Origin of the sequence: Psychrobacter sp. BI730 (assembly GCF_013414195.1) — a bacterium.
Taxonomy (GTDB): domain Bacteria; phylum Pseudomonadota; class Gammaproteobacteria; order Pseudomonadales; family Moraxellaceae; genus Psychrobacter.
On record NZ_JAATTV010000014.1, the window covers coordinates 1 to 57671 of the forward strand.

The following is a 57671-nucleotide window of genomic DNA, read 5'->3' on the forward strand; positions in this document are numbered from 1 at the left end:
TTCTTGGTCATGGTAAACTCCTCGTTGAGTCGTTAGTTTACCAAGTTTACTTGTACGGTTTCTTCAGCATAGCTCACTTGCCAGCAAGCATTAGAGTCCGTATAAATACACTGATGTAGTCAATTTTATAGTCGAGCTATGCTCAACATTCAAATCGATACTAGATTATGGTTTTTAAAATATCATCAATATTTGCATATGCCATGGAACAATCTTACTCTGACAAACTGGAAAAGCTCTATATGCTATTATTTATATAGTGTAGAGGGCGGGGGTATGAAATTGAATTTTCTTAGGGGACGCTATTAATATCGGGGTTTGATTACAAATATTTTTTGTTAATTATTTATTTCAGAAAAACAAGCATTCATATTTGAACGACTAAGTGCTAAAATAGTATTTTAACACTCTTATATGATTTATTATATTATGAACATAAGATTTGATTTTTATACGCCAAGTGAGATTTCCGAGATTTTAGGTGAACGCTTAAAAACGCAGCGACTGGCATTAAACTTAACGCAAGCCACTTTAGCAGATAAGGCTGGTACTGGCATCAGTACTGTTGCTCGTATTGAGTCTGGTCAGGGCGGTACACTAGACAATATAATCAGGCTCGCTATGGCTCTTGGCATGGTAAATCACTTTTCTGAATTATTTGATGTAGTACCTACCAATATAGAAGATGTTATCGCTAAACAAAATCCACGCTTGCGCGCCTCAAACAAAAGCTGATATAAGGTAGCCATTTCAATGTATCAACCGATATCAATTGTCAATATTTACTACCAAGGATTCGGAGACAAACGTCTTATCGGTAAATTAACGATGGATGGACGACGCCCTACCTTTGGCTATGATGCGGCGTGGCTGGCTGATGGACTGGAGCTGTCACCAATTGAGATGCCATTACGATCAGAACCTTACTATGGTGCTCATGCGTCAAGCCATTACTTATGCGGATTATTATCAGACAGCTTGCCTGATGGTTGGGGAATGCTGCTAATGGATAGATTCTTTCGAAAAACAATGTCTCATGCTACGTCAATCAATGTTTTAGATCGCCTCGCTTATATTGGTAATTCAGCAATGGGAGCACTTAGTTTTGAGCCACAACAAGATTTATCGGCCGCTGATATCGATATTAATGATTTTACTTTAGCCAAACTGGCCGCTGCCAATCAATCGATTTTATCCGGACAAGATAGCAACATACTGGCTGAGCTCATCGTTATCGGCGGCTCACCACAAGGTGCAAGACCAAAAGCACTTGTCCTATATGATGAGGCAACCGAGTTTATTGCTACGGACTTAACAAGCGAACAGCCATCCGCAACGCCGTGGCTGATTAAGTTCCCTGCCCAATCTGAGCATAAAAGCGTTTGTCTATTAGAGTCACTTTATGCTGATAGGGCTAAGCAAGCAGGCCTAAACATGCCTGCGCATCATTATTTTGATATCGGTGAACAACATGCTGCTTTTGGGGTTGAGCGTTTTGACCGCATGGGCAATCAACGCGTTCATACTCATACACTGGCGGGTTTGTTAGATATTGACTTTCGCATTCCTTCAATAGATTATTTGCAGTATTTGCGCTGCGTGCGTATGTTGACTCAATCGCAAGTTGCTGTAGAAGAGGGTTTTAGACATGCTGTATTTAATGTCATCTTTAATAATAAAGACGATCATAGCAAAAACTTCTCTTTTATGATGGACAAGGCTGGCAGGTGGTCGTTATCGCCCGTCTATGATCTCGCTTATAACTCAGGTATGAATGGTTATCACCAAATGGATGTAACTGGTGAAGCTCAATACCCTACCCGATCTCATTTACTAAAATTGGCGAAGCAAGCTGATATTAAGCAAAACAAGGCACAAGCTATTATTGATCAGGTAGCATCAGTTGCTGAGGACTTTTTGACTGTTATTAAAGATCATAACATTGAGAAAGAATTATCAAATCAGGTCATTCATGATATAAAAGCCAATCTCAATCGGATGGCAAATCAATAGACCTTAAGAAGTTGTTAAATTTGTTGTTAAAAATAAATACTTAACTACCTTATCCCTTAATAATAAAGGATTATACTAAGTTAGTCGTTGCGTGGTGGGCGCACCAGTTAAGATATGAGTAGTACCGATTAAACCCTTGTAAGCCATACGCTGCAAGGGTTTTTTATTGCGTGTCTATAATACACCCTAACCTTCCATACCTTAATGATAAAGGTATCGACTAACACTTCTTAGAATAACTTTAAAATATCTGAAATTATCAAGGCGTTGACTAACTCACCACCAAAACAAGCGACCATACAGACCCTATAGTTTTATATTAATGCATAGATAAAAAAATCACCCTAACTGTTCAAGTTAAGGTGATTTTTTATAGTGTTTGCAATATCGATAATAGCTAACTATCTAATGTCTAACTTAGAAAGAAGTACGGCGATAGTTACGATATTCAGGTAACCAGAAGTTCGCTTTTAATCGGCGTTGTAAATTCTCCGATGTGATAGGTAGTGCTAGCTTATCTTGAGCTGCTTGTAATGCCACTGCATACGCTATTTTTTCACTGATCTCTCTGATAACTTTGATCGGCGGTAGGATGGCACCAGGTGCTTTTTCGTATTCCATTGATATATCTGCAAGGGCTTGGCTTGCTGCCGTTAGCATATTATCGCTGATACCTGTCGCACGTGCTGCTAAAACACCCAGGCCAATACCAGGGAAAATATAGCTGTTATTACACTGAGAAACCTCAAAAGACTGACCGTTATAAGTGGTATGAGGAAACGGACTACCCGTCGCAACAATGGCCTTACCTTTACTCCAATTCATGACTTCTTGCGGTGTTGCCTCCACACGAGACGTTGGATTTGAAAGTGGTAGTACAATTGGGTGCTCAGTATTAGCACATAGCGACTCGATCACTTCTTGGGTGAACAGACCTTTTTGTCCGCTAACACCAAATAATACGGTGATTTTTGCTTGTTTAACCACTTGCGCTAAGCCGAGTTTCTTACTTTTATCCCAGCTGGCAATAGCTGATTCCTTTTGTACTAATGGTTCTTGGAATTTTTGCAGTTCTGTCATGCCATCTGTTAGCAGGCCATAACGATCAACCATGAATACTTGACTACGAGCTTGCTCTTCAGTCAATCCTTCACGTTGCATTTGGCGAATAATATGCTCAGCAATACCGCAACCTGCAGATCCTGCGCCTAAAAATGCGATATTCTGTTGGCTAAGTTTTTGACCTTTATTTAGACACGCTGCAATCAGAGTACCAACCGATACCGCAGCAGTCCCTTGAATATCATCATTAAAGCAGCATAGCTGATCACGATATTTATTCAATAATGGTGTCGCGTTTTCCTGAGCAAAATCTTCAAATTGCAATAACACTTCTGGCCAACGGCGCTTAACGGCTTGAATGAATAAGTCCACGAATTCATCATATTCATCGCCAGAGATGCGCGGATTTCTCCAGCCCATATACATAGGATCATCAAGCAACTGTTGGTTATTGGTGCCGACATCCAGCAAAATAGGTAGACAGTAGGCTGGGCTAATACCACCACAAGCCGTGTATAAAGACAACTTACCGATTGGAATGCCCATACCGCCAATACCCTGATCCCCTAGGCCCAAGATACGTTCACCGTCAGTAACAACGATCACTTTGACGTTTTGTTTGGTGGCATTTTGTAGCATGTCGTCAATTTTGTGACGCTCAGGATATGAGATAAACAAACCCCGTTTACGACGATAGATTTGCGAGAATTTTTCACACGCCTGACCAACGGTTGGGGTATAAATGAGCGGCATGACTTCTTCGATATGCTGCTCAATTAGATGATGAAATAAGGTTTCATTGGTATCTTGGATGTTACGCAAGTAAATATGCTTATCCATCGCATCAGTGAATGAGCTTAGTTGATGATAAGCACGTAATGATTGCTCCTCAATCGTTTCAATATTATGAGGTAATAGCCCCGTTAAATTAAAGCTACTACGTTCTTCTGATGAAAAAGCACTACCTTTATTCAATAAAGGTGTCTCTAAAAGAGCGGGTCCAGCAACAGGAATATATAAAGGACGCTTATTTGACATAATGTAATCTTCTTATTAAAGGCATATGAGTGAAAGCCATACTGAGTGAAAGCTATGCTAGTGCTGCATTATACATAGCATCGACTGGTATTTAACAATAGATAACAAAATCATTTTGAATAAATGTGCTTCTGAACTCGAGGCTGCTGATACATTTACCGAGAAATAATAAAAAAGCACTACCAATCGGCAGTGCTTCTGAGGATGTATTGAACAATTTATAATAGACAAACACTGAACTATTCAGCAACTTAGCAACTGATAAATAATCAGCCCATGGCCAGTTTTAAATATCAGTTATAGAATTCAGTTATAAACAGCACGAGCAATTGCGTTTGGTTTTCGACATTTTACCAATACCCGGATTAAAGGTATTGGTTGGGTCTAGACTTTTATAAAAGTTCTGCAAATCAGGTTCCGCTTCGTATAGGTGTCCGACATTATGCTCAGCAGGATATTTGGCTCCGCGTGCGCTCAACAGCTCTAACATCCTTTTTTTGACAAGGTGTGCATCGCTGCCCTTCTTCAAAATATAATCCTGATGAAATACATAACAAAAGAAGTGCCCGTAATAGAGTTTCTTTTCCAAATGCTGTTCAATGTCTTTAGGTAGCGTTTCGAGCCATTCTAATTCGTTACGTGGTATAGCAATATCCAATGCCAATATATCGCCGACGTCTTTTTCATGTATGACTTCATACCTTAGTGCGGCACCTGCAGCGGCAAAGCGATGTAAAAAGGCGCTTTCTGATTCTTCTTGACTACATTCAAAATAGTTACCCGTATTTGAAGCGTCGAAAAACACCTTCAGAAAATCCTGTGCTTCTGCTATGCCGTCATCACTCATTTTTAAGATGAGATGATGCTCATATTGGTCGCGATACTCTAGCATTCGCTTCGGTAAATGCTTTGGAAATATATTGGCGACGAACTGCATAACTTTGTCAGTAAAGTGCTTTGGCATCCATGACCATTTATGGAACTTTGCGTCCATAGCGCCTTTGATAGAAAATAGTCTAGGTAAGGCGTTGGTACCGAGATGCTTAATACTCAGGAACGTGTCCTTACCATACTTAGCAGATACATCAAATATATCACGATGCATGTACTCACCCACTTCAGGGATATTATCAAAGCTTGATAATATTTGTCTTCTGAGCTGTGCAAGCTCACTCACACTGTTGGTGCCTATATAAAAGGTTTTCTCTTTTGCAGCCGTTGGATAGGTATCAAGACGCACTGCAAACACGGCAAGTTTACCAGCGCAGCCACTGGCTTCATACAGTCTTCGCTTATCCGCATTAAAGCGGCTTGGCGTACTTGCATCAACGTCTTTTACTCTAGCGATGTACTCTTTGTCAGATGCGAGCTTGCCAGTGTCAGGTAATGCTCTTTTATCAAAATTACCTGTTTGCAGATTAGTGAGTATTTCTTCTGGAGTGTCGCCTAACTCTACGTCTAGGTGGTTAACCAGTACTAGCTGACCGTGTTGGTTTATTTGGGCAAACAAAGCAAGTTCGGTATAAGCAGGACCTCTTTTCACCAGAGCCCCACCTGAATTGTTAGAGACACCGCCAATAATAGATGCACCTAACGTCGATGAACCGATGACCGAGTGAGGCGCTCTATTTACGGCTTTAAGCTGACTTTGCAACTGGTGCAACGTGGCGCCAGGTAAGCTAATCACTTGCTCGTTGTCATTCACCAAATACAACTGATTCATTGCAAGGGTATTAATCACAACCACCGGTCTATCGTAGTCATTACCGCTCGGGGTTGAACCTTCAGTCAGTCCCGTTTTTGCTGCTTGCATGATAATAATACAATCGCCTTCCACACATATCTCTAAGCTACGCCAAATCTCCAGCAGCGTTTGCGGAAACAAAACAGCCAAAGCGCTGCCGCCGCCAGAACGCCACCCCATTCTATAGTGTTCGTTTTTTTCCGGATCAGCCTGTACATTGCTAGCTCCCAGTAAATGGGTTAGTTTATCTAACACTTGCTCAGGACGGAGTGTATCTTGATCTTGATGCACTATGTTTGATGAAAAAAGGTTTGATGAAGCTCTATTTAATAACGGCATATGACGCTCTTTATTTGGTGATTGTGTATCACTTATTATGCTAAAGGCCCTTGAAAACCAAAGAGGTAAATGGCAGCCATGACGATAATCCCGCAGAACAACACATAATAGATGGTAGGTAAAATAGTACGCCTAAGTGTGGCGCCCTCCATACCGAGTAGGCCCACCGTTGCTGATGCAGCCACCACATTATGTACTGCAATCATATTACCAGCAGCCGCACCAACTGCTTGAGCCGCGATGATTAGAGAAGGTGAAATATGTAAGCTCATGGCGGCTTCGTATTGGAATTGACTGAACATCATGTTGGATACGGTATTAGAGCCCGCGATAAAGGCACCTAACGCACCAATGGTTGCACTGATTAAGGGGAAAACACTACCAAAAGTACCCGCAAACAACTCTGCACTGGCGACAGGCATACTCGCCACATCTGATAAGTTTACGCCTGAATTAATAAAAATTCTAACCATTGGAATCGTAAAAATAAGGACAAATCCGGCCCCTAGTACAGTTTTACCTGATTCTTTAAAGGCATTGTTTAGTGCATTGACAGGTTTGTTCGTTTGAAAGGCCGCAGCAACCAAGGCGCTGATTAATAACAAGCCGCCTGGTAAGTATAAAGGACTAAAACTGGCACTGATATCTGCCTCACTTAAAATCGAGGTTAGGTCTACTGTCGCGCTGTTCAGCAAAGACTGAAAGCCTGTTAATACTCTAGAACACACCAATAAAAGGGCAACCAATAAATAAGGGAACCATGCCATGACCGTGGACATCTTTTTATCACTCAACGCAGGAGTGATGTCTTCTTTGCTAACTATTAGCTTACCAAGCCATTCACTTGGCCAGCTTTTTTTCGGTTCAAAATCCCATGTGGTTTTTGGTACTAAAAATCCACGTTTTGCCGCATTAACAACGATAGTGATACTGACCAAACCGCCGACCAATGATGGAAACTCTGGCCCTAAAAAAATACCTGTTAGGGTATAAGGGACTGTGAATGCCAAACCCGCAAAAATAGCAAATGGCCAAATAGCGAAGCCTTCTCTCCAGCTTTTATTTTTACCAAAAAAGCGCGTGAGCATCATCACCATAAAAAGTGGCATAAATGTACCAATGACACCGTGCATAATGGCTACTTGACTGGTAATCAGTTGTAAAAAATCGCCCCACTCTAGTCCTTGTTGTGCCAGTTGGGCGCTAATGGCTACTGTATCTAACCCCTTGTTTACTCCAATAACGATAGGCGTACCGACTGCCCCAAACGATACAGGCGTACTTTGGATCATCATTCCCATCAACACAGCACCCAGCGCTGGAAACCCTATCGCGACCAGTAACGGCGCGGCAATAGCGGCCGCTGTACCAAAGCCAGCCGCTCCCTCAAGAAAGCAACCAAAGCACCAAGCAATAATAATGGCTTGCACCCGCCTATCTGGCGATACATTGGTAAATCCAGCACGGATAACAGCAATGGCACCAGTATGCTTTAACGTATTCAATAAGAAAATAGCGCCGAATACGATCCACAATACTGAAACCGTAATGACCATTCCCTGAATAATAGATGAAGACACGCGATTAAGCGTCATATCCCATACAAAGAGGGCAAGCGCGGCAGTAACCGCCAGAACGATTGGCATGGTTCTTTTGGCTGACCATTGCAAGCCTATCAAAAAAATACCACAGAGAACGATTGGCAGTAATGCCAACAGTCCATATATTGTTTGATTCAAAATCATAATCCTTTTTTTATCGTGTAATCTTCCTTGAACCACTTCATCTAAGCATTTGTTTTTATAACTTCATGCTGTCAGTCAGACGAAGCCGAAAACAATCTCTGTCAGTGACATGATTAATAGAATGGTTAAATAAACAAATGCTCAAAATTCCCTAAAATATTCTACGCCTTGTCAATACATTGATATATTGCATCAAAGGACAATGTTATTTTCTTTTTTTGCTATAATCCAAAAGCTATTACACCAATTGGGGAACAAGTATGGGCAAAGCTGACGATATGATTTTATTCGTCCAAGTGGTTGATGAAGGATCATTTTCTCGGGTCGCTGAAAAGCTGTCATTAACGAATTCAGTGGTAAGCAAACGTATTGTAAGATTAGAAGAGAGCTTAAATGCACAGCTACTGTATAGGACAACCAGAAAGTTAAGCTTAACCGATGCAGGAAGGACGCTTTATGACAAAGCTAAAATCGCTAAATTTGCCTTTCAGGAAGCTGAAAATGCCATAACAGGCTATGGTGAGGACATGAAAGGCAACATACGTATAACCATGCCAGCGGTCTCTGCGAATCTAATATTGAGCGAATCCATTGCCGAATTCTGTAAACAACACCCAGAAATATCAGTAGATTTACAGATTACCAATCGATTGGTTGATTTGATAGAAGAAGGGTTTGATCTGGCGATAAGGACAGCAGAGCTTGAAGACTCATCACTCATTGCAAGACGTCTTATAGATAGCCAGTGGGTCATATGTGCGACACCAGACTATTTAGAGCGACACGGTACACCTCAAACCCCTGAACAATTACGGAGTCATGAGTGTTTGGTCTATAAGTTTGATCATACGGCGAATGGTATATGGCCGCTATATATAGATGGTACAGAGCAATTACTTCCTGTACAGGGGCGGTTTCATAGCAATCATCTTAATGCGATTAAACAAGCGACTCTCAGCGACCTAGGTATCGCCTTTTTACCACAAGCACTTGTTTATGAAGAAATGCAGCAAAATACGCTCACTCAGATTTTGCAGCGCTTTACACGAAAGAAAATGGGCATGTATGCGGTTTACCCCAAGGCGCGGCAACCGGACCAAAAGTTAAAACTGCTTGTAGCGCATCTGCGAGAATCATTACATCAAAAACAGGCTTACTACTGCTAATAACCTTTAGACAGGTCAATAGGCTTGTCCACTCTAGCTGCATTCTTCGATAATGCAATCCTTACGCACATAAGCACAGTTGGAAGATGGTGCGTGATACAGGTGTAAACCTTCGAATGTGGCAACGGATTTATACGTAAGAATAATAATAGGGATAATAGCCTTCCTTGTATATTGAATGCGTTAAATACGACTTTCATCGTACATCACTGCTTACGTCCTCCTTTACAACCTCGTCGACAATATTTTGACACCAACAGTCATTAAAAATGTCGTTATGATATGAAATTAGCCTTCAATTATCATAAAATCATTAGGTGTAAAGTTAGTAATATTATTAGTAAGCTGTTGAATTATTTAATAATATAATAAGTTAAGTAGTATGAAATTATCTGATACTTGCATAGTGATATTTTTAGGTTCTCTTTAATGTTTTTATAAAAATGAAGGTTGAATAATAAGGTAAAACCATCTAATAATAGATCTATAAGTTCTAGACATTTATCTAGCAACTTATATCCACTACTATTAGGAAATAAATACAATGACGTATAAAAATGTAACTGTCGCTGGAAGCGGCATCCTAGGCTATCAAATTGCTTTTCAGGCCGCATTTCATGGTTTTAATGTCAGTGTCTATGACATCAATGATGATGTTTTAGAAAAAGCAAAGTCAAAATTTCAATTGATGTGTAAGGCTTTTCGAAAGGATTTGAGGGCAACTCAAGAGCAGCTGGATAAGGCTTTTGATAATCTCAGCTACACCTCAGACTTAGCAGAAGCAATCAAAGATGCTGAGCTGATGATTGAAGCCATTCCCGAGATTCCTGAAATTAAAATCGAATTTTATGAAAAACTTGCCAAACTAGCGCCAGAGAAAACCATCTTTGCGACCAATACCTCTACCTTACTTCCTAGTCAGTTTGCAGAATCAACGGGACGACCTGCGCAGTTTTTAGCGCTACACTTTGCCAATAAAATTTGGATGCATAATGTCGCCGAAATCATGGGGCATCCTGGGACAGATCCTAACGTATTTGATGAGGTTGTTGCTTTTGCTACTGCCATCGGTATGGTGGCAATGCCGCTGGATAAGGAGCAACCCGGCTATATTATGAACAGTTTGTTGGCGCCTTTTATAGATGCAGCTTTGCAATTGGTTGCAAAAGAGGTCGCCGATCCACATACGATAGATAAAACGTGGATGATAGTAACTGGCGCACCGTCAGGTCCCTTTGCCATATTGGATACTATCGGTATCAATACTGCCTACAACATCACGAAGCTATCTGCTGAAAAAACTCAAAACCCTGTAAGGTTTAAGGCTGCTCAATATTTAAAAGAGCAATTAATCGATCAAAACAAACTAGGATTCGCGACTGGTGAAGGATTTTATACGTATCCAAACCCAGCCTTTATGCGCCCTGAGTTTTTAAAATAATAAATAGCTTTCAAACTGGCTCCAAAACACAAAAGGCCATTCAAGCTGTATATTGCATCGCTTGAATGGCCTTGTCAGTCGCGCATTTTATCTAACTAAATATCTTGATATTAGGGTTTACTTTCGGCGATGACTATCCAAACCTATCTACGTTATGTTTGTTCACTAAAAAGAAAAGTCATATCGCGTCAATGCAACGATCTCAATTGGCACTGCATACTTCCAAGGCATACCGCCCGTACAGTAGAACTGGCCGTCTTCAAAAGCCACAATGCGAGATGTGAAGTCATTACCTACCTGATCTTTTAGAGCATTCTCATCACTCTCATCACTTACAGCACACCATATACTTTGATGACCGTCCTCAAGCATTGAACGAGTTAGTTCGCTTCCAACAATTACCGTATCCATGTTGTTACTCCTATTCAATGACAATGATTAGTAAGCTAAACAAGTGGCTTCATAACAGCAATTACTTGAGCATCTTCGAACTTGTTTTATCTATCGTTGCAAAATATTAGTGGCTAGACAGATGAGCTTATAAATAGATAGTACAGATGTATTGTCAACTAGAACAAGAAGTTGTAGACAGATGGTAGATTTTCATGCATAGGCTGTAAAACTAACCTGCATTTAGAGTATAACAGTCATTATACTGATAATGAGTTATAGCCCCACATCATCTTGAGTAAGCGCCACTCTCTTTACTGAGACAGCGTACTCCCATAGATCACCTTTATCACAAACGAACTGGTCGTTATTAAAGGCTACAATAGGAACCAGTAATTCGTAGTAACCATTATCTATGGTTGCGATAGCATAATCATCGCTAACGTTGCTGACAGCACACCATACATAGTTGCTGACATTTCCCAAGATGGCTTTGGTTAATTCACTGCCTTGTAATTCAGCAATCATCTTCAGGCTCCAGTATCTATCAATTTAATCTATTACTTTATAGATAAATTCGGTTTTTGCAATATACGTGTATAACTCATAAGTTCTCGAATACGCTTAACTCCCCTCGAGCAGATTTTTTATAGTTATAATTTATGCTCAATCTATTCAAAGGTATTTTTAATCTTATGCTCGATATACTGTCTTTTCGGTATGATAAATCGGCTTTCATTTATGCTATAACAGACTGCTTAATCGATGCTCGTTAACGCTTTACTAACATCTAATAAATTGACAGCGGGGGGCAGCTTATACTACCCTTTATCACTCATTCACTTTATTAATCTTACTTCTTAAATAGTAAGATCGTTCCGGAGTAACCCCATGCAGTGGACCAAACCAGCTTTTCAAGACATTCGTATCGGTTTCGAAGTGACTATGTATTTCGAAGCACGCTAAAACTTATTAGCACTCAATCCATTAAAAGCCCTAGATGATTAGGGCTTTTATTTTTTTGGAAATATTGATTTATGTATATTCACGTTTTAGGCTCAGCTGCTGGTGGTGGTTTCCCGCAGTGGAACTGTAACTGCGATAATTGCCACGGTGTCCGTCAAGGCACGATTCAGGCAAAAACCCGTACCCAATCTTCGATAGCCATATCAGAAAATGGTGTGGATTGGATCTTATTCAACGCGTCACCTGATATCCGCCAACAATTATTTGAGTTCAAGGCAGCACAGCCAGCACGTCAATTGAGAGATACAGGCATCACCAATGTGGTCTTAATGGACAGTCAGCTTGACCATACGACTGGGCTATTGACCCTACGTGAAGGCTGTCCAATGCCTGTTTGGTGTACGGACATGGTCTATCAAGATCTAACGACAGGATTTCCTCTCTTTAATATGTTAAAGCACTGGAATGGCGGCTTGCAACATCATCAAATTGATCCAAAGAAGACCTTTAAGATTGAAGGGTTTGACAATTTAGAATTGACGCCTTTAGTGATTAGAAGCTCTGCACCGCCCTATTCTCCGCACCGTAATGACCCGCATGATGGCGACAATATTGCGCTGATTGTAAAAGACTTAAAAACACAAAAACAACTCTTTTATGCGCCAGGTCTAGGTAAGATGGACGATCAAGTAATGCAAATCATGAAAAGCTCTGATTGCGTAATGATTGACGGTACGCTATGGACGGACAATGAAATGCAAGAGTGCGGTGTTGGTACAAAAACTGGTCAAGACATGGGACATTTGCATATCAGTGGTGAAGATGGCTCATTGCATTATCTAGACCAGCTCGATAACGCTCGTAAGGTATTGATTCATATCAATAATACCAATCCGATATTGAATGAACAGTCTGAACAGGCTGCGACATTAAAACAACATGGTGTTGAAGTGGCATTTGATGGTATGCAAATTGAGCTTTAAGACAAACGGTAAGGTAAAGATAGCAATCGTAAGGTGAAAACACAATGCAAGAAGAAAACACAGCACTCAGTCCAGAAGCGTTTGAACAAGCGATTATGGCAAAAGGTCAGTATTATCATATCCACCATCCTTTTCATATCATGATGCATGAAGGCAAAGCCAGCCAGCAGCAAATCCAAGCGTGGGTTGCCAATCGATTTTATTATCAGATCAACATTCCATTGAAAGACGCGGCCATTATGGCAAACTGTCCTGATCAGCGCGTGCGTCAAGAATGGATTCAGCGTATGATTGATCAAGATGGCGTCTATCCTGACGGTGGTGGTCGTGAAGCGTGGTTGGGTCTAGCAGAAGCAGTTGGTTTGACTCGTGAGCAGGTGATTTCTGAAGAGCTGGTACTACCAGGTGTGCGTTTTGCCGTCGATGCTTATGTGAACTTTGCACGGCGTACCTCATGGCGAGAAGCCGCCAGTAGCTCACTGACTGAGCTGTTTGCCCCGCAGATTCATCAGTCGCGTTTAGAGTCGTGGCCCAAGCATTACCCTTGGATAAAAGAACAAGGCTATACCTATTTCCGCTCACGCTTGAGTCAAGCGCGCCGCGATGTTGAGCATGGTCTGACCATCACACTCGACTCATTCAAAACAGCCGAGCAACAAGAGCGTATGCTTGAGATCCTACAGTTTAAGCTCGATATCTTATGGACAATCTTGGATTCCTTGAGCTTGGCCTATGTGCATAATCAAGCCCCTTATCAAAGCGTTACCACTGACAATGTCTGGCATAAAGGATTGTTTAAATGAGTATACCTGCTAGTTTACCTGAGCTGGATCAATCCATCGTACCGGTATGGCGTCACGGTTATCGTTTTCAGTTTGAGCCTGCGCAAAACGCCTATGTCTTACTCTATCCTGAGGGTATGATTAAGCTCAATGACAGTGCCAGCATCATTGGGCAACATATTGATGGTAAAGCGTCCATTGCTGATATTATCCAAAAGGTACAAGCTATGTTTGGGGATATCCCCGAAATCGAGCAAGACATCATTGAATATATGCTGGTCGCCCAGCGTGAACATTGGATTGATTTAGTATGACTGCGCCAGTCGGGCTACCGCTATGGCTGCTTGCTGAGCTGACCTATCGCTGCCCCTTACAATGCCCCTATTGCTCAAACCCTATTGACTATGCTCAGTATAAAGAAGAGCTAACGACAGAGGAATGGTTTGATGTGTTTGATCAGGCGCGGCAAATGGGCGCGGTACAGCTTGGCTTTTCTGGCGGTGAACCACTGGTTCGTCAAGACCTAGAAGAGCTGGTCGCTTATGCGCATAACCAAGGCTTTTATACTAACTTGATCACGTCGGGTATGGGATTGACCGAAGCTCGGATTGCGCGTTTAAAAGAAGCAGGTCTTCAGCATATTCAAATTAGCTTTCAAGCCAGTGATCCAACGGTCAACAATGCCTTGGCAGGTTCAAAGCATGCCTTTGAGCAAAAATATGAGATGTCACGTCTGGTTAAGCAATACGACTATCCGATGGTACTTAACTTTGTCATTCATCGGCAAAACATCGATCAGATTGACCAGATTATTGAGCTGTGCTTAGAGCTGGAAGCCGACACGGTCGAGCTGGCTATTTGTCAGTTTTATGGTTGGGCGTTTGAGAACATAGAGGGTTTGCTACCAACCAAAGCGCAAGTGGTCCGAGCTGAACGCATTACCAATGAATACCGTAAGCAGATTGAAGAACGTGGTATCAAGTGCAAACTTATTTTTGTGGTGCCTGATTATTATGAAGAACGTCCAAAGCCCTGTATGGATGGCTGGGGCAAGATTTTCTTAACAGTGGCCCCAGACGGTACAGCTCTACCTTGCCATGCTGCCAGACAAATGCCAATACAGTTTCCTAATGTACGACATACACCACTGTCAGATATTTGGTATGACTCTGCGAGCTTCAATCAGTTTCGCGGTGATGACTGGATGCCCGACATCTGTCAAAGCTGCCCAGACAAAGAGCGCGATTATGGCGGCTGCCGTTGCCAAGCGTTTATGCTGACTGGGGACGCCAAAAACGCCGATCCTGTCTGTGGTAAATCGCCTTATCACTACCTGATTGAGGAGGCGCGTATCAACAGCGAGACGCCTGTACCTTTTGAAGAGTTGCGCTTTCGTAATCCAAAAAATTCTAAAACACTGAGTAACAAGCAGCTGAATAAAGACAAACTGATTCCTACTCGTATGGTGACAGGTGAAATATGAATGCTAATACTAAGCCTGTCATATTTGATGGACATAACGATCTGTTGACCCGCCTTTGGCTGAGTTCAGCTGCCGATCCGTTACATGACTTTATTTATGGCGCGTTACCGGGACATTTAGATTTAAAGCGCTGCCAACAAGCAGGATGGATGGGCGGATTGTTTTCTATCTTTTTGCCGCCCTATGCTTATGTGAAAAATAATCACCCTGAAAAACTATCTAATCCTACAAATTCAGACTTCACTCCGCAAGAAATCGTCGATATCTGCTGTGCACAATTAGAACTTGCACAGCAATTGCAGGCGCGATCAGACGGTCATATTCAAATTTGCACCTCGTTAGAACAAATTCAGGCCTGTCAGCAGAATAAGCAACTGGGTATTGTATTGCATTTAGAAGGTGCTGAATTTTTAGCCATACAGTCTGACTTATTAGATGTGTTTTATGATGCCGGACTCAGAAGCATTGGCCCACTATGGAATAGAAAGAGCCTCTTCGGTGATGGCTTGAATGCTTCCTTTCCGCACTCTCCAGATACAGGGTCTGGGCTCACGACTCAAGGTAAAGACCTCATTCTTAAATGCAGTGAAAAGCAGATGCTGATCGATGTGTCGCATATGAATGAGCGTGCTTTTTGGGATACGCTAGAGATTGCCTGCCAGCCTATTGTTGCGACACATTCAAACGCACATACTCTCTGTCAGCAAGCACGGAACTTAACTGATCAGCAGCTGGCTGCTATTAAACAAAGCGATGGTTTGGTTGGAGTGAATTTCGATGTGGCGTTTCTTCGTGCAGATGGACAACGTAATACGCAAACCTCGCTTGATGTGATTGTCGACCATCTTGATTATCTGATCGACCATCTAGGCGAAGATCACGTTGGTTTTGGCTCTGATTTTGATGGTTGTCTACTACCTGATGAGCTATCTGATATCAGTCAAATCTCCATGTTGATTGAGCGGATGCAACAACGCCATTTTTCTGATCCATTGATTGAAAAGATCACGTCAAAAAACTGGTTTACAGTGCTTGATAAGATATGGCAATAATTATAATGGCCATCCAGCAATTACTGTCTAGGGATTGCTGTTTTGCTCGTCTGATTAAATAGGGTCATCATTAATTTTCATTTTACCTTAATACCTGCTCTACCCGTTCAATCAAGTATTCTTTGACCGCATTAAACAATGGATCGATTAAGCGCCGTTCTGGACAAATCAAATACAGCGGATAGTTGGCCACTTGCCAGCCGTCCAACTCTACCTCGACAAGTCTCTCTGCCTTTAAATCGCCGGCTATATCTAACTGAGACTTTAATGCGATGCCTTTACCCGCCACTGCCCAGCGGCGTACAACGTCACCGTCTTTACTTCTGCGATTGCCATCCACGGCCACACGTTTAGTCTTTCCGGCTTTCTCAAAAGTCCACTCGCTCAAATACTTTTCATCATGACCCAAACGTAAGCAATTATGATGCGACAAATCTTGCGGCATTTTTGGGATACCGATATCCTTATCAATCTTGTTCAAATACTCCTTTGACGCACACAGTATAGGTCGATTATTCAACACTATGGGTAGTGCGACCAGTGATGAATCTTTGGGTGCGCCATAACGTAATGCCAAATCAATCTGCTGACCGTACAAGTCCACATAGCTGTCTGACATATGTAGCTGCACCGTCACTTTTGGGTGAATGTCTATAAAATCGTCCAACCAAGGCAAAATTAAGTTTCGTCCCAAATCTGATGATGCCGACAGTCGAATTGTACCCGTCAGCTCAGCATCATTGTCATGTAGTCCTGCATAAGCATTGTCTAAGATAGCCACCGCATCTCGGCAATGCTTTAAATATTGCTCACCCTTGCTAGTTAAACGCAGCCTACGAGTAGAGCGAACAAATAATACCGTCTCAATTTCGGCTTCTAATCGCTTGACCGCTGCACTCACAACTGCAGGCGACAGATCTAAATGCCGAGCACAGGCAGATAGGCTGCCTAAGCGAGCGGTCTCAATAAAAATACGTAAATCCTGCAAATTTTTCATCGTCATGCCTTCGTTCAATTAGCGTCTAACTTAGCAACCACCATCGCTTGCTGCTGCTAGCCTCATCATTATATAAAAATTATTGAAACTGTTTCTCTAAACCTGCTGATTATCAAAATCATTAATTATAGTAGCATGCACCTATAAGATTTACTCACACATTTGGAGATACACGATGGATACTATAATACGGCCTACGAGCACACAGGATACTCAACACCATAGCCACCATGATGGAGACAATCAACAGAGCGCACTACAGCAAGCACGCAACTTACCACTACCTTCAAAATCAGACATGCTTAGACGTGCACCATCGGTAGAGCATTTCTGGCATCAAAACAGCCAGTTACTAGAGCAAGCATGGACAGAGTGGGAAACCACTGAGCATGACTTGCCTGTACTTGATGACTCATTATTTGATCCAACTCTACGTGATGCAGTGACGCAAGCGTGGCGCACTCCTTCTACGGAGACGGCTGTTAAAAATTTATGGCAAGAGATACTACCTGACGTATACCAAGGACAACTCTTTGATCCAGCACAACTATCAACGCTGCGCCGTTATCTGCAAGCAATCGCAGACGCTAATATCCCAATACGTCCTCCTTACGGTATCGCATTGAACAGTACAGTAATGGGGCTATGCTAGATGCGCGCTCGTCAGGCTATTTGGCCATCCCTAATTTTCAGGCGTTTTATCATAAAGTCATGAATCAATATATGCGTCCTATCGCTCGGCTATTATTTGCCAATGTTTATGGCTATGACACTCAGACCTTTGGGTTCTCGATTCAATACCAGCCGACAGGCGACACATCGCTACAACTGCATACTGATGCTTCAGCGGTGACTATGAATATTAACCTAAATCTGCCAGGCGAAGACTTTACTGGATCAGAAGTTGACTTTGTTGATCGCCATTTGGGCAAACCAAACGTGCCATCTTTAAACCTGGCATGGCGATTATTCATAGAGGCTCGGTGCCGGACGCCGCACATCCAATTACTAGTGGCAAACGTACCAATATGGTGCTTTGGCTGTATGGCGATAATATGCAAATACCACGAGGAGTTGGGCTTAATAGTCATATTGATGCCAATCAACGTTGGACTGCTACGCACAGTCAGCCTGATAATTTCGCGCCGTTTTAAGATGAGCTTATGCGTTTAATGGATTTATCAATTGATAAAGTACATTCATTATACGTCCTAATATAGCTAATAAATAACCTTTAAACAGATTAGAAACGCCATATTCTCAAAATAATATTGAAAGTGTTTTCTCTTGTAGTTAGTGGTTCTAATGTATGAACTTTACTATTATGAGTCATCGCTAGGACGGGCTAATCATTCAACTTATCTATGCACGAATAAGGATTGAGTAGCACCGTTTGTTAAATCCGTTTGTATTACCAGCTGACTAAAAAACTGAAACTTACTTTACTTAAGGACAATCATGAAAACCATTAATGAAGCACTAAACTGGCGTTACAGCACCAAAGTATTTGATGCCAATAAAAAGATATCTGCTGAAGATTTTGAGCAGATCAAAGACATGCTACAAATGAGTCCATCAAGCACCAATATTCAACCATGGAGCTTTGTCATTGCAGATGATGACGCAGGCAAAGCACGCATTGCCAAAAGCACGCAAGGTGCCTTTCATTTTAATACACCTAAAGTCTTAGATGCCTCACACGTGGTGGTTTTGAGCTATGCTGAAAAAACTGTAGAACCAAACTTGGTAAACTAACGACTCAATGAGGAGTTTATCATGACTAAGAAAATCAGAACCTATAGTGCAGCATTCAAAGCTGAAGCCGTTAAAAAGATAGCAGATAATAAGGGCAATGTTTCAGCGACTGCAAAGCAGCTTGGCATCGCCATGCAGACATTATCTAACTGGCAAAACAAAGCTGATAAAGGCCAGCTTATTGGTACTAAAGAATATGATCCTGAGCTCATGGCTATACTAGAAGATAATAAACGTCTTAAACGTGATCTCAAAGTTGCTCAGGAAGAGAGAGAGATTCTAAATGAGGAAGGATAAAGCGAAGCACTGCTTCGCCCGGACGCAAGATGAGAGCTATGCTCGAATGAGGCCACGGCGTACTTCGCCAATGAGGAACGTTAAGAAACAGTCTAGTAGACTGTTTTAGTGACGCAAGACGTAGGGCTATGCCCGCAGTGACAGTTGATGAGGTACGTCTTTATCAAGGATAACCAGAAAATATTTAGCATCACTTGTATGTGTCACGTATTAGATGTCAAGCCATCAAGCTATTATAACTGGATAAATCGTGGTGTTAGTAATCAGCAGATCCACCGCAACCAGTCTGAATTACTGGTTAAAGCGGCTCACAGTGAAACGAAAGAACGTTATGGCGTAGGTCGACTGCATGCTCATCTTGCAGAGCAAGGCCACAACATTAGCCTGTATATGGTAAGACGCATTAAAGAAGAATACGGCATTGTTTGCCGTCGTCACAAGCGTTTTAAAGTTACCACCAACTCAAACCATAACAAGTTTATTTATCCAAACCTGCTCGATCAAAAATTTGATACCAGTCGTCCTAACGAAGCTTGGGTTAGTGACATCACTTACATATGGACAGATGAGGGTTGGCTATACTTAGCAGGTGTTAAAGACCTCTACACTAAAGAGCTGGTCGGCTATGCCATCAATAAGCGTATGACAGCAGATTTAGTTTGCCGTGCACTCAATATGGCCATCAAGAACAAACGACCCAACCAACGGCTGATTGTGCATTCTGATAGAGGCAGTCAGTACTGTAGTTATGACTATCATAAGATCATTAAGAAGCATAAATTTAAGGGTTCAATGTCCAGACGTGGTAATTGCTTTGATAATGCTCCGATAGAGAGTTTCTGGGGCATATTAAAGAATGAGTTAGTGTATCATCAGGATTATAAAATGAGATTCGAAGCTATCAATGACATCATTAAATATATTGAGCTTGAGTATAATGAGGAGCTATTAGCAAAGCACTGCTTTGCAGCGACGCAAGGCAAGAGCTATGCTCGCAGTGGGACTAGAATCCAAAAGGGTTTGGGCTATAAAACGCCAAGACAGGTGTGGTTTGATTTTTATCGTCAAGCTGCGTAACTAAAATCTCCCAAGTCAATGTCTACAGATTTGACAGCATAGGTCACAACCTCTGTTGAGGCAATTGAACATCGCATGGCATTAATTTCATCTTCGTTCTTAATAGATCGAGCAAACTCCATCACTTCCTGACCATCAAAAACATCGATTCCTAACTGTTTTATCTTATTGAAACCAGCAATTTCAATTTTATCGATAGCCAATCTTTTATTGTCTACAGCATGCTCCTGTAAAATAGATTGAATTTCTGAAGCAAACCTAGAGGCATGTTCGTCAGTTCTATCGCCGGTTTCAAAGTAGAAGAAAGAAGCGCCTCCTCTAACTTCTTTGATCAAAGGAAGGTGTGCTGATAAGTGCTCACAATTGTGAAAATCCCATAAAATAAGATGTCCTGATGCAGATACAAAACAGGCTCTAGAGTGATTATGGGTTACCCATACCTGCATATTTGTGGAGTCAGTCGCATAACGAATGTTAAGAGGATCAAACAATAAGATGCCGCCAAGATCTCTTTTCTGTAGTTCTTTTACGATTCTTTGGAGGCGGTATTCACGCATTCGTGTAAGGTTAGGAGGTGTCAACCCTAGCTCAGCCCACTCATTGAAAGCAATATCTGTGGGACCTATCTCGACACGGTCATTATCGTTCAGAGAGCCATCAGCTTTAAACGCGCCACCTCGACGCCGTGGAGGGTCGATTTTTCGATTTGAAGATGTGACTGAGAATGTGGTTATATTGCTCATTATTTGGCCTACCTCATAGTAATAACTTCAACAAACAAGAGCTCTCTTGAAGACTAGAGCCTTGCCTGAATGGTTGTATCTATAGTAATTTGCCACAAAAAATGAGTATGAAAAAAACGATTTAAACACACGAATTCATGACATAAATTCATGCGAATATTATTATAGATTCTTTCTCCGCTCTCTCTATTGTAAAACGCTATAGAGCTGTTCTTTTATATTTAATAGACTCAAGCGTGGCGAGCCAAATCAAAGGTAAGACGATCAGAGCCGAACCTATCAAAAGACTGATATCCGGTATTTCATCAAACCATACGATGCCGATAACCACTGCTCCTAACAGACCAGTATATTCTGCACTAGATATTTTATGTGCTTCAACCGCTCGGTAGACCAGTACGCAGATACCCGCATAGATCAAAATAAACAAATTTGAGCCTGCTGCTATCCATAGCGCGTACCAACTCAAAGGGGCATTTTCCCAAATAGCCAAACCAAGCCCCAATGGTATTCCGACTAAATTGGTCAAAAACAAGGTCTGAGTAACGGTGTGATTCGAAGGCAATTTACGCACTAGTAGGTTGTTTGTCGCCATGGTTAAGGCCACGATCAGCGCAAATATAGCGCCCATATTAATTTGTGTTGGTTTTACCACGACAAGAATACCTATGAAGCCTAGTATTGCCACAATGATGCTTGGTGCTGTGAGTCTGTCTTTATAAAACAGAAACCCTAAAGGCAACATCAGTAAAGGCGCAGTATAAAAAATCGCATTGACCGTGGCTAGCGGTAGCGCTTGAATAGACAACACCATAAATACCGCGCCAAACAACCAAATATACCCACGTACAAAATGCCATTTTACGTTACTAAGTAGCTTGGCTTTTTGGTTAAATAAACAAAACGGTAGCAGCATCAAGATAGCTGTTAGCTGACGCAATAGCACAAACTGATAGACCGCTGCGCCATCTGGCAACTCTTTTATCAGCGCATCTGAAAGGACTGCAATCATGTTTCCTGCAACCAACAGTATCATTGCAAATCCAACACTCATCTTCGGCATTATCATGCTTATACCTATCTCAAAATACATAAAATTTTAAATTAAGCCATTTAATCTAATGGTCAGATAAATAGTATATTCGCGTATACTCATGACGTATAATGATATAAAAACGTTTAGTATTAGTTGAACTCATAATGAAACTTCCTCCATTACGTGCCATACAATGCTTTGAATCTGTAGCAAGGCTTAATAGTTTTTCTAAGGCAGCAGAAAGCCTCAACGTGACGCAAAGTGCCGTGAGTCATCAGGTTCGAATGCTTGAAGAGTATCTTGGTGAAGCGCTATTTTATAGGCAGGGCCGAACCCTTTCTTTAACAGACATAGGTGCTCGCTATTTCACAGAAGTAAATCAATCGCTGACTACTCTATCCAATACCAGTCAGGCCATTCGCCATGATAAGCCTGGCCATATTCGCCTAGCGCTGTATAGTTCAGTGGCTGTCAATTGGTTGATTCCTCGGTTAGAAAACTTCCGCGAACAGCACCCAGAGATTGAGCTGACCTTAAATATGGTGACAGACCAAGACGACTATAATGAGCAATGTTCGGATTGCTTTATTACCGTCAATCCACCGAAACGCAATGTAGTCAGCAAGCTTTTATTCGCTGAAAAGCTATTTCCCGTCTGTGGCCAAAAGCTTTGGGCGGAAATAAAGGATCAGCCATTGCCTGAGGCGTTATGGCAACACCCTATACTGTCCGTAAAATATTCTGACAAAAGTGAAGGTACGGCTAATGATTGGCTAAAATGGTGTAAAGCAGGCGGGTTTGAGCTGCCAAGCGAGGTAAAGATTAATCAATTTAGCCATGTACTGCTTGCCGCACAGGCTGCACGTTATAACTTAGGTATTACGCTTACCGACAACTATATGATGCTAGAACAAACACATCAGCAAAATCTTGTCAAAATCCCAATGCATGAATTACTCACTGGCGACAGTTTCTATTTCTTTTATAATGACTTAAAGTCAAATCAACCAGACATCATTAAATTGAGTCGTTGGTTAGAGTCGCAATGTCTTTAAAAGCGTTTTAAATAGCATTTTAAATAAGTGTTTCTAAAGTTCATCATTAACGAGTATTACCTATAATTGCGACCAATAAGCACTGTGAAAGTATCAACCCCCTACGGTAAAGAGCAAGACCTATGCAAATAATCCTCAATCAAATGGATATTACCGATTATCAAGTATCAGTAAATGCTGCTGCGATATTAAAATCAATCCATGATCATCAAGTTTGTGATGGCTTTATGATTTTTCCAGAACTTGCTTTGACTGGCTTTCCGACGTTAGACAATATTGAAGCGTTGTATCATCAATCAACAGAGCACTTTCACAGCATATTGAAAGCAAGCAAAAATACAGATTCAACCATCATTATTGGACATATTGACAAACAGGATCAACTTTTCTATAACGCATGTTCTTTTATAAAAAACGGCGAAATCATTCATAAGCACCGAAAGTCAAAGCTTTGGCTTGATGATGTTGGGGTATTTACCAGCGGAGAAGACCTGTCAGTGGTTAGCATTAATGATGTGGTTTGCGGTGCTCAGATTTGTTTTGAGCTAGAGTTTCCAGAAGGCTCAAGAGCACTGGCAAAAAAAGGCGCACAGATCATATTTATGCCAAACGGCAATATGTCTCCCTATGCAAATACCCACTATGTATTGACTCAAGCTCGGGCTATAGAGAACCAATGTTTTGTGATTACCTGCAATGGTGTCGGCGTCGGTCATGGCGGTCAGTTTGTAGGAGAGAGCCTAATCGTCTCTCCTACGGGACGAATCATCAAAAAACTTGGTTCGTCGCCAGATATAGTAACAGTAGATATAGATTTAGAGGAACTAGAGCAGTCTAAGCAAAACTATCAATATATAGACTTGTCTTAATGTCACCATAGAGCTTAGTCATTAAACTGAGTGGCAAGGTTGTTTTCTAGAGAAACCACAGTGAAGAAAAATCACCGTTACGTATCGCGGCTGATGTCTGGTGGCTTGAGAGCCGATGGATTATCGTTGAGCTAGTACAGCGCAATCTATATATCCTATGACTTACTATTCTCAGTCTCTCAAAGCATCTTCAACAAAGCTCAACCGGTCTTGACCAAAAAACATCTCACCATTTACGAAGAAACTTGGTGCCCCAAATACGCCTCGTGCTACTGCTTCTTCGGTACTAGATTTTAAACGCGCCTTAACCTCAGGCTCACTAATACGCGCCATAAAATCAGTCGCATCAATGCCTACTTTCGACAAAACCTCAGCCACAACTTCTGGTGATTCCATATTTAACTTTTCAGCCCATAGCCCATTAAAGACAGCTGATAAATAACTCTCAAATTTAGGTGTCCCCAAATAAGCGGTAACACCGCGCATAAGCTGCATGGTATTGACTGGGAAAAATGGATTGAAGCAAAAAGGTACGTCATAGATAGCTGAAAAACGCTTAAGGTCTTTGAGCATATAAGCGCCTTTAGCAGGTACGGCAGCTGGTGAGGTGTTACCAACGGCTTGGAACACTGCGCCAAGTAACATAGGTCGCCAAACAATCTCGGCATTGTGACGCTGCGCGATACTCGCTAACTGTGTCCATGCCAAATAACTGGCTGGGCTACCCACATCAAAGAAAAACTCTACTTGTTTACTCATCTTTGCCTTCCTTGCAATATATTAAAAATCCATTAAAATTTTGACGGTTATTAACCAGATAAGATTAAAAAGTTTCCATCCATGGGCGTAAATCCAGCTCATGCGTCCAGCTATCTCTTGGCTGACAGTGCAGCTGCCAATACTGCTCAGCGATATGTTCTGGATTTAAAATACCGTCTTGGTCTTTGAGCTCATAGCGCTCGGGAAAGTTGTCACGAATAAAGTCAGTATCAATAGCACCGTCAATGATAGGATGCGCGACATGGATGCCCTTCGGCCCCAACTCTCGCGCCATGCTTTGTGCCAATGCCCGCAAAGCAAACTTAGCGCTAGCAAAAGCCGAAAAACCTTTACTACCGCGTAAAGACGCTGTTGCACCCGTAAAAATAATTGTCCCACTCTCACGTGGAATCATGACTTTTGCCGCTTCTCTACCTGTCAAAAAACCAGCCAAGGCACCCATCTCCCACACTTTTCGATAGACCCTCTCTGTCGTATCTAAGATGGAGAAATGAACGTTTGCCCCGATGTTAAACACCACAACTTCAATTGGGCCAATGTCTTTTTCAATATGAGCAAACAGCTCAACCATCTCTTGCTCGACACGTGCATCACAACCAAATGGCTTGACTACTCCCCCAGCCGCTTCGATATCACTGACTAATGCCTCTAGCTTCTCAACAGTCCTTCTGGTCACGCACAAAGTAAAACCTTCTCGCGCAAAACGTCTGGCAACAGCACTGCCAGTGGCATCGCCTGCGCCGATTACAACTGCTACGGGTGCTCTGTTCATGTCTATTTCCTTATAGGTTCCTTTTTAGAACTAACAAAAACATAGCTTTATTTTTGGAACCTGTCAAGCTAACCTATGACTTAACGATAAAGGAGATAACCTATGCGCTGGGATGAACTGGACCAACAGTCTTGCTCGGTAGCTCGCACTTTAGCAGTCATTGGTGATCGTTGGACGCTCATGATTTTACGTGATTGTTTTTTGGGAGTCAGACGATTCGACGTATTTGAGCAACGCTTGGGCATTACACGTCATGTCCTATCTAACCGTCTTCGCAAACTGGTTGAATACGATATTTTAAAAAAAGTCGCCTATCAGCAGCGGCCGCTACGTGAGGAATATAGACTGACAGAGTGTGGATTAGATTTGCACTCTGTCGTACTGGCATTGGTCAGTTGGGGTGATAAATACATGGCTGATGAACGCGGGGCACCACTGTTGCATAGACACAAGGCATGTGGTCACATTATGCATCCTGTGACAGTATGCTCTGAGTGCGCTGAGGCCGTTACTGCACGTGATATTGAGGTTGAGATAGGACCTAAATGGATCGGTAATAATGAAGTGAGTATTTAACTTAGTAGCGGTTCATGAATAACCGTACCTATAAGTAGTAGCCGCTGTTTACAATAACTTGGCAGCTAAAGTTTTCGTACCCGAGCCAATGTCTCGTCAGGTGATAAGGTACTAATATCAGGTGCTTCAGGCGGGGTCGGCTCAGCAGTCCAGCTGGCGAAAGCGCGCGGTGCTTATGTTATTGCCATCACCATCACCAGTCCCAGTAAAAATCAACAGTTGCTAGAGTTGGGAGCGGATCAAGTGATATCGCGCGATGACGACTTGGTCAAAAATTTAGGCGAAAACTGCCTTGATGTAGTGATTGATTTGGTCGCAGGAAAACAGTGGCCTGAGTTTTTACAATTACTGAAACCAAGAGGCAGATACGCTGTATCTGGGCCGATTGGAGGCGCGCTGGTTGAGCTAGATATTAGAACACTTTATTTAAAAGACTTAACCTTTTACGGCTGTTCCGTACTACAGCCTGAAGTATTCCAAAACCTCGTTAACTGTATCGAACAACGTAAAATAAATCCAATCGTGGCGTGTACCTTTCCATTAAAAGAGATACATACTGCTCAAGCGGTTTTCTTAGAAAAGAAACATATCGGTAAAATCGTTTTGAACGTTGCTCAAGAATAATCATCGATCAATAGCAAATAAATAGCGTATAAATCAATAGCTACTGTTTTGAAGTATAAAAGCCAATCTTATCAGTCATGACTTTCAACCATTCATTTTATTGTTAGCAGCAGAATATAGATCAAACCTATGAGATAACTGTCATTTCAGTAACGATAAATTCATCGACCATTCCATCTGTTATTTGTACATAGTTTTGGAAATGCGGGCTTTGTACATGTTGCTGAAGACACTCGTTGTTTTCCCAAATTTCATAAACCACGAAACCGTTACTATTTGCATTTTCTTGATGCAAGTCATATTGAATACAACCTTGATCATCTTGTGATGCTGCTGTCAGTTTAAGTAGCTCAGTTTTCACTTGTTCAACGTGCTCAGGTTTGGCTTTGATAGTGGCGACGATGGTAAGTGGTTTGTTTGCTTGCGTGCTCATCTATTTATCCTATGTTTATTATTATCATTGATTTAAATAGGTCCAACGTGTCTGCTAAAAGCGTCACATTGGACCTATTAATCTAAATGGCGTTATGCGTTATGCAGACCAGCCTTCTAATACAATTTTGCCATGCGCTTGCTGTTTTTCTAGCATTTGATGCGCACTACGTAGGTGTTCAGCGGTGATAGCCCCAAGATTGTGAGCAACTGTGGTTTTGATCTCGCCTGCATCAATCAATTTTGCCACTGCATTTAATAAATGATGCTGTTCAATCATGTCTGGCGTATTGAACATTGAGCGTGCAAACATAAATTCCCAATGCAGGCTTAAGCTCTTGGTTTTAAGAGGGTTGGCATCTAATGATTTTGGATCATCAATCAGTCCAAGCTTACCCTGCGGCTTTAAGCATTTAATGATTTCTTCATAATGGTCTTCAGTATTATTGAGACTCACCGCATAGTCTACTTCAGCAATACCTGTTTTTTGTAGTTCATCAGACAATGGGTTGCGGTGATTGATAACATGATCAGCACCCAAGTCTTTGAGCCACTGCACACTCTCATCTCTCGAAGCTGTACCAATAATCGTGGCAGACGTTCTTGTTTTTAATAACTGAGTTAAGATAGATCCAACGCCGCCCGCTGCGCCAATGACCAATACTGAGACGTTATTAGCATTCTCGCTACTACCACTGTCATTCGCTGCGCTATCAGAGACAGGCACTTGTAAACGGTCAAATAACATCTCCCAAGCCGTAATCGTCGTCAGTGGTAATGCCGCTGCCTCAGCGAAAGACAAAGAGGCTGGCATGTGTCCAACGATACGCTCGTCGACCAACTGATATTCAGCATTGCTGCCTGAACGGGTCAAATCCCCAGCATAATAGACGTTGTCGCCTACTGAGAATAAACTGACGTCTTCACCGACAGCCGTCACAGTACCAGCAGCATCCCAACCAATAACAGCATACTCACCCTCTGCGGCAGGACGCCCTTCACGGATTTTGTAATCTACTGGATTGACTGATATGGCTTTCACTTCTACGAGAATATCGCGGCCTGAAGCAACTGGCTTATCAAGGGTGATGTCTTGTAGCGATTGTTCGTTATCGATAGGTAGATTGTTTTGATAACCAATGGCTTTGATAGTTTGCATAATATTGTATCCTGTTTTAATAAGAAAGTTTTTAATAATAAAATTTGGAAATGTAGTTAGGGCGTGTCTTCAATTCACTCGATAGTTATCTAAATGGGCTAAAAATAGCTAAATTTTGCCAAACATCGTCAAATCGCTGGTTAATATCCCGATATTATCTGCACCATTTTCCTCGCTTGACGGTAATTTATCTCATTTTTATCACCATTTTTGAAATGAAGACACGCCCTAGTAATGGTTTAATTGTTCGAAATTTATTAATGCCGCTAAATATAAATCTTACGCATCTTATGCAAAAATTGACTGCAATACTGTCTGAGTCTGCTGCTCAAGCTCTGCAATGGCTGCTTGGTTTAGAGCATCAGCATGTGGTCGACCAAATGCCCCTCTTGCATCGCCATGTGTGCCATCTGTTATATCGTTATCAAAGTATTTACCAGTATCATCAGCGAACTCATCCGAGATGGCCAACTCCGTTAGGATATTTGCGCCTTTGTCCGCTGATGACCAATACTGACCATAAGCCTCATCGACCATTTTTGTGTTCAGCAGCGAGCCTGGATTGACGGCGATGACATTGATATCGTTGCTAGCGACTGTGTCTGCTAATGCCATACTCCATATCGTGAGTGCTAGCTTACTTTGGGCATAAGTATCCTTATCATCGAGGCGGGTCTGGCCTGCAAATGCTTGATAAGATATTGACGCTTGCGCAGCTGAGCTTAAGTTCACGATACGCGCTTGATTAGACTGCTTGAGCAAAGGTAATAAAGCATTGGTCAGCTCATAAGGCGCTAGGTAATTGACTACGAAACGTACATCCAAACCGTCTTTAGTCATTGCTGATGAAGTAGTATAAATCCCTGCGTTATTTATGAGAACATCAAGCTTTGGCAGTTTTTCATTGACGTCTTCTGCCATCTTTAGCACATCCGTTAGATCAGAAAAATCAGCCACAAACCCATCAATATTATCTACTGCTGCGCCTGTCGCGACTGCTTGAACTTCTGCAATGACGCTGGCAAGCTTGTCAGCATCGCGGCCATGTAAATATACTTGGTGCCCAGCTTCTGCCAGTTTTAGCGCTGCCAATTTGCCAATGCCATCTGTGCTGCCAGTAATTAAAATTGTTTTAGTTGTATTCAGAGTCATAAACCGCCCTTATTGTTTGAATTATCGTTTCAGTTTTGGATACCTGTTCTATTTTATCCATCGTGATAGCACCCATTGTAATGAAAGTGTTGTGCTTCAAACAGTAGCCATCACCTAAAACACTTTCAATATAATTTTGAAAGTGAGTTATATTTAAGAGGTTATGTAGAGCATTATCTAAGCGATTTGCAGTTATACTTAGGTTCAAACTTCATGAGGAATGTTAAATGCAGTATCCCATAGCAATTGCGCCAAGTAATGAAACAACAGCTTATGGCATATTTATCCCAGACATAGTGGGTTGCTATTCAGCCAGCGATGAACGTGCAGATATCTTTAATAATGCTAAAGAAGCGATTATGCTCCATCTAAAAGGATTAATAGAAGATGGCGAAGCCATTTCTCTACCTACCGATAGTACTAGACATAAAGATAATCTAGATTTTGAAAGAATGGATTGGGCAGTAGTAGATATTCAGATACATGAGCTATATGAATGACATCAAAGAACCACTCATGCCTTTCAGATATAATAAATAAACTAAAAAAATTCATATAACAAAAAGGACAAGTAATCTAATCATGAAAAATTGAAAAGATAATGGATAGAAAATTGCATTATCAATCTTATTTTAAGACACGCTATGCAAATTGGCGTTCGAACGACGTCCAATTCTCAATATAGGCTGGCTAGCAAATAAGACAATCACACCAACTAATGAAAACACACCAAAGGCGTAGAATGCAGTAGCAGCCCCATACCGATCCACAATCAAACCAGTAAAGATGACGGGTACACTAAGCCCTATATATGCCATCAGAAAATAGCCTGCACTTGCACGTGCCTGCTCATTTCCAGCAGATTTTGCGACTCCTAACATACCGCCTAAATAGACAAAGCCATAGCAACTAGTACTGGCCAAAAATGCCGCCAAAAGAATCACTGGTAGATTGGCATTCAACGTCCCCCAAGCCAATAAAGCATAAGCCGGTAGTAAGATCAGAAGACCAAGCTTGCTTGAAACTTGAGGGTCAAGCTTTCGGGCGATTGGCTGAACGATCAATCCACAACTGATGGCTAACATAGAGGATACCCCTGCATACTTAGCCAGTCCATGCGTGGCCAGCACTGAGGGAATAACTGATAATACCAATCCTGTCGTCGCCCAACAAATCAAAATACCGCTGCCATACCAAATGACCTCACGGTTAAAATAAGGTAGCCGTAGCATAGAGGTGGGCAAATTAGTGCGTTTAGGTGCTGTCTCTGGTAATTGATATAACAAAAACATAGCGAACAGCCCACTCGCTAGCAGTAAGAAAAAACTGGCTGGCTGATCGGTTTCATAAAACATCAAAGAAACTGTCGTCAATACAGGGCCAAGACCAAAACCTATCGTTGTACTGGCCGTCACCCACGCTGTCGCACGCATCGTATCTGTTGAGCCGAGCAGCTCAATCATATAGGCAGTCGCCGTCGCAGCCATTAGAGCTGTTCCCACACCCAGTATGAATCGCGCTAATGCTAGCGCTCGCGTGTACGGATAAAACAACATAAGAGCCGTTGCTGCTACCGATAGTGCCAAAGAGATTAAAATCACCTTACGTCGTCCGATCCGATCCGACAACCCACCGAAAGCTAATAATACAGGTATGACGCCTAATACATAAAAGGAAAACGCTATCGTAGTTGCTAGTACACCATAGCCATCATTGTGTGCATAGACGGCATAAAGTGGGCCTTGGATATTGACACTTGTCGTTATCACGCATAAGGCAAAGGCCAGATATTTATTATATTTTTTAGTGGTCATATATCGCTGCTTGTTGAATAATAATCGCTGAATTGACTGAGGTTAGTGTGATTCACAGTAGAATGACACCTACCTCCACATCGTTTACGTTCAATTATTAAAACAAAAGTACAGTAGGTTATCTATATATAATACAGTACAATTAGACAGAACTGTTTGGTCTATAAAACCCATACAGTTGGGATATCCTACTCATATATCGTCATAGCTGTAACCTTGAGATAAGACCTTCATAAAAGCCGCCTTACCAAAAATTGTAAAAAATATGAATAAGAAACTAACACGTATCGAAATTGTCATGGCTGACATAAAAGAGAAAATAGCGACCGTTATCTACATGCCAGAGTCGCGACTACCCTCCGTCCGTGCCGCTGCCAAAGATTATGGGTTCTCGCCATCTACCGTGGTTGAAGCCTATGAGCGCCTGCAAACTGAGGGCTTTATTTACTCTCGGCCTGGTGCAGGGTTCTATGTGGCAGAGACGACAGCGCCGCTATCATTGACAGATATAGCACCAAAAATTGATCGAGTGGTAGATCCATTGTGGGTATCGCGGCAGTCGCTGGAGCCACCCGATGGTGCACTAAAGCCAGGCTGCGGCTGGTTGCCAGCGGACTGGCTGTTTGAGGCAGGTATACGCCGTGGTTTGCGAAATGTAGCAAAAGCTGACGCGTCCATTATCAGTGAGTATGCAACGCCGCTAGGACTGTTAGCATTGCGTCAACTAATCACGCGGCGTATGGCAGGATTGAATATCAATGCAGAACCATCACAGGTCATATTGACGGATTCCGGCACTCAAGCGATAGATTTGATTTTTCGATTTTTGCTGACACCAGGCGATACGGTTGTCGTCGATGATCCTTGTTATTTTAACTTTCGAGCACAGCTGCTTGCCCATCGGGTCAAAGTAGTTGGCGTCCCTTATACGCCAAATGGGCCAGATGTAAAGGCCTTTGCAGCGATTTTAGATGAGCATAAGCCGCGCCTGTACATCACCAATGCTGCCATTCACAATCCTACGGGCGCAACGTTATCACCTGCTACGGCATACCGTGTATTACAATTGGCTCAGGCTGCTGGTTTGTACATCATCGAAGACGATATTTTTGCAGATTTTGAAGTCAAGCCTGCGGCGAGATTGGCGGCTTTGGATGGGTTATCACGCGTATTCTATATCGGCAGTTTTTCTAAAACGTTATCCGCATCCCTACGCTGTGGTTATATTGCAGCGCCTACAGAATGGGTTGAGAGTTTGGTAGATTTAAAGATAGCGACTGGCTTTGGTGGCAGTCAGTTAGCAGCGGCAGTTGTGTTCTCAGCGTTGACTGATAGCGGCTACCGTAAGCATATGAATGATATCCATACTCGGCTGGCAAGCGCGCGTACTCATACGCTACCACGATTGGCTAAATTAGGCATCGTACCGTGGCTGCTCCCACAAGCAGGTATGTTCCTATGGTGCCGATTACCTGAGAATAATAATGCGACCGAATTGGCCAATCGCTGCTTATCACAGGGTGTGGTATTGGCGCCGGGTAATGTTTTTAGCCAATCGGACAATGCTGAGAACTTTATGCGGTTCAATGTGGCGCAAATGAGTCATTCAAAAGTTTTCGAGGTATTGGCTCAATCGTTAGACTGACCAATCAGAAATTTATATATTCATTCCACTATTATAAAAGTATTACAGCGTTAACCTCGCTTGAAGTATCAAATGTACATCTATACTCGGTTGCCTTGTACTACTTTTAAATTGAATCGACTATAGTGCTAGTACCGTCCTATTATATAGTGACCTTTCGACTATAACTCTAAGTCTAAATATCAGCCAAACACAATCAAATCTAATCACTTCCGACAACGGATAATAACCCTCTAGGATAGCTCATATATCCCCTATATATACTGCATTGGCTGTACTGGTTACCTTTATCTGGGGCGTAAATTTTACTTTTATTGCGTGGGGTCTTGAGAGCTTTCCGCCACTGATGCTTACCGCCCTGCGTTTTTTCTTTACTGCTGTGCCACTGGTTTTGTTTCTAAAGCCGCCTAAACTCAACCGTACCCTGTTTATTTATGCCATCGGTACATTTGTCATGCAGTATGCCTTTGTCTTTACAGCGATGCATCTGGGTTCATCCCCGGGGCTGACGGCACTACTGCTACAAATTCAGATTTTTATCACGGTATTGCTAGCATACTTTATATTGGGCGAAGCAGTCAGCCGTATGCAAATCGTCGGTATGTTGGTCGGTGTACTAGGACTCAGCGTGATTGCGTTAAACCTTGGCGGTGATATGCCTTTGGCAGGGTTCATCTGTATTTTGATTGCGGCCATCGGTTGGAGCTTTGGTAATATTGCATCCAAGCAAGCATCAAAACAGGCTTCAGAAAAAGTGTTAGAAAAAGCATCAGAGCAAATGGCTCTAAAGGCGACGCAGCAAGGAACAAGGGTATCTGTTGCTACATCTAGCACTGGAAAAAATAAAGCCTCTGCTCTGTCTGCGCTAGCGCTGGTAGTCTGGGGCGGTCTCATTGCTTGCGTGATGTTAACGATATCTTATATTTGAGACTGATGCATGGCAGCTGGAGACGTTTACTGAAGCATCACTCAAGTCTTGGCTCTCACTTGGGTTTATCGTCTATATCTCAACCTTAATTGGCTTTGGCCTGTGGGCACACTTACTCAGTCAAAATACCGCCTCCAAAGTTATGCCGTTTGCGCTATTAGTGCCCGTATTCGGTATGGTGACCTCAGTACTACTCACAGGAGAAGTGGTGACGTGGTGGAAGATGCTGGCCATGATGTTGATCTTATCAGGGCTGTTATTGGCGAATGTGAAAATGAAAATGAAAAGAAGCTGCTAACGATGACCACTAAAACACTCGGCCATCATTAGCAGCTTTTTATTTTCTGCAGCTTTTTTTCTATAGTTATCGTAAGTCATCCACGACAGCTAGCATTGCTACCAGTGATGCTTCGCCTAATTTGATAGAACGCTCGGGTGACCAACCCATCTCTTCATCGGGTAGATTATCATTGTCTTTGAATGGCATCTCTAACGTATTAGCAAGACAATCAAAACGCTCTGCTACCCAATTGGTGGCAACGGTCATATTGGCAGCACCTGGTGCATCAATCTCATAGCCAATCTCAGACTGAAAATCAGCACTGGCTAACTTTAATACCTCTGAAAATTTATCACGTAGTACAGCGAGACGGTCACTGTAGCTTGGCGTCCCTTGTGAGCCAGCTAAGAATACATACGGCAATGCTTCATCGCCATGCACATCATAAAATAGATCCACGCCTGTCGCTTCCATTTTATTAATCACATGAAATACTTCAGGGCTTTTGTCTAAGCTTGGACTTTGCCATTCACGGTTTAAATTGGTTCCGGCAGCGTTAGTACGCAAGTGACCACGTACACTGCCATCAGGGTTCATATTAGGGACAATATAAAAGTTTGCCTTGTCTAACAACTGTTTGCCAGTCGCATTATCGCTATCTAACAAGCTATACAACAAACCCTCGATCAGCCATTCAGCCATCGTCTCACCTGGATGCTGACGAGCAGTAATCCATATATTGCGCTTGTGAGCAGCGCCGTCCCCGATTTTGACTAGGGTCAAGTCACGTTTATCAAGCGTTTCGCCTAGATGCTCTAACGTCACTAGCGGATGCACTTGCACGGCAGCCAATAAATCTTGATGACGCTCATAGCTGTAAGGGGCAAAGTACGCAATTTGAATGGTTTCACATTCTAACTCTGCCACGATGGTCAATTTGCCATCTTTATAAGAGGTTGGCAGACGGAACCAATGCTGACGATTATAAGAAGCCACCGCTTGGTAGTTCTCCCACCCTGCTAGATAAGAGGCCTCTCCTGCATTCAGAATATTGAGAACATACTGCTCCCCTATTTGACCTGACAAACGAAAGTTAAACCACTGAAAAAACTCGCCGCCAACATCTGGACGAATCGCTAATTGAATGTCTTTTTTGTCATCTGCATTAATAATGTCAATGTTGCCTGCATCAAAATTAGCTGTGATATGCATAGTCATTCCCTAATTGATTTTTATGATTGTGTTTTAAGTATTATGTTCGTTATCGACTTACTGTTCTACCTATTGCCTTGTAATAATCTCTAGCTTTATATTGGGCACTAGACATACATTTACTTGGTCATTACCAGCTCGTTTTCAAGGCAACCATCTATCAAATTTATCTATTCAGATTGAATATCTATCGTTGACTAGGGCGTGTCCTCAATTCAATCGACAGTCATCTAAATGAGTTAAAAATGGCTAAATCTTGCCAAACGGTGTCAAATAGCTGACTAATATCTCGATATTAGTCAGCTATTTTCCTTGTTTGACTGCGATTTATCTCATTTTTATCACCATTTTTAAAATGAGGACACGCCCTACTAAAAGATTAAACCTCCGCCAATAACTCGACACTCACTTGAAAGCAATCATCGTCCTTTATAGTAATACTGACGTTACCGTTATGCGCCCCAACGATAGACTGTACGATAGATAGAACCAAACCTGTTCCTGTATGGCGATCTATTGTTTTGTGATGTCGATAAAAGCGCTCAAACAACTTATCTGCCTCACTTTGTGTCAACGGCTCATCTAATTGGTTGGTGATGGTCATTCGTAAAACGGCTTGTTTTGATTGCTGAAAACTGGTTATCGTTGTGCCCACTATCTCATCTGAGATTACTCTATCTGCACTAATGGTTATAACGCTATCTTGAGCAGCATAATAAACCGCATTCGATATCAGATTAGCAAAGAGCCTTTGTAATAAACTTTTATCCCCTAAGACAGCGCTGAAATCACCTTTGGTTTCAATAGCGATACCTCGGTCTTCTGCAATCATTTCGTAGTAATCAACGAGCTTGGTGATTAAACTGTCCGTATCCACATGACTGATTTGCGAGTCACTCAATCCTTTTTGGGTTTTTGCCAGCAGCAACATATTATTTATCATGGCCGACAGCTGCTCTAACGTGTCATGTTGATGGTGTAGCTGCTCAATGTATTCATCACCCGCTCTCGGTTTGTTTAACATGACTTGCGTTTGCGTGCTGAGTGTCGCTATTGGAGTGCGCAGCTCATGGGCGATATTGTCTGAAAACCGTGACAATGATTCAAAATTACTTTCAAGCTTGGCCATCATTGAGTTGTAAGATTCTGCTAATGGTCGCAGCTCTAACGGCATATCGCTGACCGTGACTCTGTCATCCAATCTGTCAGGATTCATTGTTTTCATTTTTTGGACGATGGTCGCCAAAGGTGCAAAACCCCAGTACACACCCAATGCCGCTACTGATATGAGCAACAAGGTAATCGCGAACAAAATCATACTAAGCTGACGATTGAACTGTAATAAATACTGATGATGTACATCTATAGGCAATGCGATAAGCGCAAGCATTTTGTCATCTTCAATGACCATTGCTCGATAGTATCGGCTGTTGATATTCATCACAAACTGTTGCTTATCATTATCTTGTTTCAGTGATGACAGATTAAACCCTTCCCCTAGCTCTTGAGCAAAGTTATTGGGTGTACTAGACAGTATCTGCCCCTCTTTATTAGCGATAATGGTTTTTAGATCGTAATCTAGCCAAGAAGAATGCTGATGATCAGTTTCATCTGATATCACTGCGGTAGAAGTATCTCCATCAGGCATTACGTCAGGTGCCGCTCTTAGCAGCTGTTGACTATTCAATGGATATTGAGAGCTTGGTAGGGTTTGGGAAGTTATAAGGCTACTAGGTTCTACCACTCGCTTACGTAGGTTAAAAGCCGCATGGGTCATAATCTCAGCGTCCATTTGCTCGAAATGGCCTTTAACAGAACGCTGTATCCATATATAAATAATAACCTGCGATATAACAACAAATATTGTGAGCAATAGCACAGTACGCCATAATAGTGGTAAACGCCGATTATCAAACCTATATTTCATATTAGACATTGCCAGCTTCGTGAGATGGTTTACTATCAAGCGCCGTATCGACAGCTTCTAACCGATAGCCCATCCCGCGCACCGTATGAATCAGCTTTGCGTCATGATCATCGTCTATTTTTATACGAAGACGCCTTATCGCCACATCAATCACATTGGTATCATTTTCAAAGTTCATATCCCATACTTGGGAAGCGATGATTGAGCGTGGAAGCACTTCACCGCGGCGTTCTAATAAAAACTGTAGTAAGGAAAACTCTTTTGCCGTGAGCTTAATAGGCTTATCTCCTCTATGCACCGTGCGCTTACCAATGTCCATCTTGAGATCCGCTATTTGCATAATCGTACTTTGATAGTCGGCTTGATTGGCACGTCGTAATAAGCTTTTCATCCTGACGATCAATTCTGCAAAGGCAAAAGGCTTGGTCAAATAATCATCACCACCAATCTCAATCCCTTTTATCTTGTCACTCAAGTCATCTTTTGCGGTTAGAAATAACACAGGTGTATGCTTGCCAGCCGCTCGGTAATTACGCACCAGCTCAAAGCCACTAACGTCAGGTAGCATCACATCCATCAATATCACGCTAAATTCTTCCGTCATCAATGCATGGTAGCCATCTAGTCCTGTTAGCTGATGATCCACGATAAACCCAGCTTCGGTTAAGCCTTTTTTTATATACTCACCAAGCTTCAATTCATCTTCTACCAGCAGCACTTTCATAATAGCTTCCCATATACCTTTCACGCTTACCTAGCATAGTAAAGCATAACCCCACTTTGAACATCAAAAAATCTCAAGATGACAGAATTGTAATCTTACCGTCATCTCTCTGTCAGAATCACTAAAGTATGCTTTAAAGTAACTTAATATCTTAAAGTCTTTTCGACTACATACCAATTTAAATAAGGATTTACCATGTCATTATTCAAACCAATGCCACTGCTCAAATCAATGCCACTTTCTAAATCAATCGTAGCAACTGCTATAGCCTTAGTTGTTTCAACCTCTGCGTTGGCACACGATCCCAAAATGCACGCTGAAAAAGACCAAATGAACTGTGAGAAAATGCAAAAGCATATGCAGATGATGCAAAAAATGGATCATAGCAAAATGGATATGAATGATCCTGCTATGAAAGCCATGATGGCTAACATGAGCAAAATGAAAGCGATGTACCAAAAGCACTGTGTGAGCAGCGATAGCGACTCTTAAATATCAATTTATAAGTTCAATACTATAGTCAGTTCAATATAATTTCAATACAAGGAAACCGAGTGCAAGTTATACATTAGTATGCTTAGCGAGGATGACGCTGTAGCGGATTTATATAGACTTGACTATATTGTCAGAGAAGCTGATCAAGCAGTAATGGAATATTAAAGAAAATGGATTTTTAGGACAAACCTATGAAGTTTTTACTAGGAATACTGTTTACTGTCTTTGTCGCTATTACGGGTATTTTTATTACGGTGACTAGCGGCATGATAAATATCGGTGCTGATCGAGCTCATAGTCCGCTGGTTTACAATTTTTTAGAAACTGCCCGCACACGCTCAATTGAACATGCCAGTAAGAATATTTTGGTTCCCAATTTAAAGAAGGCAGAAATGATCAGCTCGGGCGGTGCAGATTACAAAGATATGTGTGCTGGCTGTCATTTGTCTCCTGGCGTCAACAGCACAGATTTAAATAGCGGTATGTACCCAAAGCCTACTAACTTTACTGAGGCGGATATCGTTAAGCGCTATCAAAACGAGGCTGGTGCCAGACAAAGCTTTTGGGCGATTAAACATGGCATTATGGCGTCTGGCATGCCCGCTTGGGGCGCTACTCACGATGATGACAGAATATGGGCGATGGTTGCTTTTATTAGATCGTTACCTGACTTAAATGAAAACCAGTACACCATGCTAACGACTCGGTTAGACGATAGTATGTTGGATATGTCATTTGATGGTGAGATGGATATGTCAGGTGATGGATCCGGCATGCAACATTGATTTTTTGTACAAAATGCAGTGCTCAATAGTGCTGCTTTTTGCGATTTGAGTTTTAAGCTTTGCTAGCACTATTTTGTCCAGTGCTATTTTATCCAGTGATGTGGCTCTAATTTTTATAATATTTAATCGTCAGACAGACGCTCGGGAGTGGTTTTATGAGACGCTATACTAATAGATTTATTAATGAACATAATCTGATATCTGGCCGTGTGCTCTCGGCGATCGTGGTATTGTCGTTATCGTTAACGATTGCCGCTTGTAGTCAACCTAACTCCGCTGCTGCTGACTCAACACCAGCGACTGAGCCAACTGTTGCTACGCACACGGAGCAACCAACAGCTGAAATAATGCCAGTCAGCGCTCCTTCAGATACCCAATCAACTATCCTAAAAAATATCTCAGCCACCGTCTATAAAGATGCCAATTGTGGCTGCTGCAAAGAATGGGTCGGTTATGCCGAAGGTCATGGTTTAAACGCAACTGCACAGAATGTCGAAGACGTGTCCTTGTTTAAAGAGCGATACAGCGTACCGCAGCAAATGCGCTCTTGCCATACCACCGTCACTACTGATGGCTACGTATTCGAAGGTCATGTCCCTGCAAAGTATATGGCGCAGTTCCTAAAAAACCCGCCAAGTGATGCGATCGGACTTGCTGTACCGAGCATGCCAGTCGGTAGCCCAGGTATGGAATACCAAGATAAATCTATGCCATATAAAGTGATGCAGCTTAACAAAGATGGCTCAACAGCTATTTATGCAATTATTGACACACCGCAGCAGCAAATCTAGCTTGGTTGTCGTTTAAATAGCTTATTCAGCTCTGTTAATAAGCGGCCAAAGACATAGGCTTGGCTGATAAACATATAGACTCAACTCTCACTTTATGGATATAAATCAGGTGAATAATTATGAACAAAACTATGCTTAACCGCAGGCGTTTTTTGACAGGATCTTCTACCTTGTTAGGGGCATCCATGCTGTCCACCCTACCGTCTATTGCCAATAGTGCGCTCGGTAAAGGCCAGCAGAATGTAGCCATCAACAGTGATAAATCTGACCATATCGTACCTATCCTAACCGGTAATGAGTTTGACCTGTATGTCAGCAAGAAGCCCGTTACTGTCAATGGCAAGTCGAGTATGGCAACACTGATTAATGACTCATTGCCAGCACCAACGCTAAAGATGCAAGAAGGCGATACAGTAACTATCCGTGTTCATAACCAAATGAATGAGTCAACCTCTATTCATTGGCATGGCTTGCTCGTACCTTTTGAGATGGATGGGGTACCAGGTATCAGTTTCGATGGCATTCCCGCGAACAGCACCTTTACTTATAAATTCAAACTTAAACAATCAGGCACTTATTGGTATCACTCTCATAGTGGTTTTCAAGAGCAAACCGGTATGCTTGGTGCTATCGTCATTGAACCCAAAGGCCGTGAGCGTCATCCTATCGAAGAAGACCATGTAATCGTGCTGAGTGATTGGACACACCGCGATCCGCACAATCTCTTGAAGTTGCTCAAACAGCGCGCTGACTTTGATAACTATCATTTGCCGGATTTCAAAAAGCTATTGTCTGATATCGCAGCAACCGATCTAGAAGCCGCTTATGACAAGCGCAAAATGTGGAATCAGATGCGCATGATGCCGACGGATTTTACTGATTTATCTGGCGAAAAGACCTTTACCTATCTAATGAATGGTAAAACCACAGCGGCTAATTGGACACAACTAGTAAAAGCAGGACAGCCCGTTAAATTACGCTTTATCAATGCTTCAGCGCAAACCATTTTTGATGTGCGTATACCGGGTCTCAAGATAACTGTGGTAGCAACAGATGGTATTGATGTCGCACCCGTTGCGATTGATGATTTCCGCATTGGCGTGGCTGAGACCTATGATGTCATCGTCACGCCTACTCAAGACGCACATACGATATTTGCCCAAAATATCGATCGTTCAGGCTATGTTGCGACCACGCTTGCGACCAAAAAAGGTGCGCGAGCTGCCATACCGGCTATGGACAAGATCGAATGGTTGACCATGGCCGATATGATGGGTGCGATGGGTGATAAAGGCTACAAAGCAAAGCATGCTAAGACCGAGTATGACTTTAAATCTGATATGCGTGTCGACAGTCCACGTATGAACCTAGATGATCCCGGTATTAACCTGCGTAATATCAATCGTGACGTGCTGAATTATAGTCAGCTGCACTCTGTCGATGAGGCCATATTTGCAGAGCAGCGTAAGCCTACCCGAGAGATCGAGCTACATTTAACGGGTAACATGGAGCGCTATATTTGGGCGTTAGATGGTGTCATGTTTAAGGATGCAAAGCCTGTCAATATTAAACCTAACGAACGCGTGCGTATCACCTTAGTTAATGACACGATGATGAACCATCCTATGCACCTGCATGGTATGTGGAGCGACTTGCGCACGCCATCTGGAGACTTTCAGGTACGTAAACATACGATTGTGGTACAGCCTGCGCAAAAGATTAGCTTTGATGTGACAGGAGAGTTTGGACGATGGGCGTGGCATTGCCATCTGCTTTATCACATGGAAGCTGGCATGTTTAGAGAAGTTGCCGTCGTTTAACAAACCTTCGAATATGAGGCTTATTATGAAAATATCTAAGAAAAATCTGTCATTCATTGGTTTGTCATCGCTAGTCTTGCTCACATCATCGTTTGCAACGGCTGCTGATATGTCTGGTATGGATCATAGCGGCATGGATATGTCGAGTGATATGTCTGATATGAACCATAGCGGCATGGATATGTCGGGTGATATGTCTGATATGAACCATAGCGGCATGGATATGTCTGGTATGGATATGTCGGGCATGCAAGGTGGGCAGCCACCAGCTGATGCTCGCAGTCCAGACTATTCAAATGGGGTTCCCTACGGACAGTATGGTAAGCCAATGATGATGGGCAGCATGCCATTATGGGGAGTGTCAGTAGACGACTTGGGCTATCAGTTTGATGAAGACCAAATCAACTTTGAGGCGACGGGTTGGTATGGTACTGATAGCAATCGTATAAGACTACGCACGGAAGGTAGTGCTCAGACTAAAGATGATAAAGAAATCGATAGCTTAAGCTCCCTTGCCTATTGGAAACCACTAAGTATTTTTTGGAATGGTGAAGCTGGTGTCGCTTACGATACTGAAAACGACAACGCTGCCGTAATGGCAGGTATTGTCGGTACCGCGCCTTATTTTATAGAAACGGATGCGAGAGCCTACTTATATACCGATGGTCAACTTCGTCTTGATCTGGGCGCAGAGTACGAATGGCGTTTGGATCAGCATTGGGTAGTCATACCGGAGGTTGGACTGACTGCCTTTAGTAAAGATGACCATGATAATGGTATTACCAAAGGCTTTAATGAGATGGAAACTGAGGTCAGGCTGACTTACGAGACATTCAGTCGCCAGCTAGCTCCTTATGTAGGTGTTAGTTATGAGACAGCGCTTGGCAAGGCTCGTGGCCAACGACGTCAAGAAAATGAATCAGTTGATAGCAGTAGTTTGACTGCGGGGGTTAAATTCTGGTTTTAACTGTCTACCCATTTTAATTTAACAAAACAATGGAGGTCATATCATGGAAGCTGCTAAGCAAAAAAAGATGAACCCTTATGTAAAATTTACCTTAATGATTCTGACATCGACTGTCATCATGTATATCATGATGTACTTCAATACCTACCAGTGGGATCACATTTACTTTAGTGAAACCCGAGCTTATATGGCGCTATACATGGGTGCCGGTATGGCAGTCGTCATGTTGGCATTTATGACCGATATGTATAAGAAGACCAAGGTCAATTTGATGATCTATGGTCTAAGTGTATTGATGTTTGTAGTTGGTATTTGGGGCGTTAGATCTCAAGGGACTGTCGATCAAGTCGATTGGATGCAGGCGATGATACCGCATCACTCGATTGCCATTCTCACCAGTAGTCGCGCTGATATTGAAGATCCGCGTGTGCAACAGCTTGCTGATGATATTATAAAAGCTCAAAAACGTGAAATTGATGAAATGAAACAGTTGATTGATGAGCTTGAATAAGAGAATGGTGTACCAGTGAACGCTGCGAAAAGCGATTACTTTTTTCTGCTCAGACGCTCAATGACCCAGCCTGCTAGTGGGAAGGAAACTAGCTGTGTCAATGGAACGAGTATGATGGTTTCAATTAACACCACCACCGGTAGGCTTAAACCCTGAGTTATAGGCTTCAATAACGTCAATACGATTAGGAGCGTTGGATAAAGTCCGACATATCCTATCAATATGCGTATAAGTCTGTCTTTGGAATTCTGATTCATTGCCTACTACCTATTGATAAAACGATAAAAGAAAAACCTTTAAGCGACAAAAACAATAATTGTCGCTTAAAGATTGACTGTCTGTGAATATCCAACAAGTCACAAATTTATAAATGAAAATAAGGCCATTAGTATTAATGGCCTTATCTCAGTCACTGTTTATGTACTTTGCTATTCTTGATAGTAAGGATAATCACTGTAGCCCACATCAGTACCACCATACATCGTGGTAGGATCTACTTCATTCAATGGCCAGTTATTGGCAATACGCTCTGGCAGATCAGGATTAGCGATAAAAGGACGACCAAACGCGAATAAATCACCGTAGCCTTTTTCTAAAATGTTCACAGCTTTTTGTACCGTGTATTTGCCAGCATAAATAATACGTCCTGAAAATTCTTCCTTCACCGCTTGATAAAAAGTGTCTGGTAAATCAGGCGCATTATCCCAATCAGCTTCTGCAATTGACAAATAGGCGATGCCCGCTTGTTCAAGGACTTTAATCGCTTCAATATACGTATGATGGGGATCTGACTCTACCAATCCTAAATACACGCGTGTCTCATCCGTACTCGCAAACAAAGGCGCAAAACGCACACCTAAACGATCAGCACCGACCACATCACTGACAGCAGCCACGATTTCTTTTAAGAAGCGCAAACGATTGGTCAACGACCCACCATATTGATCATCACGGTGATTGGTGTGCTCAGAGATAAACTGATTGACCAAATAACCGTTAGCACAATGCAGCTCTACCCCATCAAAACCCGCCTCCAATGCATTGCGCGCAGCGGCCGCATACATCGTTACCAACTCACCAACTTCATCGGTACTGAGAGCGCGTGGCTCACTTGGATCAGCCAATGCACCTGCACCTGGACCTGTTTCAATAAATACTTTGACGTTATCAGCGGTAATATCAGACGGCCCTACCGGCTGAGCACCATTAGGCTGCAAGCTGGTGTGCGACACACGGCCTACATGCCAAAGCTGAGCAAAAATAATACCGCCTTTGTCATGTACTGCTTGCGTGACTTTTTTCCAACCTTCAACTTGGGCTGATGAATGGATACCTGGCGTCCAAGCATAACCTTGACCTCTTGGCTCAATCTGCGTACCTTCGGTCACCATAAAGCCTGCCGAGGCGCGCTGTGCATAATAGCTGGCCATTAAGTCATTAGGGATATTGTCAGGTTGCGTGCTACGAGAGCGTGTCAATGGCGGCATTACGATACGGTTTTTAAGCGTATAAGGCCCAAGTGCTACAGAGGAAAATAATGTCTTTGTATCTGGAATAGTTTGTGTCATAAGTATCTCTTTTAAAGCAGCTGATGGCTTATTATTGAATGTATTGAGCCTGTTTTAATGCTTAATAGCTCATTTAGTGGCTACTTAAGCAATGTTGGTCAGCATAGCGTTTTGCAGGTACAATTAGAAACAACCGTTTCTTGTTTAAGATACAATTATTAATGGTATGAAATTATGAATGGTATGAATCGGCTCGATATCAAGCAACTTAGAGTATTGCAGGCGCTACTTGATCTAAAAAACTTGTCGCAAGTCGCACGCAAAATGGGGCTGACCCAACAAGCCATCAGTGAGCAGTTACGCAAGTTACGTGAGGTGTTTGATGATCGTTTGTTTATCCGTCAAGGTAATAGTATGGTGGCAACGCCAAAAGCACTGTCGATGCGGCAACCGATTGACGATATATTAAAACAGTTAGAAATGTTGTTAGAGCCCGAGGTGTTTACGCCGCAAACCTATAAGGGTGTGTTTACGATTAGCGCAACTGACTATGCAACGCAGGCATTATTACCACAACTGTTTAATATAACGCGACGCAACGCACCAGATTTGAAGTTAATCGTACGTGATTTTGCCTCAGACAATATCAATCAGCTGATTGCAGCAGGCGAGCTTGATTTGTTGATTACCTTCCCTGAATTTATCCCTGATAACTTATCATATGTGACTTTATTTGAAGAGCAACATTTATGCGTGACGGGTTGTGAAAATACCTTTGCCACAGAGCCATTGACGCTGTCGCAAGTGGCTGCACACGCGCAGCTAGTCGTGTCACCCTCGCGTGCTAATTTACGCGGCTCTCATGATCAATGGTTTGCAGAAAAAGGTCTAAAACGAAATATTGTGATGTCGGTTCCTAGCTTTTCGGCTGTACCAGATATTTTGCACACGACTGACATGATTGCGTTTTATCCTTCGCGATTATTGCCGAGCAATAAGGTCAAAGAACTTGAGGTGGAAGCATTGCCGCCTACTTTTAAGGTCATCGCAGCATGGCATCCACGTACTGCTGACAGTGGCATACATCGTTGGTTAATCGAGCAATTACGAAATCTATAATAATTGACTTAGCTATAGCCAACTTTGAAACGACATCGAAAGTCTTTAAATTTGAACTTGACGGAAATAATGTAATGGCAAAGTATGAATAATAAGCGACGTTATCTCTTATTTTGATAGGTTGTTAATAACTGCTCTGTACTCGATTCAGTTTAAAAAAGAGACAAGGCAACGGAGTGCAGATGTAATGTACTACTTCAAGCGAGGTTAACGCTGTCACTCTTTTATAGAGGATTGACTACATTAACCTAAAACATCCTTTGATTCTCAGATTCAAAGGATGTTTTATTTTTGACAATTAAGCTGAAACACCATGATCTATGCTTTTCAAACTACTTACCCAAACTGAAAGGCAGACAACTGCGTTTTTAGCACTTGCTGGGAGTAAATCTTTTGCCCTTTGTCACGTCCTGCTGCACCCACCGCTATCATAAGCGGTAACAAATGCTCCTCTGCCCCTAACGGATGTGAGTCAAGCGCGTGAGGAGCATTTTTCCAATTGGCCAAGGCCGTGAGTCGTTTATCCGAATCTGCTGATTCTACAGTATTCGTTAGCCATTCATCAAAATGCTCTGATGGTTCAGTAAAACTGGTATCGCCATAACCGCGCATATTATGAAAGCTCATGCCGCTACCGACGATTAGTACACCCTCTGTACGCAGTAATGCCAACGCTTGACCAGCAGCCAAATGCGCTTGTGGGTCTAAATCATGACGCAGGGATAGTTGGACCACTGGAATATCCGCCTCAGGGAACATTAGCTTGAGCGGTATAAATACCCCGTGATCAAACCCACGCTCCGCATCTTGTTTATTGCTTACCCCTGCCTCTGTCAGTAGACTACTGACTTGCTCCGCCAATGCTGGTGCGCCTGAGGCTGGATAAGTCAAACTGTAAGTATGTTCAGGAAAGCCATAATAATCATAAATGAGATCAGGTTGCTTACTAGCGGTGATACTAAATTCAGCTGTCTGCCAATGCGCACTAATGATTAAGATAGCCTTTGGTCGCTCAGGCAAACGAGCAGAAATGCTCTTTAAAAACGTTGCCATCTCATACCACGTATCCGCTGGTTGCCAATCCATAAAAAAGCATGGCCCCGCACCATGCGGTATAAACAGTACAGGCTGGCTAACTGACTCATTAGATAAAAGTGTTGTCATGGCTTTCCCCTTGTTATTTGTCTTAAATGGCTCTTATTAAATAGCTTTATTCACTAAAATTGAATAAAACCATTTACAATGATGAAGCCTAGCCTAATTTTTCTAATAATACCTTATCCATACTGAAGGAACCGCCACCTTGAATAGCTAGGGCAAGCGAAGCTACCATCAATGTTAGCGCGTATTCATAACCACCATTATCAGCAAATAGCCCATTGCTGATATGGACAGAAAAAATAGCCACCAACATGGTAAAGGCTGCGGCTAAAGCAGCTGGTCTGGTTAGCAAACCTAACACCAGAGCCAGACCACCGAAGAACTCAGCACCACCTGCCAATATCGCCATTAAGTAGCCAGGTTCCATACCCATACTGTTCAACCATTGAGCCGTACCTGCTAGCCCATTACCACCGAACCAACCAAATAGTTTTTGGGCGCCATGGGCTGCTAAAATTAAGCCAACTGGTACACGTAGAACTAAGGCCGCTGCTCCAGCTTTTGATGTCAAAATAGTATCTAATAGTGATGATTTCATTGATGCTTACTCCATAAGGTATGATTAGAATAAATAGTGTCGAAAATGATATAGGCACACTTTACTATCAACGCTACAAAAGAGTAAGCTCAGTTATATTGAATAATTATCAACATACTGTTTATAATTGATTTGATATTGAGAGAAATATAGGAATAAATATGGATAGAATCGATGCCATGCGCGCTTTCGTCGCGGTAGTGACAGAAGGTAGCTTTAGCAAAGCGGCTATTACGATGCAGCTCTCGCCGCAGCTAGTAAGCAAATATGTAGCAAAGCTAGAGGAGGAACTACATACTCGTCTGCTCAACCGCACTACGCGCAAAGTCAGCCTGACTGAAGCTGGCAGTCAATACTTTACGCATGCGCAGCAGATTTTATTGAGTATTGATGAGATGGCATCGCAGTTAGGCGGCTTACAGCAGCATCCCAAAGGCGTCCTGCGCATCAGTGCGCCCGTGTCCTTTGCCTTAAAGCATATGGCAAAACTCATCACTGATTTTCAGGATCGCTATCCGTCAGTTACCGTTGATCTGCAGTTGAGTGATCGAAAAGTAGATATCGTTGAAGAAGGGTTTGATATTGCCCTGCGTATCGGACAGCTCCAAAGCTCATCGCTTATCGCCAAGCAGATTGCTCCGATTCGCGTGGTGTTATGCGCCTCGCCCGAGTACCTCAAAGCTCATGGCACACCTAAGCAGCTTGAGGATTTAGAGTCGCATCGCTATTTGCATTATAGCTATATGAATGTAGAAACTAAGGGTCAAATCTACAAATACCTAAAGACCAAACAATTCAAAGAACATAGCGTTTTTCATAGTAATAATGGCGACGTACTCGTTGAAGCAGCTATTGCAGGCGGAGGATTGATATTACAGCCGACTTTTATTGCTAGTGAAGCGTTGAGCTCTGGCAAGTTGGTCGTAGTGTTGCCAGAATATGAACCTAGCCCTTTAGGCTTATATGCCGTCTACGCCCATAGAAAACTACTACCTCACAAAGTCAGATGCTTTATCGACTTTATGACCAACTACTATGGCACGCCGCCGTATTGGGATGAGAATATATAGCTTTAAACATAGAGACATAAAAAAGCCACGACACATTATGTATCGTGGCTTTCGGTTCAAGCAAACTTAAGCAAGCACTGATTTAATAATCAGATCCAACCTTCTTCTAATAGGTGCTCAGTATTGCTGATTTTAAAATCATTGCATAAGTCATAGAATGCCATTGGGTCTTCAACATTATCGAGTAATTCTCTTTTATGCAGTGCCACAAACAGCGCCAACGCATACGCTGCACTATGGATAGATTTTTTAGGATTAAAGGTAATATCAGTAAACCCTTGATATTGAATTACTTCTTCATGCAGCTGAGGGTTTTGCTTGAGCGCATTCACGTACAGCCAATCATAAAATGTCGTTAACGGCTCTACGCCCCACTCCATACCAAAGTAATTATAGCCAATGAGTTCGCCCGAGGTCATCAATCGCTCATCTTTTCTGGCTTGTCTTGGCGCTACTGTTAGCAAATCTGTATAAGGACCACCATCTTCAAAAACCATACTGGCTTGAAAAGCATTTTCGACACTATATGGACTGCTATCATGCTCATCAGTAATTTTTAAACTAAACGGACTTAGCGGAAAACTCAGTTTATTACCAGATTTACTAGACAGCTCTAACACATGCTTAAACCCATACTTTTTACGAATGACTTGCTGTAAGTCATTGATGGATTTTTTCTTTTGTCTGGTCGCAAATCCCACATGCCGCTCAAACATAACCATATCCGTTTTTACCAAATTGTCACTGTTGACTTTGGGCATGAATACGGGTCTTTGTTCTATCGTATTTGGTACTTCTTCCATAGTGATGTGCCTTAATATCAATGGTCTTGTATAAATGTTTTGTGTTAACGGTGCTGATATCATCTGCTGTTGACGGCGTACTCTGTCATTGCTAGCCGTGTTTGTTATTGGTGTTTTATTCGCTAGTAGCCAAATACAGTGAATTGATCGAGAGTTATCGAACCCTATCAGCGCTCGCTGGGCAGTTTATCTTATTCTTAGTCATTTATCCTGCCCTATTTTAGAATTAATACCGCCACACCTTCAACAATAAACCATAATTGAGCTATTTTGAACTTAACGATAAGTATAAGACGCTACTATAAATGCGCTTGAAAGTATTATAGAAATACGCTTGACCTTACCATGATGTCAACCTATATGCTGTCACTATAGATTAAAAACAGAATTAAAAACGACAGAGGTTGTTATGAAAACAAAAAATACTAAAGCCCCTACTTATCATGAAGTGCTGAGCATTGAAGGCATGAGTTGCGGGTCTTGTGTTGGGCGTATCGAAAAACAATTAAAAAACATTGAACACGTTGAAAACGCCGAGGTAAACCTTGCCACTGAACAGGCGACTGTTTATTCATCTCAGCCTGTAGATGTTGCCCAGTTAAACAAAGCGGTAGAGCGCGCAGGCTATAAGGTGACTGAAACCAAGCCTATCGAGCTATCCATAGAAGGCATGAGTTGTGCCTCGTGTGTTGGACGAGTAGAAAAATCCTTGGCCAAAGTCGCTGGCGTGCAACAAGCCACGGTAAACCTTGCGACTGAACGCGCTTGGATTAAAGGCGATGCGCAAATACAAACGAGTGACTTAATTGATGCCGTTAAAAAAGCGGGCTACGAGGCCAAACTGGTAGAACAAGACCAAAGTGATCGACAAGATAAAAAAGCCTCAGAGCAAAATCAGCTTAAACGAGATTTAGGACTTTCTGCGCTGTTGTCACTGCCCGTATTCATTCTCGCAATGGGATCGCATATGATTCCTGCCTTTCATATGTGGGTAGTGAATAACCTCGGCACTCAGCAAAGTTGGCTGATACAGTTTGTTTTGACCACATTGGTACTACTCTTTCCAGGCCGACGCTTTTATCAAAAAGGCGTGCCAGCCTTATTACGTTTTGCGCCAGATATGAATTCGCTAGTGGCGATTGGTACTATCGCAGCGTATGGCTTTTCTCTCATAGCGACCTTTATCCCGCAAGCGTTACCTGAAGGTACAGTGCATGTCTATTACGAAGCCGCTGCTATGATTGTTAGCTTGATATTATTAGGTCGTTATTTTGAAGCAAAGGCTAAAGGACGTACTTCTGGGGCCATTCAGCATTTAGTGGGCATGCAGGCAAAAACCGCCCGTGTACAGCAAGATGGCAAAGTCAGTGAAGTCCCTGTAGAAGACGTCACTGCACAAATGATCGTTGAGATTCGCCCAGGCGAGCGTGTGCCTATCGATGGTGAGGTGGTTGACGGTCACAGTTATATTGATGAATCTATGATTACTGGTGAACCTGTCCCTGTGAAAAAACAAGCAGGCGATCAAGTGGTCGGCGGTACTATCAATCAAAACGGTACCGTGAATATTCGAGCAACGGCCATTGGTGAAGATTCTGTATTAGCGCAAATCATTCGTATGGTAGAACAAGCCCAAGGCTCTAAATTACCGATTCAAGCATTGGTGGATAAAGTCACCATGTGGTTTGTACCAGCGGTGATGTTTTTATCAGCATTAACCTTTATAGTTTGGTTGATTTTTGGCCCTGACCCTGCTTTAACCTTTGGTTTAATCAATGCGGTTGCCGTGCTCATTGTAGCCTGCCCTTGTGCAATGGGATTGGCCACTCCCACCTCTATTATGGTCGGTACGGGTCGTGGTGCAGAATTGGGTGTGCTATTCCGTAAAGGCGAAGCGCTACAAATGCTTCAGGATGTGAGCGTGGTTGCCGTTGATAAAACAGGCACATTGACTGAAGGCAAACCTACCTTAACAGATTTCCAAGTCCAACAAGGGTTTGAGAAAGAACAAGTCTTACGTGTGGTGGCATCGGTTGAAGCAAAGTCTGAGCATCCCATTGCCTTAGCCATTGTACAAGCAGCAGAACAACAGAGTATTCAACTGCTGCCTATCACTGATTTTGAGGCGATGACAGGTTTGGGTATTCAAGCAAACGTGGCAGGCCAAGTGATCCACATTGGCGCAGATCGTTATATGCAACAATTAGGGCTTGATGTTGCGCCTTTTGAACAAGATGCGCTACGTTTGGGGCAAGAAGGTAAAACCCCACTCTATGTATCGATTGACCAGCAGTTGGCCGCTATCATTGCCGTTGCAGATCCTATCAAAGAGACGACTCATGCCGCCATCGCCGCACTACATCAGTTGGGCTTAAAAGTAGCCATGATTACAGGCGATAATCGCCATACCGCCCAAGCGATTGCCGCAAAATTAAATATCGATCAGGTAGTGGCAGAAGTATTACCCGAAGGCAAAGTGGATGCAGTACGCCAGTTGCAAGAACAATATGGCCGAGTGGCATTTGTTGGCGATGGTATCAATGATGCCCCTGCATTGGCTCAATCCGATGTTGGATTGGCCATAGGTACAGGCACAGATGTGGCGATTGAGGCGGCTGAAGTGGTGCTAATGTCAGGTAGTCTGCAAGGCGTGCCTACCGCGATTGCCTTGAGTAAAGCCACCATCAGTAATATCAGACAAAATCTGGCTTGGGCATTTATTTACAATGTTGCTTTGATTCCGATTGCCGCAGGTGTCTTGTATCCCGCCTTTGGTATCCTGCTCTCACCCATTTTTGCGGCAGGCGCAATGGCACTGTCTTCTGTTTTCGTATTGGGTAATGCGTTACGCCTAAAGTATTTCAAAGCAACTGTCATTACAGAGTGAATATAGAATCGTAAAGGATATCCATATAGGGTTTAAACATTAATGCTTAAGCCCTTTCTAGGTTAGGAGGAAAAATATGAATATTGGTCAAGCATCAAAGCAATCAGGTATCTCTACCAAAATGATTCGTTACTATGAGCAGATTGGCTTGCTAGAAACAGTAAATCGCTCAAATTCAGGTTATCGCTTGTATTCTAAAGACGATATAGACGACTTATGCTTTTTAAGACATTCTCGTGACTTAGGATTCTCATCTAAGCAAATGAAAGAGTTACTGTATTTGCGCAAAAATGCTAATCGTCAGAGTGCAGATGTTAAGCAACTGACACAAGAGCATATCGAAACGTTAAACCAAAAAATCGCCCAATTGCAGGAGATGGTCAATTCGCTACAGAATTCTTTTGATCATTGTGCAGGCGATGATAATGCAGACTGCGCTATTCTGGATGATCTTGGGCAGAGTAAATAGCTTATATTAGATGCACGAAATACATGATGAGTCTAATACAAATACTCAGCACATAAAAAACCCTTTAAGCGACAGATGATGCTTAAAGGGTTTATATTTTGATTTAACCAAAACTACGTTAACTGTCTTTAACTACGGGCTAACTCAAAAATAGGCTGTCCGTATTCAACGTTCTGGCCACTTTCAACCGAAACTGCCGTGACCACACCTTCTTTATTACTAATCACTGGCTGCAAACGGGTCAACTCATCAATGAAGCAAATGGTCTGACCTTTTTGAATATGGTCGCCTTCTTTGACCAAGTTGTCTGTTGCATCGTCTTCACTTAAGTATACCTGCCCTACATAGGTGGCACCTACTTGCAAGACATCACTACCCTGCTGTTCAGGCTCATGAGTAGTCGTGGCCTCTATAGGGTTAGCGCTCACATTATTCTGCGTACCTAGATTATTAACCACTTTAATAGACTGCCCATTGTCGGCAATCGTGACTTCGTGCAGCTGACTGCTTTCAACCAGTTTGACCACACGTGTTATTTGCTCTATATCCATAATACATTCCTTATCTTAATTTTTTAACTCATGCCCAGATATTTAGCAATGGTCATGACACTTAGAATACTCATCACGATGGCGATTAACCAACCAAATGCTGCAATCCAAATCGGATGCTTATAATTGCCAACGATATTTTTTCTGTAGGCGGCAATCAGAACGATGACCATGGCGATAGGTAGCACTAAGCCATTTAACGTACCAACCAATACCAATACTTGAGCCGGTTTACCGATAGTGGCAAACACCAACGTTGAGATAACGATGAAACCGATAATGAAGTAGCGTTTATAAGTCTCAATGAACGGATGGAAGTTGGTCATAAAAGACACAGAAGTATAAGCAGCACCAATCACCGAGGTCACAGACGCCGCCCAAATCACCATACCAAAAATAACTTTACCCGCATTTCCTAGAATGTACTGAAACGGCGACATGGCTGGGTTGGCAGGATCCAATGCGAAGCCTTGAGATACCACGCCTAATACGGCAAGGAATAAAAATACGCGAATCACAGAGGCAATCAAAATACCAGAGACTGAGCTTCTGGTCACTGATTTTAAATTCTCTTCTCCGCTGACACCTGCTTCCAATAAGCGATGCGCACCTGAGAAAGTAATATAACCGCCAACCGTACCGCCAACTAGTGTCACGATAGCCACTGCATCAATTTTGTCGGGCATGATGGTTTTGCTGACAGCTTCTGCTAATGGTGGATCAGATTTAAAGACCACATAAATGACCAGTACAATCAGGATAAAGCCCATTAACTGAGCGAACTTATCCATCATAGGCCCCGTTTCTCGACCTAAAAATATGGCAACGGCAATTACACCACTGATCAGGGCGCCTGTGATGGGTGACATGTTGAACATGGACTGCATGCCAAGTCCGGCACCGCCAATATTACCAATATTAAAAGCCAGACCACCCGCAATGATTAAGAAAGCGAGCAAGTAACCAACACCAGGGAACACCAAGTTTGCGATTTCCTGCGCGCGTTTTTTGGAGACTGCGACTACGCGCCAAACGTTAAGCTGGACGCCGATGTCCATAACAATAGAGATTAAGATAACAAAGCCGAAACTTGCCATTAGGCTTTCGGTAAATGTGGCCGTTTGGGTCAAAAACCCTGGCCCTACTGCTGATGTGGCCATCAGGAAGGCCGCGCCTAAAATGGCGGTATTATGTTTTTTTATGGTGCTCATAAACATCCTTGTTCTATATGGGATAATTTAATCAAATGATTAGGAAACGGATATTTAGTAGGCAGAGATAATGATACCTTTGAGTTCCAGTTGTTTCTTTATTTCTTGTGCAAATAAAATAGCGTGCTCACCATCCCCATGTAAGCAGATGCTTTGCGCTTCTACTGGTACGGTTTGACCGCAGACACTAGTGACTGTCCCTTCAGTGACCATTTGTAATACATGTTTAACGGCCTCGTCTGTGTCGGTGATTAAGGCATTGTCTTTAGTGCGGGAGACCAATGAGCCGTCTTTTTCATAGTTCCTATCAGCAAACACTTCTGATATCGAGGCTAAACCCTGTTTTTTGGCTGCTTTAACCAGATAACCACCCGACAGACCCATGACTTTTAGATTTGGATCAAATCGTTTGATTTCACTGACCAAAATGTCTGATAAATCTTCATCAATGGCCGCTTGGTTGTACAACGCACCATGCGGTTTTACGTAGTCTAATGACACACCAACCAAGTCACAAAGCGCTTTGGTTGCGCCCAATTGATATACCAATAAAGCACGATAATCGGCTTCACTTAACGGCTGATGAATACGGCCAAAGTTTTCTCTATCGTTTAGACCAGGATGCGCGCCTACGCTCACATTGTTTTCTTTTGCCAATTGCAACGTGGCTAGCATCTCGCTGTAAGAACCAGCATGAAGACCGCAGCAGACATTCGCTGAGCTGACTATCGTCAATAACTTATCGTCTTGCCCGCAGCCTTCCGCCACATCAGCATTTAAATCAATTTTCATTGGCATACTCCTTTATTTGATCGATGTAATGTTGTCTTTTCTGTTGTTCACGCAGCGCCTGCTCTAACGACACAACGACGAACTGACAGGCTTTGCCAAATCTAATCTGTGCCATCAGACCTATGTCTGCTTGAATCACGGTTGCGATTTTAGGATAGCCACCCGTCGTTTGCCCGTCTGCCATTAGGACAATCGGTTGTCCTTGTGGTGGCACCTGAATCATCCCAATATCAACGCCATGTGAGCTCATTTCTACTGGCTTACTAAACTCAAGCGCTGTAGCTCCCTCCAAACGGTAACCCATACGGTTGCTACTGCTTTGTAGTTTCCATGGCTGGGTCTCAAACGCTTGTTGAGACGACTCAGTGAAGCAGTCGTATTCACTGCTTTTTATCACTCGAATAACCTCGGTTGGGGCAAGACGGGCCACCCCAATCACAGGTAGGCTGGATTCAGTCTTTACCGTTAAGCTATCATCGGCTTTTAAATATCTGCCTTCAAATCCGCCAAATCCTGCTTTGAGATTGGTGCTGACTGACTGCAATACTGGCTCGATATCAAAGCCACCGTGCACACATAAATAGGTATACATGCCTTGTAGCGGACGCAAAAGTTTGAGCGTTTGCCCAGCTGTTGCATTGATACGCCAATAGCAAGGAATACGCTTATCGTCTAGATAGGCCTCGTATAAAGCACCCGTTAAGCAAAAGCTGACGCTTTCTTCAAACTGTATGGTTAGCTCACCGAGCGCTATTTCAATAGCAGGTTCGTTGACTTCGTTTTTCATCAAAGCATTGCCGGCTTGTAGCGCCCAGCTGTCCATCACGCCATTTCTACCCACACCCATACTGCGGTAACCCAGTCGTCCTGAATCTTGAATACTGGCAAGGGCACTCGCGGTTAGAATTTTCATTGATACCACCTGTTTGTTTGTCTTTTTGATTCATGCATCTTTTATTTATCACTTATTGATGAATATCAATCGCTTTAAATGTCAAAGTATCGCCTGCGTTAAGCAACGTCGGAGAAGACTTGGTTAAATCAAATAAGGCAGTATCCGTCTGGCCGAGTAACTGCCAACCGCCTGGAGACTCAAAAGGGTATACCCCTGTCTGCTCGCCGCCTATACCCACTGAGCCTGCGGGTACTTGAGTTCTAGGGATGGCGTGTCTTGGGAAATACAGCGACTCAGACAAGCCGCCAAGATAAGGGAATCCTGGCTGAAAACCGATAAAGTAAACGGTATAAGTGGCTTTGGTATGTAGCTCAACAACGGCTTCAACCGAGAGATTTAAGTCATTCGCCATGGCTACCAAATCAGGACCATATTTTCCACCGTAATGTACTGGGATCTCGACGTGTTTGCCTTGGATGGTTTTTGAAGGGAGATCATTGAGTAGGTCTGACAGCCTATCTTTAAAGGTAGTAAGCTCAGCCCATGTTAATGGCACGATGAATACACTGAGCGTATTCATACCAATCACCACTTCGATGACTTCTGGCATTTTCTGGATACTGTCTGATAAAGCCCAGCATTTTTGTTGTTTTTCTAAGGTGATCGGTTTAGGGAAAAACAACGCTAGATTGGTTTCACTGCATAGTTGCCATTGTAGTTCCATTAGCACGTGCTCCATTATTTTTATCTGCTATAGTCAAATCCTCTATAAATTGGATACGGTATCAGGCTCGCTTAGTCTACGACTTGTAGTACTTTCACTCGCCTTCCTTGTATCCAAATTATATTGAACCGACTATATCTTGATTCTGACGCTTCTGACACTAATGCCAGATTTGGTTTTCATTTTTGCGGGCAAGACTTGCTTTATATATTGTCTTGTATCCACTGTTCTAGATAATGGATGCTCATTTGCCCTTCACAAAACACTTCATCTTCAAAGAGTCGCTGATGCAGACCAATATTGGTATCAATACCCGTAATTTGCGCTTCTGATAATGCCGCATGCATTTTTTCGATCGCTTTTTCTCTTGAACGATCTTGTACACATATCTTGGCAATCAAACTGTCATAAGATGGCGGCACGGTGTAGTTCGATTCAGCATGACTATCCACTCTGATACCAAACCCTGCTGGCATGTGGCAGTAGTCTATGCGTCCAGCATTTGGTAAAAATGTC

The 57671-nt window shown here is 42.6% G+C and carries 59 protein-coding genes and 2 pseudogenes (1 of these 61 running past the window's edge); 33 read left to right on the plus strand and 28 right to left on the minus strand.

Going from position 1 to position 57671, the window contains the following annotated elements:
* The first annotated feature begins 429 nt into the window (after positions 1-429).
* Positions 430-735 (plus strand): helix-turn-helix transcriptional regulator, encoded by a 306-nt coding sequence (locus tag HCZ91_RS10690; RefSeq protein WP_179799372.1) that lies wholly within the window; start codon positions 430-432, stop codon positions 733-735.
* Between the two features lie 18 nt (positions 736-753).
* On the plus strand, positions 754-2013 hold the full coding sequence (locus tag HCZ91_RS10695; protein ID WP_179799373.1) for a type II toxin-antitoxin system HipA family toxin: 1260 nt from the start codon (positions 754-756) through the stop codon (positions 2011-2013).
* 417 nt (positions 2014-2430) lie between these two features.
* On the opposite strand, the gene HCZ91_RS10700 is transcribed toward HCZ91_RS10695, so the two are convergent.
* From HCZ91_RS10700 to HCZ91_RS10710, 3 genes are all read right to left on the minus strand, one after another.
* The gene (locus HCZ91_RS10700) at positions 2431-4113 is read right to left on the minus strand and encodes an NAD-dependent malic enzyme (protein WP_179799374.1); all 1683 of its coding nucleotides are present in this window, start codon (positions 4111-4113) and stop codon (positions 2431-2433) included.
* A 310-nt stretch (positions 4114-4423) separates the two neighbouring features.
* Positions 4424-6196: a D-lactate dehydrogenase gene (dld, locus tag HCZ91_RS10705; RefSeq protein WP_179799375.1), complete on the minus strand. Its 1773-nt coding sequence runs from the start codon at positions 6194-6196 to the stop codon at positions 4424-4426.
* Positions 6197-6231: 35 nt separating this feature from the next.
* Positions 6232-7935 carry an L-lactate permease gene (locus HCZ91_RS10710; protein ID WP_179799376.1) on the minus strand — a complete coding sequence of 568 codons (1704 nt, stop codon included), beginning with the start codon at positions 7933-7935 and terminating at the stop codon, positions 6232-6234.
* A 284-nt stretch (positions 7936-8219) separates the two neighbouring features.
* Here HCZ91_RS10710 and HCZ91_RS10715 point away from each other — a divergent pair, with 284 nt between their 5' ends.
* Both HCZ91_RS10715 and HCZ91_RS10720 read left to right on the plus strand, forming a co-directional pair.
* Entirely contained in the window at positions 8220-9107 is an 888-nt protein-coding gene (locus HCZ91_RS10715; protein WP_257020046.1) for a LysR family transcriptional regulator, read from the plus strand.
* A 544-nt stretch (positions 9108-9651) separates the two neighbouring features.
* Positions 9652-10548 carry a 3-hydroxyacyl-CoA dehydrogenase gene (locus HCZ91_RS10720; RefSeq protein WP_179799378.1) on the plus strand — a complete coding sequence of 299 codons (897 nt, stop codon included), beginning with the start codon at positions 9652-9654 and terminating at the stop codon, positions 10546-10548.
* Between the two features lie 165 nt (positions 10549-10713).
* On the opposite strand, the gene HCZ91_RS10725 is transcribed toward HCZ91_RS10720, so the two are convergent.
* Positions 10714-10959 (minus strand): hypothetical protein, encoded by a 246-nt coding sequence (locus HCZ91_RS10725; RefSeq protein WP_179799379.1) that lies wholly within the window; start codon positions 10957-10959, stop codon positions 10714-10716.
* A gap of 255 nt (positions 10960-11214) precedes the next feature.
* On the minus strand, positions 11215-11466 hold the full coding sequence (locus HCZ91_RS10730; protein ID WP_179799380.1) for a hypothetical protein: 252 nt from the start codon (positions 11464-11466) through the stop codon (positions 11215-11217).
* A 363-nt stretch (positions 11467-11829) separates the two neighbouring features.
* On the opposite strand from HCZ91_RS10730, the gene pqqA reads away from it, so the two are divergent.
* The 6 genes from pqqA (at position 11830) to HCZ91_RS10760 (ending at position 16204) form a co-directional block, all read left to right on the plus strand.
* Entirely contained in the window at positions 11830-11904 is a 75-nt protein-coding gene (pqqA, locus tag HCZ91_RS10735) for a pyrroloquinoline quinone precursor peptide PqqA (RefSeq protein ID WP_082894360.1), read from the plus strand.
* A 71-nt stretch (positions 11905-11975) separates the two neighbouring features.
* Positions 11976-12887, plus strand: a complete 912-nt coding sequence (gene pqqB / locus HCZ91_RS10740) for a pyrroloquinoline quinone biosynthesis protein PqqB (RefSeq protein WP_179799381.1) — start codon at positions 11976-11978, stop codon at positions 12885-12887.
* 44 nt (positions 12888-12931) lie between these two features.
* Positions 12932-13690: a pyrroloquinoline-quinone synthase PqqC gene (gene pqqC / locus HCZ91_RS10745; protein WP_179799382.1), complete on the plus strand. Its 759-nt coding sequence runs from the start codon at positions 12932-12934 to the stop codon at positions 13688-13690.
* Complete coding sequence (gene pqqD / locus HCZ91_RS10750) at positions 13687-13983, plus strand: pyrroloquinoline quinone biosynthesis peptide chaperone PqqD (protein WP_165597539.1); 297 nt, start codon at positions 13687-13689, stop codon at positions 13981-13983. The genes pqqC and pqqD overlap by 4 nt, the downstream gene beginning before the upstream one ends.
* Positions 13980-15152, plus strand: coding sequence for a pyrroloquinoline quinone biosynthesis protein PqqE (gene pqqE, locus HCZ91_RS10755; protein WP_179799383.1), 1173 nt, complete (start codon positions 13980-13982; stop codon positions 15150-15152). The genes pqqD and pqqE overlap by 4 nt, the downstream gene beginning before the upstream one ends.
* A complete protein-coding gene (locus HCZ91_RS10760; RefSeq protein ID WP_179799384.1) occupies positions 15149-16204 on the plus strand; it encodes a dipeptidase in 1056 nt (351 codons plus the stop codon). The genes pqqE and HCZ91_RS10760 overlap by 4 nt, the downstream gene beginning before the upstream one ends.
* Before the next feature lie 82 nt (positions 16205-16286).
* Here the strand turns inward: HCZ91_RS10760 and HCZ91_RS10765 are convergent, their stop codons facing one another.
* On the minus strand, positions 16287-17201 hold the full coding sequence (locus tag HCZ91_RS10765) for a LysR family transcriptional regulator (RefSeq protein ID WP_179799385.1): 915 nt from the start codon (positions 17199-17201) through the stop codon (positions 16287-16289).
* Positions 17202-17376: 175 nt separating this feature from the next.
* Here HCZ91_RS10765 and HCZ91_RS13870 point away from each other — a divergent pair, with 175 nt between their 5' ends.
* From HCZ91_RS13870 to HCZ91_RS10785, 5 genes and pseudogenes are all read left to right on the plus strand, one after another.
* On the plus strand, positions 17377-17853 hold the full coding sequence (locus HCZ91_RS13870; RefSeq protein ID WP_218870158.1) for a hypothetical protein: 477 nt from the start codon (positions 17377-17379) through the stop codon (positions 17851-17853).
* Positions 17847-18374 (plus strand): hypothetical protein, encoded by a 528-nt coding sequence (locus HCZ91_RS13875; RefSeq protein WP_218870160.1) that lies wholly within the window; start codon positions 17847-17849, stop codon positions 18372-18374. The genes HCZ91_RS13870 and HCZ91_RS13875 overlap by 7 nt, the downstream gene beginning before the upstream one ends.
* 285 nt (positions 18375-18659) lie before the next feature.
* A complete protein-coding gene (locus HCZ91_RS10775; protein ID WP_179799386.1) occupies positions 18660-18956 on the plus strand; it encodes a nitroreductase family protein in 297 nt (98 codons plus the stop codon).
* A gap of 21 nt (positions 18957-18977) precedes the next feature.
* Positions 18978-19244, plus strand: a pseudogene (locus HCZ91_RS10780) (transposase); the annotation flags it as partial.
* Between the two features lie 150 nt (positions 19245-19394).
* A pseudogene (locus HCZ91_RS10785) lies at positions 19395-20330 on the plus strand (IS3 family transposase); the annotation flags it as partial.
* Here HCZ91_RS10785 and HCZ91_RS10790 read toward each other — a convergent pair.
* The gene (locus HCZ91_RS10790; RefSeq protein WP_179799387.1) at positions 20318-21073 is read right to left on the minus strand and encodes an aminopeptidase P family N-terminal domain-containing protein; all 756 of its coding nucleotides are present in this window, start codon (positions 21071-21073) and stop codon (positions 20318-20320) included. The pseudogene HCZ91_RS10785 and the gene HCZ91_RS10790 overlap by 13 nt on opposite strands.
* Positions 21074-21272: 199 nt before the next feature.
* The gene (locus tag HCZ91_RS10795; RefSeq protein ID WP_257020047.1) at positions 21273-22142 is read right to left on the minus strand and encodes a DMT family transporter; all 870 of its coding nucleotides are present in this window, start codon (positions 22140-22142) and stop codon (positions 21273-21275) included.
* Positions 22143-22273: 131 nt separating this feature from the next.
* Between HCZ91_RS10795 and HCZ91_RS10800 the strand changes: the two genes are divergently transcribed.
* Together HCZ91_RS10800 and HCZ91_RS10805 are read left to right on the plus strand one after the other, a co-directional pair.
* Positions 22274-23164 (plus strand): LysR substrate-binding domain-containing protein, encoded by an 891-nt coding sequence (locus tag HCZ91_RS10800; protein ID WP_179799388.1) that lies wholly within the window; start codon positions 22274-22276, stop codon positions 23162-23164.
* A 122-nt stretch (positions 23165-23286) separates the two neighbouring features.
* A complete protein-coding gene (locus HCZ91_RS10805; protein WP_179799389.1) occupies positions 23287-24033 on the plus strand; it encodes a carbon-nitrogen hydrolase family protein in 747 nt (248 codons plus the stop codon).
* A gap of 171 nt (positions 24034-24204) precedes the next feature.
* Here the strand turns inward: HCZ91_RS10805 and HCZ91_RS10810 are convergent, their stop codons facing one another.
* Together HCZ91_RS10810 and HCZ91_RS10815 are read right to left on the minus strand one after the other, a co-directional pair.
* Entirely contained in the window at positions 24205-24792 is a 588-nt protein-coding gene (locus tag HCZ91_RS10810; protein WP_179799390.1) for a 2-hydroxychromene-2-carboxylate isomerase, read from the minus strand.
* A gap of 64 nt (positions 24793-24856) precedes the next feature.
* Positions 24857-25585, minus strand: coding sequence for an SDR family oxidoreductase (locus HCZ91_RS10815; RefSeq protein ID WP_179799391.1), 729 nt, complete (start codon positions 25583-25585; stop codon positions 24857-24859).
* A 102-nt stretch (positions 25586-25687) separates the two neighbouring features.
* On the opposite strand from HCZ91_RS10815, the gene HCZ91_RS10820 reads away from it, so the two are divergent.
* Together HCZ91_RS10820 and HCZ91_RS10825 are read left to right on the plus strand one after the other, a co-directional pair.
* A complete protein-coding gene (locus tag HCZ91_RS10820; protein WP_179799392.1) occupies positions 25688-26161 on the plus strand; it encodes a helix-turn-helix domain-containing protein in 474 nt (157 codons plus the stop codon).
* Positions 26162-26314: 153 nt separating this feature from the next.
* Positions 26315-26785, plus strand: coding sequence for a zinc-binding dehydrogenase (locus tag HCZ91_RS10825; protein ID WP_257020051.1), 471 nt, complete (start codon positions 26315-26317; stop codon positions 26783-26785).
* Positions 26786-26912: 127 nt separating this feature from the next.
* Here the strand turns inward: HCZ91_RS10825 and HCZ91_RS10830 are convergent, their stop codons facing one another.
* The 3 genes from HCZ91_RS10830 to HCZ91_RS10840 all read right to left on the minus strand — a co-directional run bounded on the left by HCZ91_RS10830 (position 26913) and on the right by HCZ91_RS10840 (position 29528).
* Positions 26913-27218 carry a putative quinol monooxygenase gene (locus HCZ91_RS10830; protein WP_102090668.1) on the minus strand — a complete coding sequence of 102 codons (306 nt, stop codon included), beginning with the start codon at positions 27216-27218 and terminating at the stop codon, positions 26913-26915.
* 99 nt (positions 27219-27317) lie between these two features.
* Positions 27318-28367, minus strand: a complete 1050-nt coding sequence (locus HCZ91_RS10835; RefSeq protein ID WP_179799455.1) for a zinc-binding alcohol dehydrogenase family protein — start codon at positions 28365-28367, stop codon at positions 27318-27320.
* A gap of 297 nt (positions 28368-28664) precedes the next feature.
* Positions 28665-29528, minus strand: a complete 864-nt coding sequence (locus HCZ91_RS10840) for an SDR family NAD(P)-dependent oxidoreductase (protein ID WP_179799393.1) — start codon at positions 29526-29528, stop codon at positions 28665-28667.
* A 227-nt stretch (positions 29529-29755) separates the two neighbouring features.
* Here HCZ91_RS10840 and HCZ91_RS10845 point away from each other — a divergent pair, with 227 nt between their 5' ends.
* The gene (locus tag HCZ91_RS10845; protein WP_179799394.1) at positions 29756-30028 is read left to right on the plus strand and encodes a type II toxin-antitoxin system HicB family antitoxin; all 273 of its coding nucleotides are present in this window, start codon (positions 29756-29758) and stop codon (positions 30026-30028) included.
* A 132-nt stretch (positions 30029-30160) separates the two neighbouring features.
* Here the strand turns inward: HCZ91_RS10845 and HCZ91_RS10850 are convergent, their stop codons facing one another.
* Positions 30161-31342 (minus strand): MFS transporter, encoded by a 1182-nt coding sequence (locus HCZ91_RS10850; protein ID WP_179799395.1) that lies wholly within the window; start codon positions 31340-31342, stop codon positions 30161-30163.
* A gap of 265 nt (positions 31343-31607) precedes the next feature.
* Between HCZ91_RS10850 and HCZ91_RS10855 the strand changes: the two genes are divergently transcribed.
* The 3 genes from HCZ91_RS10855 (at position 31608) to HCZ91_RS13995 (ending at position 34213) form a co-directional block, all read left to right on the plus strand.
* A complete protein-coding gene (locus HCZ91_RS10855; protein WP_179799396.1) occupies positions 31608-32987 on the plus strand; it encodes a PLP-dependent aminotransferase family protein in 1380 nt (459 codons plus the stop codon).
* Positions 32988-33255: 268 nt separating this feature from the next.
* Positions 33256-33915, plus strand: a complete 660-nt coding sequence (locus tag HCZ91_RS10860; RefSeq protein WP_257020048.1) for an EamA family transporter — start codon at positions 33256-33258, stop codon at positions 33913-33915.
* A gap of 76 nt (positions 33916-33991) precedes the next feature.
* Positions 33992-34213, plus strand: a complete 222-nt coding sequence (locus HCZ91_RS13995; RefSeq protein ID WP_346342193.1) for an EamA family transporter — start codon at positions 33992-33994, stop codon at positions 34211-34213.
* A gap of 66 nt (positions 34214-34279) precedes the next feature.
* Here HCZ91_RS13995 and HCZ91_RS10865 read toward each other — a convergent pair whose 3' ends face one another.
* From HCZ91_RS10865 to HCZ91_RS10875, 3 genes are all read right to left on the minus strand, one after another.
* Positions 34280-35407 (minus strand): carboxypeptidase family protein, encoded by a 1128-nt coding sequence (locus tag HCZ91_RS10865; protein WP_179799397.1) that lies wholly within the window; start codon positions 35405-35407, stop codon positions 34280-34282.
* A gap of 379 nt (positions 35408-35786) precedes the next feature.
* Entirely contained in the window at positions 35787-37334 is a 1548-nt protein-coding gene (locus HCZ91_RS10870; RefSeq protein ID WP_179799398.1) for an ATP-binding protein, read from the minus strand.
* A gap of 1 nt (position 37335) precedes the next feature.
* Positions 37336-38058 carry a heavy metal response regulator transcription factor gene (locus HCZ91_RS10875; protein WP_057760064.1) on the minus strand — a complete coding sequence of 241 codons (723 nt, stop codon included), beginning with the start codon at positions 38056-38058 and terminating at the stop codon, positions 37336-37338.
* 195 nt (positions 38059-38253) lie between these two features.
* Here HCZ91_RS10875 and HCZ91_RS10880 point away from each other — a divergent pair, with 195 nt between their 5' ends.
* The 6 genes from HCZ91_RS10880 to HCZ91_RS10905 all read left to right on the plus strand — a co-directional run bounded on the left by HCZ91_RS10880 (position 38254) and on the right by HCZ91_RS10905 (position 43427).
* Positions 38254-38550: a hypothetical protein gene (locus HCZ91_RS10880; RefSeq protein ID WP_227522875.1), complete on the plus strand. Its 297-nt coding sequence runs from the start codon at positions 38254-38256 to the stop codon at positions 38548-38550.
* 194 nt (positions 38551-38744) lie between these two features.
* A complete protein-coding gene (locus HCZ91_RS10885) occupies positions 38745-39338 on the plus strand; it encodes a cytochrome c (protein WP_179799399.1) in 594 nt (197 codons plus the stop codon).
* A 155-nt stretch (positions 39339-39493) separates the two neighbouring features.
* Positions 39494-40129, plus strand: coding sequence for a DUF411 domain-containing protein (locus HCZ91_RS10890; RefSeq protein WP_179799400.1), 636 nt, complete (start codon positions 39494-39496; stop codon positions 40127-40129).
* Between the two features lie 119 nt (positions 40130-40248).
* Positions 40249-41949: a copper resistance system multicopper oxidase gene (locus tag HCZ91_RS10895; RefSeq protein WP_218870164.1), complete on the plus strand. Its 1701-nt coding sequence runs from the start codon at positions 40249-40251 to the stop codon at positions 41947-41949.
* Positions 41950-41974: 25 nt separating this feature from the next.
* Positions 41975-42916 (plus strand): copper resistance protein B, encoded by a 942-nt coding sequence (locus HCZ91_RS10900; protein ID WP_179799401.1) that lies wholly within the window; start codon positions 41975-41977, stop codon positions 42914-42916.
* Positions 42917-42959: 43 nt separating this feature from the next.
* Positions 42960-43427: a DUF305 domain-containing protein gene (locus tag HCZ91_RS10905; protein WP_257020049.1), complete on the plus strand. Its 468-nt coding sequence runs from the start codon at positions 42960-42962 to the stop codon at positions 43425-43427.
* A 35-nt stretch (positions 43428-43462) separates the two neighbouring features.
* Here HCZ91_RS10905 and HCZ91_RS10910 read toward each other — a convergent pair whose 3' ends face one another.
* Entirely contained in the window at positions 43463-43684 is a 222-nt protein-coding gene (locus tag HCZ91_RS10910; RefSeq protein WP_179799402.1) for a hypothetical protein, read from the minus strand.
* A gap of 171 nt (positions 43685-43855) precedes the next feature.
* Positions 43856-44983: an alkene reductase gene (locus HCZ91_RS10915; RefSeq protein WP_346342194.1), complete on the minus strand. Its 1128-nt coding sequence runs from the start codon at positions 44981-44983 to the stop codon at positions 43856-43858.
* Between the two features lie 186 nt (positions 44984-45169).
* Between HCZ91_RS10915 and HCZ91_RS10920 the strand changes: the two genes are divergently transcribed.
* Positions 45170-46054 carry a LysR family transcriptional regulator gene (locus HCZ91_RS10920; RefSeq protein WP_179799404.1) on the plus strand — a complete coding sequence of 295 codons (885 nt, stop codon included), beginning with the start codon at positions 45170-45172 and terminating at the stop codon, positions 46052-46054.
* A 336-nt stretch (positions 46055-46390) separates the two neighbouring features.
* On the opposite strand, the gene HCZ91_RS10925 is transcribed toward HCZ91_RS10920, so the two are convergent.
* Both HCZ91_RS10925 and HCZ91_RS10930 read right to left on the minus strand, forming a co-directional pair.
* Positions 46391-47218, minus strand: coding sequence for a class III extradiol ring-cleavage dioxygenase (locus tag HCZ91_RS10925; RefSeq protein ID WP_179799405.1), 828 nt, complete (start codon positions 47216-47218; stop codon positions 46391-46393).
* Between the two features lie 88 nt (positions 47219-47306).
* Complete coding sequence (locus HCZ91_RS10930) at positions 47307-47753, minus strand: DoxX family protein (protein WP_179799406.1); 447 nt, start codon at positions 47751-47753, stop codon at positions 47307-47309.
* 161 nt (positions 47754-47914) lie between these two features.
* On the opposite strand from HCZ91_RS10930, the gene HCZ91_RS10935 reads away from it, so the two are divergent.
* Entirely contained in the window at positions 47915-48823 is a 909-nt protein-coding gene (locus tag HCZ91_RS10935) for a LysR family transcriptional regulator (protein WP_179799407.1), read from the plus strand.
* Positions 48824-48912: 89 nt separating this feature from the next.
* Here HCZ91_RS10935 and HCZ91_RS10940 read toward each other — a convergent pair whose 3' ends face one another.
* A complete protein-coding gene (locus HCZ91_RS10940) occupies positions 48913-49626 on the minus strand; it encodes a hypothetical protein (protein ID WP_179799408.1) in 714 nt (237 codons plus the stop codon).
* A 409-nt stretch (positions 49627-50035) separates the two neighbouring features.
* Here HCZ91_RS10940 and HCZ91_RS10945 point away from each other — a divergent pair, with 409 nt between their 5' ends.
* Together HCZ91_RS10945 and cueR are read left to right on the plus strand one after the other, a co-directional pair.
* The gene (locus HCZ91_RS10945) at positions 50036-52513 is read left to right on the plus strand and encodes a heavy metal translocating P-type ATPase (RefSeq protein WP_179799409.1); all 2478 of its coding nucleotides are present in this window, start codon (positions 50036-50038) and stop codon (positions 52511-52513) included.
* Between the two features lie 76 nt (positions 52514-52589).
* Positions 52590-52982 carry a Cu(I)-responsive transcriptional regulator gene (gene cueR, locus HCZ91_RS10950; RefSeq protein WP_179799410.1) on the plus strand — a complete coding sequence of 131 codons (393 nt, stop codon included), beginning with the start codon at positions 52590-52592 and terminating at the stop codon, positions 52980-52982.
* A gap of 128 nt (positions 52983-53110) precedes the next feature.
* On the opposite strand, the gene HCZ91_RS10955 is transcribed toward cueR, so the two are convergent.
* The 6 genes from HCZ91_RS10955 to accC form a co-directional block, all read right to left on the minus strand.
* The gene (locus HCZ91_RS10955) at positions 53111-53533 is read right to left on the minus strand and encodes an acetyl-CoA carboxylase biotin carboxyl carrier protein subunit (protein WP_179799411.1); all 423 of its coding nucleotides are present in this window, start codon (positions 53531-53533) and stop codon (positions 53111-53113) included.
* A 23-nt stretch (positions 53534-53556) separates the two neighbouring features.
* Positions 53557-54744: an NRAMP family divalent metal transporter gene (locus HCZ91_RS10960; protein WP_179799412.1), complete on the minus strand. Its 1188-nt coding sequence runs from the start codon at positions 54742-54744 to the stop codon at positions 53557-53559.
* 54 nt (positions 54745-54798) lie between these two features.
* Positions 54799-55536: a 5-oxoprolinase subunit PxpA gene (gene pxpA / locus HCZ91_RS10965; RefSeq protein WP_179799413.1), complete on the minus strand. Its 738-nt coding sequence runs from the start codon at positions 55534-55536 to the stop codon at positions 54799-54801.
* Positions 55526-56449 carry a biotin-dependent carboxyltransferase family protein gene (locus HCZ91_RS10970; protein ID WP_179799414.1) on the minus strand — a complete coding sequence of 308 codons (924 nt, stop codon included), beginning with the start codon at positions 56447-56449 and terminating at the stop codon, positions 55526-55528. The genes pxpA and HCZ91_RS10970 overlap by 11 nt, the downstream gene beginning before the upstream one ends.
* A gap of 52 nt (positions 56450-56501) precedes the next feature.
* Entirely contained in the window at positions 56502-57155 is a 654-nt protein-coding gene (gene pxpB, locus HCZ91_RS10975) for a 5-oxoprolinase subunit PxpB (protein WP_179799415.1), read from the minus strand.
* A gap of 203 nt (positions 57156-57358) precedes the next feature.
* On the minus strand, positions 57359-57671 hold the final stretch of the coding sequence (accC, locus tag HCZ91_RS10980) for an acetyl-CoA carboxylase biotin carboxylase subunit (RefSeq protein ID WP_179799416.1). The gene runs 1034 nt beyond the window's last position; 313 of the gene's 1347 nt are visible here — the last part of the coding sequence; its start codon lies beyond the right edge, outside the window — the gene reads right to left on this strand; the stop codon is at positions 57359-57361.

Bases quoted from the DNA above. Each gene is read 5' to 3' on its own strand.
- HCZ91_RS10775 (WP_179799386.1), top strand. From the start codon at position 18,660: ATGAAAACCATTAATGAAGCACTAAACTGGCGTTACAGCACCAAAGTA.
- HCZ91_RS10795 (WP_257020047.1), bottom strand. From the start codon at position 22,142: ATGATAATGCCGAAGATGAGTGTTGGATTTGCAATGATACTGTTGGTT.
- HCZ91_RS10800 (WP_179799388.1), top strand. From the start codon at position 22,274: ATGAAACTTCCTCCATTACGTGCCATACAATGCTTTGAATCTGTAGCA.
- HCZ91_RS10700 (WP_179799374.1), bottom strand. From the start codon at position 4,113: ATGTCAAATAAGCGTCCTTTATATATTCCTGTTGCTGGACCCGCTCTT.
- HCZ91_RS10905 (WP_257020049.1), top strand. From the start codon at position 42,960: ATGGAAGCTGCTAAGCAAAAAAAGATGAACCCTTATGTAAAATTTACC.
- HCZ91_RS10855 (WP_179799396.1), top strand. From the start codon at position 31,608: ATGAATAAGAAACTAACACGTATCGAAATTGTCATGGCTGACATAAAA.
- HCZ91_RS10720 (WP_179799378.1), top strand. From the start codon at position 9,652: ATGACGTATAAAAATGTAACTGTCGCTGGAAGCGGCATCCTAGGCTAT.
- dld (WP_179799375.1), bottom strand. From the start codon at position 6,196: ATGCCGTTATTAAATAGAGCTTCATCAAACCTTTTTTCATCAAACATA.
- HCZ91_RS10850 (WP_179799395.1), bottom strand. From the start codon at position 31,342: ATGACCACTAAAAAATATAATAAATATCTGGCCTTTGCCTTATGCGTG.
- HCZ91_RS10900 (WP_179799401.1), top strand. From the start codon at position 41,975: ATGAAAATATCTAAGAAAAATCTGTCATTCATTGGTTTGTCATCGCTA.
- HCZ91_RS10955 (WP_179799411.1), bottom strand. From the start codon at position 53,533: ATGGATATAGAGCAAATAACACGTGTGGTCAAACTGGTTGAAAGCAGT.
- HCZ91_RS10790 (WP_179799387.1), bottom strand. From the start codon at position 21,073: ATGAGCAATATAACCACATTCTCAGTCACATCTTCAAATCGAAAAATC.
- HCZ91_RS10910 (WP_179799402.1), bottom strand. From the start codon at position 43,684: ATGAATCAGAATTCCAAAGACAGACTTATACGCATATTGATAGGATAT.
- pqqD (WP_165597539.1), top strand. From the start codon at position 13,687: ATGAGTATACCTGCTAGTTTACCTGAGCTGGATCAATCCATCGTACCG.
- HCZ91_RS10810 (WP_179799390.1), bottom strand. From the start codon at position 24,792: ATGAGTAAACAAGTAGAGTTTTTCTTTGATGTGGGTAGCCCAGCCAGT.
- HCZ91_RS10760 (WP_179799384.1), top strand. From the start codon at position 15,149: ATGAATGCTAATACTAAGCCTGTCATATTTGATGGACATAACGATCTG.
- HCZ91_RS10865 (WP_179799397.1), bottom strand. From the start codon at position 35,407: ATGCATATCACAGCTAATTTTGATGCAGGCAACATTGACATTATTAAT.
- HCZ91_RS10970 (WP_179799414.1), bottom strand. From the start codon at position 56,449: ATGAAAATTCTAACCGCGAGTGCCCTTGCCAGTATTCAAGATTCAGGA.
- HCZ91_RS10895 (WP_218870164.1), top strand. From the start codon at position 40,249: ATGAACAAAACTATGCTTAACCGCAGGCGTTTTTTGACAGGATCTTCT.
- HCZ91_RS10840 (WP_179799393.1), bottom strand. From the start codon at position 29,528: ATGACTCTGAATACAACTAAAACAATTTTAATTACTGGCAGCACAGAT.
- HCZ91_RS10885 (WP_179799399.1), top strand. From the start codon at position 38,745: ATGAAGTTTTTACTAGGAATACTGTTTACTGTCTTTGTCGCTATTACG.
- HCZ91_RS10940 (WP_179799408.1), bottom strand. From the start codon at position 49,626: ATGGAAGAAGTACCAAATACGATAGAACAAAGACCCGTATTCATGCCC.
- pqqB (WP_179799381.1), top strand. From the start codon at position 11,976: ATGTATATTCACGTTTTAGGCTCAGCTGCTGGTGGTGGTTTCCCGCAG.
- pxpA (WP_179799413.1), bottom strand. From the start codon at position 55,536: ATGAAAATTGATTTAAATGCTGATGTGGCGGAAGGCTGCGGGCAAGAC.
- pqqC (WP_179799382.1), top strand. From the start codon at position 12,932: ATGCAAGAAGAAAACACAGCACTCAGTCCAGAAGCGTTTGAACAAGCG.
- cueR (WP_179799410.1), top strand. From the start codon at position 52,590: ATGAATATTGGTCAAGCATCAAAGCAATCAGGTATCTCTACCAAAATG.
- HCZ91_RS10925 (WP_179799405.1), bottom strand. From the start codon at position 47,218: ATGACAACACTTTTATCTAATGAGTCAGTTAGCCAGCCTGTACTGTTT.
- HCZ91_RS10765 (WP_179799385.1), bottom strand. From the start codon at position 17,201: ATGAAAAATTTGCAGGATTTACGTATTTTTATTGAGACCGCTCGCTTA.
- HCZ91_RS10875 (WP_057760064.1), bottom strand. From the start codon at position 38,058: ATGAAAGTGCTGCTGGTAGAAGATGAATTGAAGCTTGGTGAGTATATA.
- HCZ91_RS10695 (WP_179799373.1), top strand. From the start codon at position 754: ATGTATCAACCGATATCAATTGTCAATATTTACTACCAAGGATTCGGA.
- HCZ91_RS10920 (WP_179799404.1), top strand. From the start codon at position 45,170: ATGAATGGTATGAATCGGCTCGATATCAAGCAACTTAGAGTATTGCAG.
- HCZ91_RS10945 (WP_179799409.1), top strand. From the start codon at position 50,036: ATGAAAACAAAAAATACTAAAGCCCCTACTTATCATGAAGTGCTGAGC.
- HCZ91_RS10725 (WP_179799379.1), bottom strand. From the start codon at position 10,959: ATGGATACGGTAATTGTTGGAAGCGAACTAACTCGTTCAATGCTTGAG.
- HCZ91_RS10820 (WP_179799392.1), top strand. From the start codon at position 25,688: ATGCGCTGGGATGAACTGGACCAACAGTCTTGCTCGGTAGCTCGCACT.
- HCZ91_RS10690 (WP_179799372.1), top strand. From the start codon at position 430: ATGAACATAAGATTTGATTTTTATACGCCAAGTGAGATTTCCGAGATT.
- HCZ91_RS10715 (WP_257020046.1), top strand. From the start codon at position 8,220: ATGATTTTATTCGTCCAAGTGGTTGATGAAGGATCATTTTCTCGGGTC.
- HCZ91_RS10805 (WP_179799389.1), top strand. From the start codon at position 23,287: ATGCAAATAATCCTCAATCAAATGGATATTACCGATTATCAAGTATCA.
- HCZ91_RS10830 (WP_102090668.1), bottom strand. From the start codon at position 27,218: ATGAGCACGCAAGCAAACAAACCACTTACCATCGTCGCCACTATCAAA.
- HCZ91_RS10960 (WP_179799412.1), bottom strand. From the start codon at position 54,744: ATGAGCACCATAAAAAAACATAATACCGCCATTTTAGGCGCGGCCTTC.
- HCZ91_RS10845 (WP_179799394.1), top strand. From the start codon at position 29,756: ATGCAGTATCCCATAGCAATTGCGCCAAGTAATGAAACAACAGCTTAT.
- HCZ91_RS10880 (WP_227522875.1), top strand. From the start codon at position 38,254: ATGTCATTATTCAAACCAATGCCACTGCTCAAATCAATGCCACTTTCT.
- HCZ91_RS10815 (WP_179799391.1), bottom strand. From the start codon at position 25,585: ATGAACAGAGCACCCGTAGCAGTTGTAATCGGCGCAGGCGATGCCACT.
- HCZ91_RS13875 (WP_218870160.1), top strand. From the start codon at position 17,847: ATGCTAGATGCGCGCTCGTCAGGCTATTTGGCCATCCCTAATTTTCAG.
- HCZ91_RS10890 (WP_179799400.1), top strand. From the start codon at position 39,494: ATGAGACGCTATACTAATAGATTTATTAATGAACATAATCTGATATCT.
- HCZ91_RS10870 (WP_179799398.1), bottom strand. From the start codon at position 37,334: ATGAAATATAGGTTTGATAATCGGCGTTTACCACTATTATGGCGTACT.
- HCZ91_RS10730 (WP_179799380.1), bottom strand. From the start codon at position 11,466: ATGATTGCTGAATTACAAGGCAGTGAATTAACCAAAGCCATCTTGGGA.
- HCZ91_RS13870 (WP_218870158.1), top strand. From the start codon at position 17,377: ATGGATACTATAATACGGCCTACGAGCACACAGGATACTCAACACCAT.
- pxpB (WP_179799415.1), bottom strand. From the start codon at position 57,155: ATGGAACTACAATGGCAACTATGCAGTGAAACCAATCTAGCGTTGTTT.
- HCZ91_RS10930 (WP_179799406.1), bottom strand. From the start codon at position 47,753: ATGAAATCATCACTATTAGATACTATTTTGACATCAAAAGCTGGAGCA.
- pqqE (WP_179799383.1), top strand. From the start codon at position 13,980: ATGACTGCGCCAGTCGGGCTACCGCTATGGCTGCTTGCTGAGCTGACC.
- HCZ91_RS10935 (WP_179799407.1), top strand. From the start codon at position 47,915: ATGGATAGAATCGATGCCATGCGCGCTTTCGTCGCGGTAGTGACAGAA.